The 43,833-nt window shown below is 60.6% G+C and carries 40 protein-coding genes; 14 read left to right on the forward strand and 26 right to left on the reverse strand.

Features of this window, described 5'->3' with window-relative positions; translation table 11 throughout:
• Positions 1 to 109 precede the first annotated feature (109 nt).
• Positions 110 to 919 carry a tRNA cyclic N6-threonylcarbamoyladenosine(37) synthase TcdA gene (tcdA, locus tag DK871_RS22390; RefSeq protein ID WP_003189142.1) on the reverse strand — a complete coding sequence of 270 codons (810 nt, stop codon included), beginning with the start codon at positions 917 to 919 and terminating at the stop codon, positions 110 to 112.
• A 217-nt stretch (positions 920 to 1,136) separates the two neighbouring features.
• Between tcdA and DK871_RS22395 the strand changes: the two genes are divergently transcribed.
• The 4 genes from DK871_RS22395 to DK871_RS22410 all read left to right on the forward strand — a co-directional run bounded on the left by DK871_RS22395 (position 1,137) and on the right by DK871_RS22410 (position 6,345).
• Positions 1,137 to 3,728, forward strand: coding sequence for a glycosyltransferase (locus tag DK871_RS22395; protein ID WP_161906665.1), 2,592 nt, complete (start codon positions 1,137 to 1,139; stop codon positions 3,726 to 3,728).
• 223 nt (positions 3,729 to 3,951) lie between these two features.
• The gene (gene dapE / locus DK871_RS22400; protein WP_032893206.1) at positions 3,952 to 5,103 is read left to right on the forward strand and encodes a succinyl-diaminopimelate desuccinylase; all 1,152 of its coding nucleotides are present in this window, start codon (positions 3,952 to 3,954) and stop codon (positions 5,101 to 5,103) included.
• Positions 5,103 to 5,912: a putative RNA methyltransferase gene (locus DK871_RS22405; RefSeq protein WP_161906666.1), complete on the forward strand. Its 810-nt coding sequence runs from the start codon at positions 5,103 to 5,105 to the stop codon at positions 5,910 to 5,912. The genes dapE and DK871_RS22405 overlap by 1 nt, the downstream gene beginning before the upstream one ends.
• Positions 5,913 to 5,967: 55 nt before the next feature.
• Positions 5,968 to 6,345, forward strand: a complete 378-nt coding sequence (locus DK871_RS22410) for a hypothetical protein (protein ID WP_161906667.1) — start codon at positions 5,968 to 5,970, stop codon at positions 6,343 to 6,345.
• Between the two features lie 70 nt (positions 6,346 to 6,415).
• Here the strand turns inward: DK871_RS22410 and DK871_RS22415 are convergent, their stop codons facing one another.
• Positions 6,416 to 6,625 carry a cold-shock protein gene (locus DK871_RS22415; RefSeq protein ID WP_003189131.1) on the reverse strand — a complete coding sequence of 70 codons (210 nt, stop codon included), beginning with the start codon at positions 6,623 to 6,625 and terminating at the stop codon, positions 6,416 to 6,418.
• 180 nt (positions 6,626 to 6,805) lie between these two features.
• On the opposite strand from DK871_RS22415, the gene plsB reads away from it, so the two are divergent.
• From plsB to DK871_RS22435, 4 genes are read left to right on the forward strand one after another with little or no spacing between them, the layout of a single operon-like run.
• Positions 6,806 to 9,325 carry a glycerol-3-phosphate 1-O-acyltransferase PlsB gene (gene plsB, locus DK871_RS22420; protein ID WP_161906668.1) on the forward strand — a complete coding sequence of 840 codons (2,520 nt, stop codon included), beginning with the start codon at positions 6,806 to 6,808 and terminating at the stop codon, positions 9,323 to 9,325.
• Positions 9,326 to 9,376: 51 nt separating this feature from the next.
• Entirely contained in the window at positions 9,377 to 9,778 is a 402-nt protein-coding gene (locus DK871_RS22425; protein WP_014717218.1) for a YbaY family lipoprotein, read from the forward strand.
• A 27-nt stretch (positions 9,779 to 9,805) separates the two neighbouring features.
• Positions 9,806 to 10,495, forward strand: coding sequence for a DUF4197 domain-containing protein (locus DK871_RS22430; protein ID WP_003189124.1), 690 nt, complete (start codon positions 9,806 to 9,808; stop codon positions 10,493 to 10,495).
• A 53-nt stretch (positions 10,496 to 10,548) separates the two neighbouring features.
• A complete protein-coding gene (locus tag DK871_RS22435; protein WP_161906669.1) occupies positions 10,549 to 10,803 on the forward strand; it encodes a hypothetical protein in 255 nt (84 codons plus the stop codon).
• Between the two features lie 147 nt (positions 10,804 to 10,950).
• Here DK871_RS22435 and DK871_RS22440 read toward each other — a convergent pair whose 3' ends face one another.
• A complete protein-coding gene (locus DK871_RS22440; protein ID WP_161906670.1) occupies positions 10,951 to 14,013 on the reverse strand; it encodes an efflux RND transporter permease subunit in 3,063 nt (1,020 codons plus the stop codon).
• A 5-nt stretch (positions 14,014 to 14,018) separates the two neighbouring features.
• Positions 14,019 to 15,119, reverse strand: a complete 1,101-nt coding sequence (locus DK871_RS22445) for an efflux RND transporter periplasmic adaptor subunit (RefSeq protein WP_161906671.1) — start codon at positions 15,117 to 15,119, stop codon at positions 14,019 to 14,021.
• A gap of 93 nt (positions 15,120 to 15,212) precedes the next feature.
• On the opposite strand from DK871_RS22445, the gene DK871_RS22450 reads away from it, so the two are divergent.
• Complete coding sequence (locus DK871_RS22450; protein WP_161906672.1) at positions 15,213 to 15,869, forward strand: TetR/AcrR family transcriptional regulator; 657 nt, start codon at positions 15,213 to 15,215, stop codon at positions 15,867 to 15,869.
• A 506-nt stretch (positions 15,870 to 16,375) separates the two neighbouring features.
• On the opposite strand, the gene DK871_RS22455 is transcribed toward DK871_RS22450, so the two are convergent.
• The gene (locus tag DK871_RS22455; RefSeq protein ID WP_056790197.1) at positions 16,376 to 17,158 is read right to left on the reverse strand and encodes a class I SAM-dependent methyltransferase; all 783 of its coding nucleotides are present in this window, start codon (positions 17,156 to 17,158) and stop codon (positions 16,376 to 16,378) included.
• A gap of 96 nt (positions 17,159 to 17,254) precedes the next feature.
• On the opposite strand from DK871_RS22455, the gene DK871_RS22460 reads away from it, so the two are divergent.
• The gene (locus DK871_RS22460) at positions 17,255 to 17,875 is read left to right on the forward strand and encodes an energy transducer TonB (RefSeq protein ID WP_161906673.1); all 621 of its coding nucleotides are present in this window, start codon (positions 17,255 to 17,257) and stop codon (positions 17,873 to 17,875) included.
• A 3-nt stretch (positions 17,876 to 17,878) separates the two neighbouring features.
• On the opposite strand, the gene DK871_RS22465 is transcribed toward DK871_RS22460, so the two are convergent.
• From DK871_RS22465 to ppc, 6 genes are all read right to left on the reverse strand, one after another.
• Positions 17,879 to 18,577 carry an extensin family protein gene (locus tag DK871_RS22465; protein ID WP_161906674.1) on the reverse strand — a complete coding sequence of 233 codons (699 nt, stop codon included), beginning with the start codon at positions 18,575 to 18,577 and terminating at the stop codon, positions 17,879 to 17,881.
• Positions 18,578 to 18,587: 10 nt separating this feature from the next.
• Complete coding sequence (locus tag DK871_RS22470; RefSeq protein ID WP_161906675.1) at positions 18,588 to 19,448, reverse strand: DUF72 domain-containing protein; 861 nt, start codon at positions 19,446 to 19,448, stop codon at positions 18,588 to 18,590.
• Positions 19,448 to 19,750 (reverse strand): hypothetical protein, encoded by a 303-nt coding sequence (locus DK871_RS22475; RefSeq protein ID WP_032893222.1) that lies wholly within the window; start codon positions 19,748 to 19,750, stop codon positions 19,448 to 19,450. Before DK871_RS22475 ends, DK871_RS22470 begins: the two co-directional genes overlap by 1 nt.
• A gap of 160 nt (positions 19,751 to 19,910) precedes the next feature.
• Positions 19,911 to 20,597: a tRNA (adenosine(37)-N6)-threonylcarbamoyltransferase complex dimerization subunit type 1 TsaB gene (gene tsaB / locus DK871_RS22480; protein ID WP_161906676.1), complete on the reverse strand. Its 687-nt coding sequence runs from the start codon at positions 20,595 to 20,597 to the stop codon at positions 19,911 to 19,913.
• Between the two features lie 90 nt (positions 20,598 to 20,687).
• Positions 20,688 to 21,335: an adenylate kinase gene (gene adk, locus DK871_RS22485; RefSeq protein WP_003189104.1), complete on the reverse strand. Its 648-nt coding sequence runs from the start codon at positions 21,333 to 21,335 to the stop codon at positions 20,688 to 20,690.
• A 280-nt stretch (positions 21,336 to 21,615) separates the two neighbouring features.
• Entirely contained in the window at positions 21,616 to 24,261 is a 2,646-nt protein-coding gene (gene ppc / locus DK871_RS22490) for a phosphoenolpyruvate carboxylase (protein ID WP_161906677.1), read from the reverse strand.
• 197 nt (positions 24,262 to 24,458) lie between these two features.
• Here ppc and DK871_RS22495 point away from each other — a divergent pair, with 197 nt between their 5' ends.
• From DK871_RS22495 to DK871_RS22505, 3 genes are all read left to right on the forward strand, one after another.
• Complete coding sequence (locus tag DK871_RS22495; RefSeq protein ID WP_044272252.1) at positions 24,459 to 24,803, forward strand: hypothetical protein; 345 nt, start codon at positions 24,459 to 24,461, stop codon at positions 24,801 to 24,803.
• Between the two features lie 283 nt (positions 24,804 to 25,086).
• Complete coding sequence (locus DK871_RS22500; protein WP_003189094.1) at positions 25,087 to 25,512, forward strand: DUF4398 domain-containing protein; 426 nt, start codon at positions 25,087 to 25,089, stop codon at positions 25,510 to 25,512.
• A 56-nt stretch (positions 25,513 to 25,568) separates the two neighbouring features.
• On the forward strand, positions 25,569 to 26,354 hold the full coding sequence (locus tag DK871_RS22505) for an OmpA family protein (RefSeq protein WP_003189093.1): 786 nt from the start codon (positions 25,569 to 25,571) through the stop codon (positions 26,352 to 26,354).
• Positions 26,355 to 26,429: 75 nt separating this feature from the next.
• Here DK871_RS22505 and DK871_RS22510 read toward each other — a convergent pair whose 3' ends face one another.
• Complete coding sequence (locus DK871_RS22510; protein ID WP_161906678.1) at positions 26,430 to 26,819, reverse strand: hypothetical protein; 390 nt, start codon at positions 26,817 to 26,819, stop codon at positions 26,430 to 26,432.
• A 191-nt stretch (positions 26,820 to 27,010) separates the two neighbouring features.
• Here DK871_RS22510 and DK871_RS22515 point away from each other — a divergent pair, with 191 nt between their 5' ends.
• Complete coding sequence (locus DK871_RS22515) at positions 27,011 to 27,253, forward strand: hypothetical protein (RefSeq protein WP_161906679.1); 243 nt, start codon at positions 27,011 to 27,013, stop codon at positions 27,251 to 27,253.
• A 788-nt stretch (positions 27,254 to 28,041) separates the two neighbouring features.
• Here DK871_RS22515 and DK871_RS22520 read toward each other — a convergent pair.
• From DK871_RS22520 to DK871_RS22585, 14 genes are all read right to left on the reverse strand, one after another.
• Positions 28,042 to 28,410, reverse strand: a complete 369-nt coding sequence (locus DK871_RS22520; RefSeq protein ID WP_161906680.1) for a type III secretion protein — start codon at positions 28,408 to 28,410, stop codon at positions 28,042 to 28,044.
• A 170-nt stretch (positions 28,411 to 28,580) separates the two neighbouring features.
• Positions 28,581 to 28,907, reverse strand: coding sequence for a hypothetical protein (locus DK871_RS22525; protein WP_003189087.1), 327 nt, complete (start codon positions 28,905 to 28,907; stop codon positions 28,581 to 28,583).
• Complete coding sequence (locus DK871_RS22530; protein ID WP_161906681.1) at positions 28,904 to 29,809, reverse strand: alpha/beta hydrolase; 906 nt, start codon at positions 29,807 to 29,809, stop codon at positions 28,904 to 28,906. Before DK871_RS22530 ends, DK871_RS22525 begins: the two co-directional genes overlap by 4 nt.
• Positions 29,810 to 29,957: 148 nt before the next feature.
• Complete coding sequence (locus DK871_RS22535; RefSeq protein WP_161906682.1) at positions 29,958 to 31,235, reverse strand: flavohemoglobin expression-modulating QEGLA motif protein; 1,278 nt, start codon at positions 31,233 to 31,235, stop codon at positions 29,958 to 29,960.
• Positions 31,236 to 31,287: 52 nt separating this feature from the next.
• Positions 31,288 to 32,004 carry a TetR family transcriptional regulator gene (locus tag DK871_RS22540; RefSeq protein WP_161906683.1) on the reverse strand — a complete coding sequence of 239 codons (717 nt, stop codon included), beginning with the start codon at positions 32,002 to 32,004 and terminating at the stop codon, positions 31,288 to 31,290.
• A 106-nt stretch (positions 32,005 to 32,110) separates the two neighbouring features.
• On the reverse strand, positions 32,111 to 33,613 hold the full coding sequence (lysS, locus tag DK871_RS22545; RefSeq protein WP_003189082.1) for a lysine--tRNA ligase: 1,503 nt from the start codon (positions 33,611 to 33,613) through the stop codon (positions 32,111 to 32,113).
• 79 nt (positions 33,614 to 33,692) lie between these two features.
• A protein-coding gene (gene prfB, locus DK871_RS22550) for a peptide chain release factor 2 (protein ID WP_161906684.1) occupies positions 33,693 to 34,788 on the reverse strand; the annotation gives its coding sequence in 2 pieces (ribosomal slippage) (positions 33,693 to 34,715 and positions 34,717 to 34,788; 1,095 coding nt in all).
• Positions 34,789 to 35,025: 237 nt separating this feature from the next.
• On the reverse strand, positions 35,026 to 36,027 hold the full coding sequence (locus DK871_RS22555; protein WP_014717198.1) for a PleD family two-component system response regulator: 1,002 nt from the start codon (positions 36,025 to 36,027) through the stop codon (positions 35,026 to 35,028).
• Between the two features lie 52 nt (positions 36,028 to 36,079).
• Entirely contained in the window at positions 36,080 to 37,090 is a 1,011-nt protein-coding gene (locus DK871_RS22560) for a chemotaxis response regulator protein-glutamate methylesterase (protein WP_161906685.1), read from the reverse strand.
• Positions 37,087 to 39,366, reverse strand: a complete 2,280-nt coding sequence (locus tag DK871_RS22565; protein ID WP_161906686.1) for a hybrid sensor histidine kinase/response regulator — start codon at positions 39,364 to 39,366, stop codon at positions 37,087 to 37,089. Before DK871_RS22565 ends, DK871_RS22560 begins: the two co-directional genes overlap by 4 nt.
• Positions 39,363 to 40,064, reverse strand: coding sequence for a chemotaxis protein CheW (locus DK871_RS22570; RefSeq protein ID WP_044272240.1), 702 nt, complete (start codon positions 40,062 to 40,064; stop codon positions 39,363 to 39,365). Before DK871_RS22570 ends, DK871_RS22565 begins: the two co-directional genes overlap by 4 nt.
• A complete protein-coding gene (locus DK871_RS22575) occupies positions 40,061 to 41,323 on the reverse strand; it encodes a protein-glutamate O-methyltransferase CheR (protein WP_161906687.1) in 1,263 nt (420 codons plus the stop codon). The genes DK871_RS22570 and DK871_RS22575 overlap by 4 nt, the downstream gene beginning before the upstream one ends.
• Positions 41,320 to 41,832 (reverse strand): chemotaxis protein CheW, encoded by a 513-nt coding sequence (locus DK871_RS22580; RefSeq protein WP_137204983.1) that lies wholly within the window; start codon positions 41,830 to 41,832, stop codon positions 41,320 to 41,322. Before DK871_RS22580 ends, DK871_RS22575 begins: the two co-directional genes overlap by 4 nt.
• The gene (locus DK871_RS22585; protein WP_161906688.1) at positions 41,832 to 43,454 is read right to left on the reverse strand and encodes a methyl-accepting chemotaxis protein; all 1,623 of its coding nucleotides are present in this window, start codon (positions 43,452 to 43,454) and stop codon (positions 41,832 to 41,834) included. Before DK871_RS22585 ends, DK871_RS22580 begins: the two co-directional genes overlap by 1 nt.
• Between the last annotated feature and the right edge of the window lie 379 nt (positions 43,455 to 43,833).

A 43,833-nucleotide genomic window follows, 5' to 3' on the forward strand; every position in this document is an offset into this window, starting at 1 on the left:
AGTAGCCGTTACCGCAGGAATGGATATGTACACGGTCCAACTGTGTTGACTGCCAGGCCGCCTTCGCGAGCAAGCCCCCACAGTTTGGATCTCTGTAGGGTAGTGAGATCTAGGTGGGCTTGATGCGCTCTGAGGGACGACGCACTCCCGCCACAATCTTATCCACCGCCTTGGTCGCCGCCACCATGCCGAACGTGGCCGTGACCATCATCACCGCGCCAAACCCTCCCGCGCAGTCCAGCTTCACGCCATCGCCGACAAAACTCTTCTGCAAACAGATGCTGCCATCAGGCTTGGGATAGCGCAGCTGCTCGGTGGAAAACACGCACGGCACGCTGTAATGGCGGGTGACGGTACGCGAGAAGCCATAATCGCGGCGCAAGGTAGAGCGCACTTTCGAGGCCAGCGGGTCATTGAAGGTGCGGTTCAGGTCGCACACCTGGATCAGCGTGGGGTCAATCTGCCCGCCGGCGCCGCCGGTAGTGATGATCTGGATTTTGCGGCGCTTGCACCAGGCAATCAGCGCCGCCTTGGCGTTGACCGCGTCGATGCAGTCGATCACGCAGTCGATAGTCGGGGTGATGTACTCAGCCATGGTGTCGCGGGTGACGAAGTCTGCCACGGCATGCACGGTGCAATCGGGGTTAATACCGCGCAGGCGTTCGGCCATCACTTCGACCTTGGGCTTGCCCACGGTGCTGTCCAAGGCATGCAACTGGCGGTTGCTGTTGCTGACGCAGACATCGTCCAGGTCAAACAGTGAAATCTCGCCCACCCCACAACGGGCAATCGCTTCCGCCGCCCAGGAACCTACGCCGCCGACGCCGACAATCGCCACATGGGCGGCTTTCAAGCGCTCCAGGCCCTCAAGGCCGTACAAGCGGGCGACGCCTGCAAACCGCGGATCTTCTGTACTCATCATCATTACCCCAAAAACCGGCGCGCATTATAGGGCCACGCAGCGGCAAGTTTTAAGCTACAAGTTACAAGTGAAGAACTTAGATGGAGTTTCGCAGACTAACGTCCGGCTTTTCTCTGTCTGCTGTACGCTCAGGGAAGGGCCGGTGTAGGATGCGCGCCGTTCGGCGTAGGCCGACACCTCTTTCGTTCCGCACCCTTTGGAACCCGACATAACCATGGCATCGCGTAAATTTGGACTCAACCTGGTGGTGGTGCTGGCAATTGCCGCGCTGTTCACCGGTTTCTGGGCGCTGATCAACCGCCCGGTCACCGCTCCCAACTGGCCCGATCAGATCTCCGGTTTTTCCTACTCGCCGTTCCAGCAGGGCCAGTACCCGCAGAAAGGCCAGTACCCTACCGACGAACAGATGCGTCAGGACCTTGCGATCATGAGCAAGCTGACGGACAACATCCGTACCTACTCGGTGGACGGCCCCCTGGGGGATATTCCCAAGCTGGCCGAAGAGTTCGGCCTGCGCGTGACCCTGGGGATCTGGATCAGCCCGGACCTGGAACGTAACGAGCGTGAAATCCAGCGCGCTATCGAGATCGCCAACACCTCGCGCAGTGTCGTACGCGTAGTGGTGGGTAACGAAGCGTTGTTTCGGGAAGAAATCACCCCCGAAGCCCTGATCGTGCTGCTCGACCGCGTGCGCGCCGCCGTGAAAGTGCCGGTGACCACCTCCGAGCAATGGCACATCTGGGAAAAGAACCCGCAACTGGCCAAGCACGTCGACCTGATCGCCGCGCACATCCTGCCGTTCTGGGAATACATCCCGATGGACAAGGCCGGCCAGTACGTCCTCGACCGCGCCAAGGACCTGAAGAAAGCCTTCCCGAAAAAACCACTGCTGCTGTCGGAAGTGGGCTGGCCCAGCAACGGCCGTATGCGCGGTGGCAATGAATCGTCGCCGGCAGACCAGGCGATTTACCTGCGTACCCTGGTGAATAAGCTTAACCGTCAAGGTTACAACTACTTTGTAATCGAAGCCTTCGACCAACCGTGGAAGGTCAGCGACGAAGGGTCGGCGGGCGCGTATTGGGGCGTGTTCAACGCCGCGCGCCAGCAGAAATTCAACTTTGATGGCCCGGTGGTGGCGATTCCGCAATGGCGGGTACTGGCCATCGGTTCGGTGGTGCTTGCGCTGCTGTCCCTGACCCTGTTGATGATCGATGGCTCAGCCCTGCGCCAGCGGGGCCGTACCTTTCTGACCTTTATTGCGTTTCTGTGCGGGTCGGTACTGGTGTGGATCGGCTACGACTACAGCCAGCAATACAGCACCTGGTTCAGCGTGAGCGTTGGCGTGTTGCTTGCGCTCGGCGCCCTGGGCGTGTTCATTGTGTTGCTGACCGAAGCCCACGAGCTGGCGGAAGCAGTGTGGACCCACAAGCGCCGGCGTGAATTCCTGCCCGTGGAAGGCGACTCGGACTACCGCCCTAAAGTATCGATCCACGTGCCGTGCTACAACGAGCCACCGGAAATGGTCAAGCAGACCCTCGATGCCCTGGCCGCCCTCGACTATCCGGACTACGAAGTCCTGATCATCGACAACAACACCAAGGACCCGGCGGTGTGGGAGCCGGTGCGCGACTACTGCGAAACCCTGGGCCCGCGCTTCAAGTTCTTCCACGTCGCGCCCCTGGCCGGTTTCAAGGGCGGCGCGCTGAACTACCTGATCCCGCACACCGCCAAGGATGCCGAAGTGATCGCAGTGATCGACTCGGACTACTGCGTATCGCCGAACTGGCTCAAGCACATGGTGCCGCACTTCGCCGACCCGAAAATCGCCGTGGTGCAGTCGCCCCAGGATTACCGCGACCAAAACGAAAGCACCTTCAAGAAGCTCTGCTACGCCGAATACAAGGGCTTCTTCCATATCGGCATGGTCACCCGTAACGACCGTGACGCGATCATCCAGCACGGCACCATGACCATGACCCGCCGCTCGGTGCTTGAAGAGCTGGGCTGGGCCGACTGGTGCATCTGTGAAGACGCCGAGCTGGGCCTGCGCGTGTTCGAAAAAGGCTTGTCGGCGGCGTACTACCACGACAGCTACGGCAAGGGTTTGATGCCGGATACCTTTATCGACTTCAAGAAACAGCGTTTCCGTTGGGCCTATGGCGCGATCCAGATCATCAAGCGTCACACCGCCAGCCTGATACGTGGCAAAGACACCGAGTTGACCCGTGGCCAGCGCTACCACTTCCTCGCCGGCTGGTTGCCGTGGGTGGCCGATGGCATGAACATCTTCTTTACCGTCGGTGCGCTGTTGTGGTCGGCGGCAATGATCATCGTGCCAACCCGGGTCGACCCGCCGTTGCTGATTTTCGCGATCCCGCCGTTGGCGTTGTTTGTGTTCAAAGTCGGCAAGATCATCTTCCTCTACCGTCGTGCGGTAGGCGTGAACTTGAAAGACGCGTTCTGCGCGGCGCTGGCCGGGTTGGCGTTGTCCCACACCATCGCCAAGGCGGTGTTGTACGGCTTCTTCACCAGCAGCATTCCGTTCTTTCGTACACCGAAAAACGCGGATAACCACGGCTTCTGGGTGGCGATTTCCGAAGCCCGCGAAGAAATGTTCATCATGCTGCTGCTGTGGGGCGCGGCGCTGGGGATCTACCTGGTGCAAGGCCTGCCAAGCAACGACATTCGCTTCTGGGTGGTGATGTTGCTGGTGCAGTCGCTGCCCTATGTGGCGGCGCTGATCATGGCGTTCTTGTCGTCTCTGCCCAAACCTTCGGCGGCGCCCGAGGCGGCACCGGCGGCGTAAAAAGTGACGCAATGCACTAAACGGCGGCCCTTGGCCGCCGTTTTGCTATAAGATAACGGCCCTTTTGCGGGCCTTACACCCATCACTGTAGGAGCGAGCTTGCTCGCGAAAATCGTTAACGATGACGTGGGCATCCTGAATGCACGCGGTGCCTTTGAGTTTTTCGCGAGCGAGCTCGCTCCTACAGTTAGAACGTCGCCGCCTCGATTTCCGGAGTTCTCCCATGACGGCCCATGCCGACCTTTCGCCGACCCTTCAACTTGCCATCGACCTGATCCGTCGCCCGTCGGTCACGCCGATCGATGCCGATTGCCAGAAGCTGATGATGCAGCGCCTGGGCGACGCCGGTTTTGCGCTTGAACCGATGCGCATTGAAGACGTGGATAACTTCTGGGCCACCCACGGCAAGCACGAAGGCCCGGTGCTGTGCTTTGCCGGTCATACCGATGTGGTGCCGACTGGCCCGGTACAGGCCTGGCAGAACGACCCGTTCGATGCGTTGATCGATGACAACGGCATGCTCTGTGGGCGTGGCGCGGCGGACATGAAAGGCAGCCTGGCGGCGATGCTGGTGGCAGCGGAACGTTTCGTCAGCGACTACCCGGACCACAAGGGTTCGGTCGCCTTCCTGATCACCAGCGACGAAGAAGGCCCGGCGCACCATGGCACCAAGGCCGTGATCGAACGCCTGGCCGCACGCAAGGAACGCCTGGACTGGTGCATCGTCGGCGAACCGTCGAGCACCAGCCTGGTGGGCGACGTAGTCAAGAACGGCCGCCGTGGCTCCCTCGGCGCCACCTTGACCGTACGCGGTGTACAGGGCCACGTGGCTTACCCGCACCTGGCGAAGAACCCGATCCACCTGGCCGCACCGGCCCTGGCCGAACTCGCCGCCGAACATTGGGATGACGGCAACACCTTCTTCCCGCCGACCAGCTTTCAGATTTCCAACCTCAACTCCGGTACCGGCGCCACCAACGTGATCCCGGGTGACCTGACGGCGGTGTTCAACTTCCGTTTTTCCACCGAATCCACCGTCGAGGGCCTGCAGCAACGGGTCGCAGCCATTCTCGACAAGCATGGCCTGGACTGGCATGTGGAGTGGGCGCTGTCGGGCCTGCCGTTCCTTACCGAGCCGGGCGCTCTGCTGGATGCGGTATCGGCCAGCATCCTGGCGATCACCGGGCGTGAAACCAAGGCGTCCACCAGCGGCGGCACCTCCGATGGGCGCTTCATTGCGACGCTGGGCACCCAGGTGGTCGAACTGGGCCCGGTCAACGCGACGATCCACCAGGTCAACGAACGCATCCTGGCCAGCGACCTCGACGTGCTGACCGAAATCTACTACCAGACCCTGATCAAGTTGCTCGCCTGATGCTCGCCTGCCCCATTTGCAGCGCACCGCTCAATACCGTGGACAACGGCGTGGCGTGCCCGGCCGGGCACCGCTTCGACCGCGCACGCCAGGGTTACCTGAACCTGTTGCCGGTACAGCACAAGAACAGCCGCGACCCGGGCGACAACCTGGCCATGGTCGAGGCGCGCCGCGACTTCCTCAACGCCGGGCACTATGCGCCCGTGGCCAAGCGCCTGGCCGAACTGGCCGCCGAGCGCGCACCACAGCGCTGGGTGGACATTGGCTGTGGCGAGGGTTACTACACCGCGCAAATCGCCCAGGCCCTGCCCGATGCCGATGGCTACGCGCTCGATATCTCCAAAGAGGCGGTCAAGCGCGCGTGCAAACGCAACCCGGCGCTGACCTGGTTGATCGCCAGCATGGCCCGCGTGCCATTGGCCGACGCCAGCTGTCAGTTCCTCGCCAGCGTGTTCAGCCCGTTGGACTGGCAAGAGGCCAAGCGCCTGCTCAGCCACGGTGGCGGCTTGATGAAAGTCGGCCCCACCCGCGGCCACTTGATGGAACTGCGCGAGCGCTTGTACGACGAAGTGCGCGAATACACCGACGACAAACACCTGGCCTTGGTGCCGGATGGCATGAGCCTTGCGCACAGTGAAACCCTGGAGTTCACTCTGAACCTGGCTGAGCCTGCAGACCGCGCCAACCTGCTGGCCATGACGCCTCATGGCTGGCGAGCCAGTGCCGAGCGCCGCGCCGAAGTGATCGAGGCGGCTGAGCCGCTGCAGGTCACGGTGTCGATGCGCTACGATTATTTCGTGCTTCAATAGCTGACTTTACAAATATCCGCGAATGGATTTTCGAATCCCGCAACGAGGAACATCCATGCGCCAACCCGATATCGAGATTTACCTGAAAGACGCCGACGTCGATCACAAGGCCATCGCCGCCTGGCTGGGCGCCGCCCTGGGCCCTTGCTCCGACTGGGTCCAGAAAGGCCAGACCTACAAGTGCAAGGCCGGCAACGTGCCGGTTACCTGGCTGCCCAAGGCGGTCGGCAAATGGAACAGCCTGTACCTGGAAAGCAACCAGACCCCGTGGGACGACGACATCGCCTGCGCCCGCGCCGCGTTTGCCGCGCTGAATGTCGAAGTGCGCTGCGCACCGGGCACCTGGGTTGAAGAAGAGGGAGAAGAAAGCGCTGATCGCTGGATTCGCATCAGCGCAGAGGGTGAAGAAGAGATCACCTGGAAAACAGTTTAAAAGCAGCTACAAGCTACAAGCTACAAGTCAAAGCGCTTGCAGCTTGTAGCTTGAGACTTGCCGCTCGGCCTTACAGGCCCACCACATCCTCCGCCTGCAAGCCCTTCTCGCCGGTCACCACGGCGTACTCCACCTGCTGGCCCTCAGCCAACGAGCGGTGGCCTTCACCGCGTATGGCGCGGTAGTGCACAAACACATCCTTGCCATCTTCACGCTGGATAAAGCCGTAGCCCTTTGCATCGTTGAACCACTTCACATTGCCGGTTTCGCGCGTTGTCATCTGTTCACTCCCACTGGTTTTTTATTGTTGAGTCGCTCGCATTGAACTGCCGAGTATAAGACAGGCTCAAAAACCATCAACTCAACTTTACATCGCTGCTTTTTTGCCGATTTTCGGCGAATACGGCACACTACCCGCCCGAGCGCCTGCTCGGTTTTTTCCACTTGAAGCAGCTCGCCTATGACCCGCTCCCCGTTCCGCCGTCTGGTGTTTGGCACCTTGCGCCGACTGTTGTACCTCTGGGTTCGCTCAGAGACGATCAACCAGTCGTCCCTCACCCTTAACCTGGACCGCAGCCGGCCGGTTTTCTACGTCCTGCAATCACCTTCCCTCACCGAGTTGGCGGTAGTCGATGCCGAGTGCACCAAGGCAGGCTTGCCTCGCCCGGTGCTGCCGGTATCGGTGGGGCCGCTGATGGAGCCTGCGGCGTTCTTCTACCTCACGCCGGATCCGGATTGGCTCGGGCGCCAGGACAAGCGCGGTGCGCCGCCCACCTTGACGCGCCTGGTCAATACCCTCACCGAACATGCCGAAGAGAATGCACAAATCATTCCGGTCAGCGTGTTCTGGGGCCAATCCCCCGAAAGCGAGTCCAGCCCGTGGAAGCTGTTGTTCGCCGACAGCTGGGCAGTCACCGGGCGTCTACGCCGGTTGTTGAGCATCCTGATCCTGGGGCGCAAGACCCGCGTGCAATTCTCCGCGCCTATCAACCTGCGTGAATTGATCGAGCACAATAAAGGCCACGAACGCACCGTACGCATGGCCCAGCGCATCCTGCGTGTGCATTTTCGTAACCTGAAGACGGCGGTGATCGGTCCCGACCTGTCCCACCGGCGTAATCTGGTGAAGGGCCTGGTCAATATGCCGCTGGTGCGCCAAGCCATCCTGGATGAGGCCGAACGCGAAAAGATCGCCCCGGAAAAAGCCAAGGCCCTGGCCCTGCGCTATGGCAACGAAATTGCCTCGGACTACACCTACACCGCGATCCGCTTCCTGGAAGTGGTATTGAGCTGGTTCTGGAACAAGATCTACGACGGCATCAAGGTCAATAACATCGAAGGCGTGCAAAAGGTGGCCCAGGGCTGCGAGGTGATCTACGTGCCTTGCCACCGCAGCCATATCGACTACCTGCTGCTGTCCTACCTGCTGTTCAAGAACGGCCTGACCCCGCCGCACATCGCCGCCGGCATCAACCTCAACATGCCGGTGATCGGCAGCCTGCTGCGCCGTGGCGGTGCGTTTTTCATGCGCCGTACCTTCAAGGGCAACCCGTTGTACACCTCGGTGTTCAACGAATACCTGCACACCCTGTTTACCAAGGGTTTCCCGGTGGAGTACTTCGTCGAAGGCGGACGCTCGCGCACCGGGCGCATGCTGCAACCAAAAACCGGGATGCTGGCGATTACCCTGCGCAGTTTCCTGCGTTCCTCGCGCATGCCCATCGTGTTCGTGCCGGTGTATATCGGCTATGAGCGCGTGCTCGAAGGCCGCACTTACCTGGGCGAACTGCGTGGCGCGAGCAAGAAGAAAGAGTCGATCTTCGATATCTTCAAAGTGGTCGGCGCGCTCAAGCAACGCTTTGGCCAAGTGGCAGTCAACTTCGGCGAGCCGATCAAGCTGGCAGAGTTCCTCGACGCCGAACAACCGGACTGGCGCGCCCAGGAACTGGGGCCGAACTACAAACCAGCCTGGCTCAACGAGACCACCAATCGCCTCGGCGAACAGGTGGCGCGCCACTTGAACGAAGCCGCTGCGGTGAACCCGGTGAATCTGGTGGCGCTGGCACTGCTGTCCACCACCCGCCTGGCCCTGGACGAACAGGCCATGGCCCGGCAGTTGGACCTGTACCTGGCGCTGTTGCGCCGCGTGCCGTACTCGCCCCACACCACTCTGCCGGAAGGCGATGGCCTGGCGCTGATCAAGCACGTCAAGGACATGAACCTGTTGTCGGAGCAGAGCGATGCCCTGGGTAAAATCGTTTATCTGGATGAGCAGAATGCTGTCCTGATGACCTATTACCGCAACAACGTGCTGCACATCTTCGCCCTGCCGGCCTTGCTGGCGAGCTTCTTCCAGAGCAGTTCGCGCATGACCCGCGAACAGATCCTGCGCTACACCCACGCGCTCTACCCGTACCTGCAATCGGAGCTGTTTATCCGTTGGTCGCTGGAGGAACTGGACAACGTGGTCGACCAATGGCTGGACGCGTTCGTTGAACAAGGCCTGCTGCGCTTCGAAAACGCCGTGTACCTGCGCCCGGCGCCGAGTTCGCGGCACTTTGTGCTACTGACGCTGCTGTCCAAGAGCATCGCCCAGACTCTGCAACGCTTCTACATGGCGATCTCGTTGCTGCTCAACAGCGGCCAGAACAGCATCAGCGCCGAGGAGCTGGAAGACCTGTGCACGATCATGGCCCAGCGCCTGTCGATCCTGCACGGCCTCAATGCCCCGGAATTCTTCGACAAGAGTCTTTTCCGACATTTTATTCAGACGTTGCTGGAGCAAGATGTGCTGCGCCGCGATGAAGCCGGCAAGCTGGGCTATCACGACCTGCTCGGCGAACTGGCCGAAGGCGCGGCCAAACGTGTGTTGCCGGCGGATATTCGCCTGTCGATCCGCCAGGTCGCCCTGCACCGCGTGGATGGTGCAGCCGAGGCCGCCGCCGAACCGGTTGCCGCCGACCCTGAACAAAACCGCTAGATTGAATGAGGCGCCGGGCGGATTCCGGCGCCGTTGACAAGGAGCCGCACCGTGAAAAAACTCATCCTCCTGGGCCTGACCGCCCTGCTCGGAGCCTGCCACTCGATGACTCCAACCCCTAAGGCCAGCCTGGACGGCGAAGTGTTCTACCTGCAACGCATCGCCCTGCCGCCAGCCGCCACCTTGAGTGTCAGCCTGCAGGACGTGTCGCTGATGGACGCGCCGGCCGTGACCCTCGCCGAACAGAAAGGCCCGGTCAAAGGCCAGGTGCCGCTGCCGTTTCACCTGAGCTACGACCCGGCCCAAGTCAAACCGGGCCACACCTATTCGGTCAGCGCTCGCATCGAGCTGGACGGCAAGCTACTGTTTATCACCACCGAGCGGCACACTGTGCAACTCAATGGCCAGGACCCACAACCGCTGCGCCTGCGGGTAGATGCGGCCGCACACTGATCATTCCCACTTCATAAGGAAGCGCCCATGCTCCGCAAATCTCTTCGCCTCACCGCCCTGTGTGCTGGCTTGCTGTTCGGCGCCAATGCCATGGCCCTGGACCTTGGCAGCCTGTCCCAGGGCGACGCCAGCGGCGGCCTCAAGGATGCCTTGACCCAAGGTGCACAGATTGCAGTGAAACAACTCGGAACGCCCGGTGGTTTCAGCAACAACCCGGACGTGAAGATCGGCCTGCCGGGCAAACTCGGTAAGGTCGCCGACAAGCTGAAAATGTTCGGCATGGGTGACCAGGTCACGCAGTTGGAAACCAGCATGAACAAGGCGGCAGAAACCGCGGTGACCCAGGCCCAGCCAATTTTGGTCAACGCCGTGAAGAACATGAGCGTGACCGACGCCAAGGGCATTCTCAGCGGTGGTCAGGACTCTGCCACCCAGTACCTGAACAAAAGCAGCCGTGAAGAGATTCGCGCCAAGTTCTTGCCCATCGTCAAGGCAGCCACCGATAAGGTCGGGGTAGCCCAGCAGTACAACGCCCTGGCCGGCAAGGCCGCAGCTTTTGGCGCGGTGGATGCCAAGAGCGCCAACGTTGAGAACTACGTGACCGAGCAAGCGCTGGATGGCTTGTTCAAGATGATTGCGCAGCAGGAAGAAACCATTCGCAAGAATCCGGCGGCGGCAGCCACCAGCTTGGCCAAGAAGGTGTTTGGGGCGCTTTAAGCCCCTCGACTGAACGTACGCGGCAAACACTCTGCGGATGCAGAGTGTTTGCAATGCCTGAATATCAAAAATCAGCTCATTCAACGGCCGATTTGCGTATTGGTATTGGCGTTGCTATTGGCGTTGGCGTTGTTAATCGTAATATTACTGGTCGGCTGGGGAAAATCGTATTTGAACGATTTGAGCGCGTCGGAAAGCTCACGCCGACTAACGGAGTCATTCTGGGAATGTTTGGCGCAAGCGCCGCCCATCTGACCGCCGCCCAGCATCATGCCGATCCCAGAGTAAAAGTTACCCAATGCTTGTAGGAGCATATCTATTTCGCCTCTATGAACGTTCTGGAAACGTTATCCAGGTGATAAAAACCACCGGATAACGTACCTGCGAACAGGTAACCCTCTGTGGCAAGCCTTGAAAAATGGTTCCCACAGGGCCAGCCAAAAACGCTCACTGATCTACTCCTCCTTCCTGATCCTGAACCACGCTGCGTACAACGCCGGCAGGAACAACAGCGTCAACGCCGTTGCCACAATCAACCCGCCCATGATCGCCACGGCCATAGGCCCGAAGAACACGCTGCGTGACAACGGAATCATCGCCAGCACCGCTGCCAGTGCCGTCAGCACAATGGGGCGAAAGCGTCGGACCGTGGCTTCGATAATTGCCTGCCAGGGTGCCAGGCCAGCCTTGATGTCTTGTTCGATCTGGTCCACCAGAATCACCGAGTTACGCATGATCATCCCCGACAGCGCGATGGTGCCTAGCATGGCGACGAAACCGAAGGGTTGGCGGAACACCAGCAGGAACAAGGTCACGCCGATCAGCCCCAAAGGCGCGGTGAGAAAGACCATCGCCGTGCGCGAGAAGCTGCGCAGTTGCAGCATCAGCAAGGTCAGCACTACCACGATAAACAGCGGCACGCCGGCCTTCACCGAGTTTTGCCCACGGGCAGAATCTTCCACCGTACCGCCCACTTCCAACAGGTAGCCGTCCGGCAGTTCGGCACGCACATCGGCGAGCGTCGGCAGGATCTGCTGCACGAGGGTCGCCGGCTGTTCCTTGCCATAGATATCGGCCCGCACAGTCACCGTGGGCAAGCGATTGCGATGCCAGATGATGCCCTCTTCGAATCCATATTCGAGGGTGGCAATTTGCGACAGCGCCACGCTTTTACCATTGTCGGTGGGCACGGCAAGGCTCGGCAGGCGCGACAGTTCGCTACGCTCATGCACGGTGCCGCGCAGGAGGATCTCGATCAATTCGTTGTCCTCCCGGTACTGGCTGACGCTGGAACCCGTCAGGGAACTCTGCAGGAATTTCGACAGGTTGGCGGTGCTCACACCCAGGGCACGTGCACGGTCCTGGTCGATATTCAGGTACACGATTTTGCTCGGTTCTTCCCAGTCCAGGTGCACGTTGACCACATGGGTATTTTCGCGAACCTTGGCCGCCACTTTGCGCGCCAGGGCACGGACTTCTTCGATGTGCTCGCCCGTCACGCGAAACTGCACCGGGTAGCCTACGGGCGGGCCGTTCTCCAGGCGCGTCACGCGCGAACGCAAGTCGGGGAATTGCTCGTTGAGGGTTTCGATCAGCCAGGTGCGCAAGCTTTCTCGCTCCTCGATAGTGTCAGCCAGCACCACAAACTGGGCGAAGCTGGCAGCGGGCAATTGCTGGTCCAGGGGCAGGTAAAACCGCGGCGAACCGGTGCCCGCGTAGGCCACATAGTTGTTGATGCCGGCATGCTCCTTGAGCAACGCTTCCAGGCGCTTGACCTGCTCGGCGGTGTTGCTCAGGGAAGCGCCCTCGGCCAGTTTCAGGTCGACCATCAACTCCAGACGACCGGAAGCCGGGAAGAACTGTTGCGGCACGAAGCGAAACAGCGCAACCGAGCCGATAAACAGCAGCAAAGTCAGCACAATCACCGTTTTACGCCGCCGCACGCACCACTCCACCCAACGTCTTACACGCTGGTAGAAGGGTGTGCCGTACGGGTCCGGGCCGTCGGTGCCGTGTTTGGCGGCGTGAATCTTCGCCAGGTCGGGCAGGAGTTTTTCCCCCAGGTACGGCACAAACACCACGGCCGCCACCCATGAGGCCAGCAGAGCGATGGTCACGACCTGGAAGATCGAGCGGGTGTATTCGCCGGTGCTCGATTGCGCGGTGGCAATCGGCAAGAAGCCTGCGGCCGTGATCAGGGTGCCGGTGAGCATGGGGAATGCGGTGCTTGTCCAGGCGAAACTCGCGGCTTTGAGGCGGTCGTAGCCCTGCTCCATTTTGATCGCCATCATTTCCACGGCGATGATCGCGTCATCCACCAGCAAGCCCAAAGCCAGGACCAAGGCGCCAAGGGAAATCTTGTGCAGGCCGATGCCCAAGTAATACATGGTGGCAAAGGTCATCGCCAGTACCAGCGGAATCGCCAGGGCGACGACCATGCCGGTACGCACGCCGAGGGAGAAAAAGCTCACCAGCAATACAATCGCCAACGCTTCAGCCAGTACCTGGACGAATTCGCCGACGCTGGTCTTTACGGCTGCCGGTTGGTCCGACACTTTGCGCAGTTCCATACCGGCAGGAAGGTTCTTTTGCAGGCGTGCGAATTGCGCCTCAAGTGCCTTGCCCAATACGAGGATGTCGCCACCGTCGCGCATGGCCACGGCCAGCCCGATGGCATCTGCGCCCATGTAACGCATACGCGGTGCGGGTGGGTCGTTGAAGCCTCGATGGATGTCAGCTACATCACCGATGCGGAAGGTGCGATCACCCACGCGGATCGGAAAGTTGCGGATCTCCTCCACCGTCTTGAAGTTGCCTGAAACGCGCAGTTGCACGCGCTCGGTAGGGGTTTCAAAGAAACCCGCGGTGGACACCGCATTTTGTTCCTGCAACGCCTGCTGTACCGCGGCCAAAGGCAATCCTAGGGTGGCGAGCTTGAGGTTGGACAGCTCGATCCAGATCTTCTCATCCTGCAAGCCGAGTAGCTCGACCTTGCCTACATCCGGCACCCGTTGCAGCTGGATCTGGATGCGGTCGGCGTAGTCCTTGAGCACCGCATAGTCAAAGCCGTCGCCGGTCAGGGCGTAGATATTGCCGAAGGTGGTGCCGAACTCGTCATTGAAAAACGGCCCCTGGATATCCGGTGGCAAGGTGTGGCGGATGTCGCTGATTTTCTTGCGCACCTGATACCACAGCTCGGGAATCTGCGCCGAACGCATCGAATCCCGGGCAATAAAGGTGACCTGGGATTCACCGGGCCGCGAGAACGACACGATGCGCTCGTACTCACCGGTCTCCATGAGTTTTTTCTCGATGCGCTCGGTGACCTGGCGCGAAACCTCCTGGGCCGTGGCCCCGGGCCAGTTGGTCTTGATCACCATGGCCTTGAAGGTAAACGGCGGGTCTTCGCTTTGCCCCAGCTTGGTGTAGGACAAGGTGCCAACCACGGCCAGCAGGATCATCAGGAACAGTACGATCTGGCGATTACGCAACGCCCATTCGGAAAGATTGAAACCCATGGGGACTACTCCTTGGCCGCCAGATTCACTACACGGTTGGAGCGATCCACCGGGCGCACTGACTGGCCCTCATGGAGCAAATGCACGCCTGCGGCCACCACCCAATCGGTGGCGGCCAAGCCTTCGAGGACCGGCACGGTGTTTTCGCCAAAGGCACCAATGCGCACGGGAGTGCGCTTAAGGGTGTTGTCCGGTTGTACGCGCCAAACGTAGGACGCGCCGTTTTCGGCACTCAGGGCAGACAAAGGTACTGACAGGGGAATGACACCGTCGGCCTGTATGAAAACCCGTGCACTCTGACCCAGTTCGGCGGGAACCTTGCCGCCCGTGAAGGCGACGCGCGCGGCGAAGGTGCGGGATTTGGGGTCGGCGGCGGGAGACAGTTCACGAATGCGCCCGGCGAAACGTTGCTCTGGCTGGCTCCATAACTCCACCGACACTGGCTGGCCGATCTTGAAGCGGCCAAAGCCCTGTTCAGGCAGGCTGATCAACACTTCACGCTCGCCATCGGTGGCCAGGGTGAACACCGTCTGACCAGCGGAGACCACTTGCCCCACCTCTACGGCACGCTTGGCGACCACACCGTCCTGAGGCGCGCGCAGCACGGCATAGCCGGTCTGGTTGCTCGACACATCGAACTCGGCCTTGATCTGCTTCAGGCGTGCTTCACCGGCTCGGTAGAGGTTTTCGGAATTGTCGTACTGCGACCGACTGACCATCTGACGTTCCATCAAGGTCTTGTAGCGATCCCGCTCTGCACGTACCAGGCTCAGGTTGGCCTCGGCGGCGGCCACTTGGGCGCGGGTGGCTTCCAATTGCAGACGCACATCCTGAGGGTCGAGTTCGGCCAGCGGCTGGTTGGCCTTGACCCGCTCGCCCTCCTCCACCAGGCGCTTGCTGACTTTGCCGCCGATGCGAAAGGCCAGGTCCGGCTCATAACGGGCACGCACCTCACCGGGGTAGCTGTCCATCGCCTGCGCCGAAGGCTGCGGTTGCACCACCATGGCCGGGCGCACGGTGGTCTGGGCCGCTTCTTCATGGCCGCAAGCGGCCAACAGGAAGATCAGGCTGACAGGCAAAGCAAGGGGCAGGAAAGCGCTGCGCATGCTGAAGGACCTTTCGCAAATAGAGCTTGGAATAATTATACTGGCCGGTATGTTATTAATACCAAACTCACCAGTCCAGTATTAAAGGTGGAAATGTCCGACAATCCTCTGAACACCGCAAGCCCCGGGCGTCCCAAGGACATGGCAAAACGCCAGGCAATCCTCGAATCGGCAAAGTCGCTGTTCCTGGACAAGGGCTATGCAAACACCAGCATGGACGCCGTTGCCCTGGCGGCCGGCGTATCAAAACTCACGGTCTACAGCCACTTCACCGACAAGGAGACGCTGTTCACCGCTGCGGTGGTGGCCAAATGCGAAGAGCAATTGCCGGTGATGTACTTCGAACTCCCCGAAGGCATGCCCGTCGACACGGTGCTGCTTAACATCGCCCGCGGCTTTCATCGGCTGATCAACAGCGAAGAGTCGGTAAACCTGCATCGCCTGATGATGACCACCGGCAATCAGGACGTGAAACTCTCCCAGATCTTCTTCAACGCCGGCCCCATGCGCATGCTGCAAGGCATGGAGCGCTTGCTCGGCAAGATTGACCAGAGCGGCGCCTTGAGTATCGACACACCGTTGAAGGCCGCCGAACACTTCTTTTGCCTGCTCAAGGGCACGGCGAACTTTCGCTTGTTGTATGGCTGCGGCGGACGATTGAGTGCGCAAGAGGCCGAAGAGCATGTGCAGGACGTGGTGAGGTTGTTTATGCGGGCCTATCGCAGCCAGGGTCCAGAAACACCTAAGTAAGTTGCACCAACCGACAGTAACCACGATGCGAAGCGAGTCGCTCTTGATCTGCTCTTGATCTGCTTTTGATGTTGATCTTAGGCGCCCCGTTAAACCACGCTGGCCGAACGCAGGCTTGAATTCGTGGGTAACCCGGCAGGACGCCGGGTTAGCCGCCCCGCGCCATGGATGGCGCGTGGCGGCGGCCCACGGATTCAAGCCTGCGTTCGGGCACACCGAGCCCAAGCGAGGTGCCGAGTGGTGGGGCAAGAGCGTTTTGCTTACTTTGCCGCTTTTGCAAAGTGAGCCGCCGTCAGGGCGGAACCCTAAGTAGCCATTACCGCAGCAATGGATATGTACACAATCCAACTGTGTCGGCTTTCAGGCCGTCATCGCAGGCAAGCCAGCTCCCACAGTTTGGATTGCGGGGGTGTCAGGTAGATAGGCGTCGGCTGTCAGGCCGTCATCGCAGGCAAGCCAGCTCCCACAATTGGAGCTCGCCGCACCAGCAAGATGAATGCTGCCACTTATGCCTTAAGCGCCTTCTTGGGATAAATATCGTAGCGGCTGGACTTGCCATCCAACGCATGGCTCGGCTTCGGCCCCTCAATACAGGGGGCCTTGCGCGGCCGCTTGACCACCACACGATGGCTGGCCAGCGCCAGAGCCGCCGCGAGCAACGCCGGTGCATCCGGATCATCCCCCACCAACGGCCGAAACAGGCGCATTTCCTTCTTCACCAGCGCAGTTTTCTCACGGTGCGGAAACATCGGATCCAGGTAGATCACCTGGGGCGGCTCCCCCTGCCAATTGAGCATCACGTCGATGGAGTTGCCCTTGAGCAACTTCATGCGCGCCACAATCGGTGCCACCTCAAAATCCTCGGCAGCGCGGGCCAGGCCATCTTCGAGCAAGGCGCCGATCAACGGCTGGCGCTCGATCAGGCTCATCTCACACCCCAGGCTGGCCAGCACGAACGCGTCCTTGCCCAAGCCCGCCGTAGCGTCCAGCACCCGCGGGCGCACGCCCTGGGCGATGCCCACCGCCTTGGCGATCATCTGCCCGCTGCCGCCGCCATACAACCGCCGATGCGCTGCGCCGCCTTCGACAAAGTCGACCCGCACCGGCCCTGGCGCATCAGGCCCAAGCTGTTGCAACTGCAAGCCGTGCTCCCCCACTTGCAGGGAAAAATCCGCATCGGCCACCTGCAGAGGCAACCCCAGCAGCGAAGCCCACTGTTCGGCGCGGGCCTGGAAGCTGTCAGCCAAGGCTTGGACCTGGATGCGGCTGGCCGCTGGTTGTTCGTTCATCAATCGCCACGCTCAAAAATATTAAGGATCGGCAAACAACGGCCGATAAAAATCACAGTCAGGTATTTTGCCAGAGCTGAGCGTCGACCGAGAAAAATGTCAGACATTCTTCCCCTTTCCATCGGTGTACTGCCGACCCACAACCACTATGGCCTGCGCAATACCCAAGCGCTGGCCGGGGTGAGTCATGTGTGGCAGGACTTCTTCGCCCGTGCGTTGGCCGAACAGCTGGGCGAAACGCCAGACGCGCTCGCCGCCAAGGCGCCTGCCCCGGCAGACCCGGCGGTAGAACCCCGCGAAGGCGCCGACCTGCTGGCGCAGATCCTCACCCAGCGTGAGTGCGATGTGAAAGACACCGAGATCGTGCCACCTGCGCCACTGTTCCTGCCGATTGCCGAGTTCGAAACCGAGCTGCTGCCACCGGCCGCGACGCCGTACCCGGAACAAGAAATAATCGCCCAGCAACGCCAACAAGCGTTTGAGAGCGAGTGGGTGCGCCCCGTTGTGCTGAACGCCGGCCAACCGCTACCCGAGCCAGGCCCTGCGCCACAGCCACGCCCACTGCACCTGCCGATTGCCGAATTCGAGCTGGACCTGCTGCCACCGGCCGCCACGCCGTACCCTGAAGAAGAATTGCTGGCGCAGCAAAAGGCCCTGGATTTCGATTACTACTGGGCGCGCCCGCTGGTGACCCACAACCTGCGCCTGGCCGCCTGAGCCTTAGCGACACACCCACCAACGCCCCATGTCCAGATGGAAATGGTTGCGATGGGCAGCGTTGTAGTCCGGGCTCAACACCACGTTGAAATCATCACAGGCGCCATCGCGTACCAAACGCAGGAAACGCGCGCTGTCGCCCTGCCCTGGCCAATCCTTGAGCACGCTGATGCTGCGCCCATCCGCCAGGCGAAAACCGGCGATATCCAGGGCATTGGCCGAGGCGTGCTGGCTGAGCCTCCCGTCGGCGCGATTGTAGATATTACGGCAGGCAAAACTGCCCAAATGCTCGACGCGGCTCACCGCTTGGCCAAACACGGCCTGGGCCGCCGGTTGCAGACTGTGGCGCTCGAACAACGCGAATGCCACCGCCAGCGGGCAACTGGCGAGAAAGCTGCTGCTCAAAGCCACGTCAGCGCTCTGCACACGCAGGATATTGCGCAAGGGGCACGCCGCATCGGCCGATGTATCAGCCTGGCGGCTCACGCGCAAACCGGAGGTGTTCAGTACCTGGTCACACAACGCCGGATCATCCTGTAAACGACTGAGCTTATAGCGCGTCAACAGGTTGGGGCTCGCTCGCACATCCAAAGGCGCCCAGGGGTTCCACTCAGCCGGCATCGGCACCCAACCGCGCCAGACAGCCAGCGCAAAGGCGCCCACCAGCACCAGCAACACACTCAACGCCTTGACCACACCCACGGCTCAATCCTCAAAGTAGCCCGAGTTGCTCCGCCACGGGTTCTCGATGCAAGGTGGGCAGCGGCGGTAAACCTGGAAGGCGCACCATCAGCTTGGCGTGGAAACGTAGCGCCAGCTGTGCCGCCAGACGGTTGTCCGACGTGTGCAGGAACATATAGGGCGTGCGGCCCTCTTCGATCCAACTGGCGATCTTTTCCACCCACGGAATCAGGAACGGGTCATTGGCCTCAAGGTCCGGATGCCCGATGAAGCGCACCTGGGGAAACTGCGTCAGTGCCGCTGGGCGCGGTGGCACTCGGGGCTTTTTGGACTGGGCATGCAGCACCGCTTCCGAAGTAGAGGTACAGCTGAACAGGGCACGAGGATCGAGGCAGATGCGCTCGACACCGCGATCGCGCAACAGGCGGTTGAGCATGCGCTCAGCATCACCCTTGGCGAAAAACTGTTCATGGCGCACTTCCACAGCCAGCGGCTGATCGATCCCATCGAGAAATCCAGCCAGCTCCGCCAAGCGCTGCGGCGTAAAGCCCTTTGAGAGCTGCAACCACAGCGGTGAAACACGCTCACCTAAAGGGCTCATCAAGCCGACAAAGCTTTCTGCCGCCGGCAAGTGTTCACGCAAATCGCCAGCATGGCTGATATCGCCGGGGAATTTGGCGGTGAAGCGAAAATCATCAGGCATGATTTCGGCCCAGCGCTGCACAGTGGCGGCCGAGGGGCGAGCGTAAAAAGTGGTATTGCCTTCAACAGCGTTAAAGACCTGGGAATAGAGCTCGAGGTAATCGTTGGAACGCGCATCAACCGGATACAAATACTCGCGCCAGGCGTTTTCACTCCAGGACGGGCAGCCGATGTAATAAGGCAAACGCATCAGATATGGATATCGAGACCCAGCACTTCCATATCCCATTCGACAAAGCCGGCAGTGGTCAGGTAGCTGGCCAAGGCGGTGGCAACGCTTTTGCTCATGGAACGGGGAAAGACCATGTCTTGCTGACGGGCAGGAACGCCGCTGATGCGTGCGCTTGCAGCGCCTTGCGCTTTGGAAGGCGTATCGGTGTGTACTTCGATGAAGTCCGGTGAATCCTCGACGGATTCGTCTACCGTCACGCTCGCCTTGCGCGGCTTACGCTTGAGGGGGTAGGACTGTGAGGAAAAACCGTCTATACGCATACATGCAGACTCAGTATCAATGATGGCAATTTAGCGGCACTTTCCATGGCGCGCAAATGCTCTGGTGATAACTAGAACACATAATTTGTAAAAGGTTTAAAAACCCAGGCAAATTCTGACGATTGGCGAAATTTGCCGCGCAATGCCTACATTTCTGGCGTCAAATAATCCCGCGCTCGGCCTTGGTCTGTGCGACTTTATCGCGCAGGTACACCGGTGCTGCCTGGTCCGCTGCAACTGCCTCGCCGCGCTCGAAGGCGAAACGTGCCAACGCCAGCAGGTCTTCGGCGTGGGGCAACATCGCCGCGTCCTGCTCGGCACACATCACCTTGATGCGTTCGCCATAACCCCAGCCCGTGCCGGCACCGAACCAATCGCCGCTGGCGTCAGCGGGCACCTGCGCCGCTTCGGGGGCCAGCACCGCTTCCGTACTGACCAGGCGCATTTCGCCTGCGGTCTCACGGTAGCAACCCCAGTACACCTCATCCATACGCGCATCAATCGCCGCTGCCACTTGCGACGCACCGTGTTCACGCAACGCGCGCTGGGCCAGCACCGCCAGGTTGGACACCGGCAACACCGGGCGCTCCAGGGCAAAGGCCAGGCCCTGCACCACGCCAATGGCGATGCGCACGCCGGTGAATGCCCCGGGGCCACGGCCAAACGCGATGGCATCCACGGCCGCCAGGGTAGTACCGGCGTCTTCAAGCAGTTGCTTGATCATCGGCAACAATTTCTGCGCGTGCAGGCGCGGGATCACCTCGTAGTGGCTCGTGACCTTGCCATCGTGCAGCAAGGCAACGGAGCAAGCTTCAGTCGCGGTGTCCAGGGCCAGCAGGGTGCTCATCGGTGTCGGTGTCCAAGTCGGAAAAAAGTGCGCCAGTATAAACAACAACGACCCGCAAGCGGGCCGTTGTCTGTGCCGCCGATCACAGGATCAGCTCAGTGCTTGCAGCACCTTGGCGGTGATGGCCTCTACCGAGCCCACACCTGGGATGTGGCTGTATTTCGGCTTGCCCTGGGCTGCGGACAGCTTCTGGTAGAAGTCCACCAGGGGTTTGGTCTGGGAATGGTAGACCGACAGGCGATGACGCACGGTTTCTTCGGTGTCGTCTTTACGCTGCACTAGGTCTTCGCCGGTGACATCGTCCTTGCCTTCGACTTTCGGCGGGTTGTAGACGATGTGGTACACGCGGCCCGAGCCTTCGTGAACGCGACGGCCAGCAATGCGCTGAACGATCTCTTCGTCTTCAACTGCGATCTCGACCACGGCGTCCAACTCCACGCCCGCCTTCACCAGGGCTTCAGCCTGGGGAATGGTGCGTGGGAAACCGTCGAACAGGAAACCGTTCTTGCAGTCTTCCTGGCTGATGCGTTCCTTGACCAGGTTGATAATAAGGTCATCGGAGACCAGGCCGCCGCTGTCCATCACGCTCTTGGCGATCAGGCCCAGCTCGGTGCCAGCCTTGACGGCCGCACGCAGCATGTCGCCGGTGGAGATTTGTGGAATGCCGAATTTTTCAGTGATGAACTTTGCCTGAGTACCTTTACCGGCCCCGGGAGCTCCCAGCAGAATGACGCGCATCGATGTGCTCCTCAATTTTTTATAGAGATGACGCTCGGATTCGCCGCGTGGGGCCAATCTCGTAAAAATGTGGTTCTAGGCCAATCAAACGGCCAAAGGCTGATCAAGATACACAGCGGGCCCTCACCATACAAGCCGCCAAAAGTAGGAGAAACCCGCGCCGCACATGCGTCAGCGCCAGGGTGCGCCTGAGCGCAACCCACCCCCTCAAACGACGACCGCCCGTTTCCGGGCGGTCGTCGCGGTTTATCCGCAAGCCATTGAGTACACGCAAAAAACCTCAACCGGTGTTGCGCAAACCAGCCGCAATACCGGCCACGGACACCAGCAGCGCCTGTTCCAGAGGGCTGTCTTGCGCAGCCTCCTGCTGGCGCGAACGTGCCAGCAACTCGGCCTGCAACAGGTGCAAGGGGTCCAGGTAGGTGTTGCGCAGACGGATGAACTCCAGGGTGTCGGGGCTATGGGCCAGCAACTGCGACTGGCCGGTCAAGCCAAGTACCACATCACAGGCCTGCGACAATAGGTCGCGCAAATGCGCACCCAATGGCAGCAGGTCTGGCTGCACCAGGCGCTCATCATAAAGACGGGCGATATCGGCATCGGCCTTGGCCAGCACCATCTCCAGCATGTCGATGCGCGTGCGAAAAAACGGCCACTGCTCGCGCATCTGCCCCAGCAATTGACCTTCACCGCGCTCCAGCGCCTTGCTCAGTGCCGCTTCCCAGCCGAGCCAGGCGGGCAGCATCAGGCGCGTCTGGGTCCAACCAAAAATCCACGGGATGGCGCGCAAGCTCTCAATCCCGCCCGCACGACGCTTGGCCGGGCGGCTACCCAAAGGCAAACGGCCCAACTCCTGCTCCGGCGTGGACTGGCGGAAGTACTCGACGAACTGCGGATTTTCCCGCACCACGGCACGGTAAGCGCTGACACCGTCTGCCGCCAATTCGTCCATCAGATGACGCCACGCAGGCTCGGGAGGCGGCGGCGGCAACAGGGTCGCTTCCAGTACCGCGGCCAGATAGAGATTAAGGTTCTGCTCGGCAATATCCGGCAGGCCAAATTTGAAGCGAATCATCTCGCCCTGTTCAGTGGTACGGAACCGACCCGCTACTGAGCCTGGCGGCTGCGACAGGATGGCCGCGTGCGCCGGGCCACCGCCACGGCCAACGGTGCCGCCGCGACCGTGGAACAACAACAGCTCCACCTGTTGCTCGCGGCAGATGTCCACCAGGCGTTCCTGGGCGCGGTACTGCGCCCAGGCGGCGGCCGTGGTGCCGGCGTCCTTGGCCGAATCCGAGTAGCCAATCATCACTTCCTGCGGGCCCTGCAAGCGCGCGCGGTAACCCGGCAGTTGCAGCAGGCGCTCCATCACCGGCCCTGCGTTATCCAGGTCGGCCAGAGTCTCGAACAGCGGCACTACGCGCATCGGCCGTTGTACGCCCGACTCTTTCAACAGCAGTTGCACCGCCAGCACATCCGACGCGGCGCCGGCCATGGAGATGACATACGAACCTAGTGACGCCGCCGGTGCGGCGGCGATTTCCTTGCAGGTATTGAGCACCTCGGCAGTGTCCGCCGACGGCTTGAAGTAACCCGGCAGCAACGGCCGACGATTGGTCAGTTCCTGGGTCAGGAAGCTGATGCGCGCCTCCTCATCCCAGTCCTCATAACGCCCCAGGCCCAGGTAATCGGTGATTTCGGTCATGGCCGCCGAGTGACGGCTGGAGTCCTGGCGCACATCCAGGCGCACCAGGAACAGGCCGAACGTCACGGCACGGCGCAGGCAGTCGAGCAGCGGGCCATCGGCGATCACGCCCATGCCGCATTCGTGCAGGGATTGGTAGCACAGCTGCAGCGGGTCGAGCAGGTCGCGGTTGTTCTGCAACACCTCGGCCGGTGCCGGAGTGGTGCTGGTCAACGAGGTGTGGGCCCACTGGCGCGTGGCGCGCAGGCGTTCACGCAGTTGCTTGAGCAAGGCCCGATAAGGTTCGACGCTGTCGCCGACTTTGGCGTGCAACGCCGGGCTGGCCTGTTGCATCGACAGCTCGGAAGCCAGCTGATCAATGTCGCGCAGATACAAATCCGCCGCCATCCAACGCGCCAGCAACAGCACTTCGCGCGTGACCGGCGCGGTGACGTTCGGGTTGCCGTCACGATCGCCGCCCATCCACGAAGCAAAGCGAATCGGCGCAGCCTCCAGAGGCAGACGCAGGCCGGTGGCGGCGTGCAGGGCCTGGTCGGCCTTGCGCAGGTAATTGGGGATGGCGTGCCACAGCGAATGCTCGATCACCGCAAAGCCCCATTTGGCTTCATCCACGGGCGTGGGGCGCACGCGCCGGATTTCTTCGGTGTGCCAAGCTTCGGCGATCAAGCGTTGCAAGCGCTCGCGAATCTGCTCGCGCTCGGCGGTGGTGAGGTCACGGTGATCCTGCAAGGCCAGTTGCGCAGCAATGGCGTCGTATTTTTGGATCAGCGTGCGGCGGGCCACTTCGGTGGGGTGGGCGGTGAGCACCAGTTCGATGTCCAGCCGCGCCAATTGCCGAGCCAGCGATTCATTGCTGTGCCCTTCGCTTTGCAGGCGAGCCAGCAACTCTGGCAAGACCCGGGATTCGAACGGCGCAGGTTGCGATTCATCGCGCCGATGAATCAACTGATATTGCTCGGCAATGTTGGCCAGGTTGAGGAACTGGTTAAAGGCCCGGGCCACGGGCAGCAACTCGTCCTCCTGCAACTGGTTGAGGCTGGCGCTCAACTCATCGCCAGCGGTTTTCTCTGAAACGGCTCCGCGACGGTCGGCCTTGGCGCCTTTGCGGATCTGCTCGATCTTATCGAGGAAAGCCTCGCCGTACTGCTCTCGAATGGTGTTGCCCAACAGCTCACCCAGCAGGTGAACATCCTCACGCAAGCGTGCATCGATATCACTCATCAGCCAATCTCCAGCCAGAAATCCGGGACGCGCAGGTGCTTCAGAGTGCCGCCGACGTCGGTTTCTGACAAGGCCGAACGCAAACGACTTTAAACCTTGGCACTTACAGCTAGTCTCAACGGTGAGTCGCCGCGTTATTCACGCAGGCGGCTGGTCACTCATCACCGCCTGCCCTCGCAGGCTTTATTGAGGTAGCCATGAAAATTCGAGAACTGGCCCAGCATTGGGAAGAAACCGCCAAGGGTCGTTTGACCAAGACTGAATACGCGATTCATCTGGATGTAGAAGCCGCTGCACGGCTGGCGGCCATTGCCGAGATGTACCCCAAGCGCCACGTTGAAGAACTGCTGGGCGAGCTGATCGGCGCCGCCCTGGAAGAGCTGGAAGCCAGCTTTCCCTACATCCAAGGCCAGCAGGTGATTGCCACCGATGAAGAGGGTGACCCGCTGTATGAAGACGTCGGCCCCACACCACGTTTTCTCACATTATCCCGTCGCCACTTGCACGATTTGTCGGCCGTTACTGACGAACAAAAGCACTGATAAACATTTATTGACGTCAATTAAACCCACGTATTCCGAGCCTTTTACAGGCCCGGAGGTACCGCCGCACGCCGCGAAAGTTCCATTTTTTAAACACTGACCAGTCAGTCAGATATTTTTTTAGGCAAATCGCCATATCCGCTGAACTTTTGAAAAAAGCCTCCGGTCACAGCCAGTAGCCATCATGTGTGGAACGGTCGTTTGAACGGACGCCATGTGCTTTATCGACGGGCCCGAAATCGATACGCCCCGATGGATTTTGATGTTTTTCAGGAGTTATCCAATGGAGTTGAAGACGATGAACACCAGCACTGCCAAATCCTCGTTTAACCATCTGCGCGGGCTCAAATTGGCCGCGCTGGCAATCGGCACCAGCTTCGTTCTGGCTGGCTGCGCCGGCAACCCTCCAACCGAGCAGTACGCCGTGACCCAATCGGCCGTCAACAGCGCAGTCAGCGCCGGCGGTACCGAGTACGCGGCGGTGGAAATGAAGTCGGCCCAGGACAAGCTCAAAGAAGCTGAGATTGCCATGCACGACAAGAACTACGACAAGGCTCGCCAACTGGCTGAACAAGCCGAGTGGGATGCCCGCGTCGCTGAGCGTAAAGCCCAGGCTGCCAAGGCTCAACAGGCTGTGAAGGACTCCCAGAAGGCTGTTGACGAACTGCGTAAAGAAGGCATGCGCCCAGCTGCAATCATGCAGAAGTAAGCCGCAGCCTCTTGACTGCATCGCACCTGATATCGAATTGAAAGGACGACACGACTATGCGTAAACAATTGATGATCCCTGCCCTGCTGGCGATGAGCGTTGCCTTGGCGGCCTGCTCCACCCCGCCTAACGCGAACCTGGAAAATGCGCGGACCAATTTCTCGTCCCTGCAAACCAACCCGCAAGCCACCAAGCTGGCCGCGCTGGAAACCAAAGACGCCAGCGACTGGCTGGACAAGGCTGACAAGGCCTACCGCGATAAGGAAGACGAGAAGAAAGTCGACCAACTGGCCTACCTGACCAACCAGCGCGTTGAAGTGGCCAAGGACACCATCGTCCTGCGCGAATCCGAAGCCAAGCTGAAAAACGCCGGTGACGAACGTGCCCGCGCCCTGCTCGACGCCCGTGACGCACAGATCAAGCAACTGCAAAACAGCTTGAACGCCAAGCAAACCGATCGCGGTACTCTGGTGACGTTCGGTGACGTGCTGTTCGCCACCAACAAGTCCGATCTGAAATCCAGCGGTCTGGTGAACATCACCAAGCTGGCTCAGTTCCTGCGCGATAACCCAGACCGTAAAGTGATCGTCGAAGGCTACACCGACAGCACCGGTTCCGACTCGTACAACCAGAGCCTGTCTGAGCGTCGTGCCGCTTCCGTTCAACGCGCACTGGCTCAACAAGGCGTGGATATCTCGCGCATCGTGACCCAGGGTTATGGCAAGGAATACCCGGTTGCCGATAACGGCAGCGTTTCCGGCCGCGCCATGAACCGCCGCGTTGAAGTGACCATCTCCAACGACAACCAGCCGGTCAAGCCACGGTCTTCCGTCGCTAACTGATCAATAGCCTGGTAAAAAGCCCCGCCTTATTAGGCGGGGCTTTTTCGTTACGGTCCATGAACGCGTGTTCAGGCTTTAGTCATTGAAGTATCTGAAGGTGCCGCGGTTGCCATTCTGGCCAGAGTTGATGTAACGACTGGAATCGCCCGAGTTACCGTTATTTCCGTAGTTGCCATAGTTACCGTAACTGCCGTAGCTGGTGTAGCCTTCAGAGTGGCGGTAGTTGCCCGCCCCCCTCATCATCTGGCCCATCATGTCATTGCCGTTGTGGCCATGATTTTCATAGTGACTGCACCGGCCGCTATTACCGTTATTGCCATAGTTACCGTAATTGCCGTTATTGCCATTACTGCCGCCACTCCCCCACACTCGCTGACCGGGTGTGGAATGGCGGGGTTGCTCTTCAGCATAACGTGGATGCCAAGCAACATACTGTGCAGGTCGCGAACTAAATAGATGAGTCATTTTATCTTCCCTGTCAAACTGAAATAAGAGTGTGTGGTTTTACAACACATAAGCTGAGTGCTGCCTAGTGTGTCGCCCCTTTAAGTGGGGAATCGCTACGAGCAGTTCCACTACGAAGACTCTAAAAACCACGTCAAAATATACGCGGCGACGCAGTCGCATTGCTTGTTTCAACCTTGAAGGCGCCGAGCATGGCCACTGCCGATCGGCCTGTGCCCGGCGGGCAATTGACGATTGCCGTTGCTGCCGTGATTGGAATAACCACTGTGGCTTCCGCTATTACCGTTATTGCCGTAATTGCCGAAGTTACCGTCATTCATGCTGTGATTACCGTTATTGATATGCACACCCACCTGCGCCGATTTTACGCCTCCGACCGTCACATAATTAGTATTGAATACGTAGGTCACGTAGTTGATCGTAGGCGGCTGTGAAGCCGACGGCTGAGTACGGGGTGGCGGCCCCATGTAGCGAACGGTTCCACGGTTCAAAGGTTGAGTACCGGCATAGTTTGGACGCCGACTCGATTGATAGCTATTGTAGTTATAGGTTTTACCCACTTGAGGGTATCTCCAACCCATACGCTGCCCCGTGACAGCGCTCCATGTATTGGACATGACCCCCATGGTATTCACGAGCGCTGTATTGACAAATGAATCTAGCCTCATTCCTTGACTCCAAATGATTTTCCCACATGCCCAGGGTTTAAATTCCTGGCAGCTATAGAGTGGTCGCCTACTTCTATCAGTTCCCACCGGTATAATCCTGATAACAAGTAGGGGCTCGCCTGTTGGTATCCCAAGCAGGCCGCCTCTCGTTAATGGGTAAAATTGAAACGAAAAAAAACCACCAGAAACGGTGGTTTTTTAGACTAGGGAAACTTGATCTTGCGATCAGTATCTTCATCCGGCGGCGTTATCTTTTTGTTATGACGGGAGGTATCAGTTGAGCAACCTGCCAACTGATTACGCGCCTGTTCTTGCGCATCCGCCCGCTCCAACGCCTGATGCGCCCTGGCCATGGCCAGCATATTGCATATCGCATCAATTCTTATCACTGCCTTCCCGCCCCCACTTCGCGTAATTACATTGCCCTTTGTGGCATCAGACGCAGTTGGGTTCCAAACAATTTCGTTACGAGGTCCTGGCACGTCGATGATGTCTGTAAGGCCGCTGATATGAAAAAACGCCGCTAAAAGGCGGGCTCTGGGGAGGGATCCCGATCAGTAGTTGATCGAGCCTTGACTCCCTGCGCCGCCGATCTGAATTTGGCCTTGGCCCGATGCGCCACCTTCACCGCCTTGTGCACCTTGGGCCGCCTGTTTTTCTGCCAGCAGCTTCTGCAGTTTTTCAAGCAACTCTTCGAGACTCTCATCCCCGCCAGCGCCTTGGGAGCCACCGGAACCTTGAGCGCCCCCAGCACCCTGGGAACCACCGGAGCCACCCGACCCGGAATCTTGCGAACCTTCGCCGCGTTTAGCTTCAATTAGCTGTTTGAGCTGCTGAATTTGCTGATCAAGACTTTGCGAAGGGCTCTGGGCGCCTCCCGAATTGCTCACGCCAACTGAAGGTGCTGCGCCAATACCATCCATAAACTCGTACTCCAGAGTGATAAATAAAGTGGACTGATCAGCCAGACCAATCAGTCCATCATCTGTGGCGCACGGGTGAAGATGGTTCCAGCCTATAAAAGTTCGGGCGGTCCCTGAGCGACTAACCGGGAAACTCAACGGTATTTTTCATACCACGCAAAAACCCAGGCTCACTGTTGCAACTGCGGGGTTTCCTGGCCCATGCAACGCACGGCCTGCTTCTTATTGTTCACCAGCACGCCGCTCAAGCCTTTCTGTTCGGTATCAAACATCACCAACACGCCGTCAACGCACTGCGCCACTTGCGCCGCTGGGGTCAGGGAGACCTTGTAATCCTCACCCGGCACGGTCTTGAGCATGGTGAAGTCGCTGAGCAGCAACGCATCTTCCGGCTTGGCAAAGTGCAGGTAGCCGTAGTACCACAGGCAGCCAACGGTACCGATGATGGTGCCGATGCCGGTGAGAATCAGCGGGATCATGTTGCGTTCTTCGCTCATTGCGGGCTCTCTGATGAATCAGCTTTAGGAATAGGGTAATTCGGAATTTCGCCCAGGCGGCGCAAGCCGTTGAAGTGCTGCGGGTCGTCCAGGTAACGCAGCATCACGGTCTGCCAGGTTTTGTCGGCAAAGGTCTGCACATGGCCGCCACGGGTCAGTTGCAACACCCTGGGCGGCGGTGCGGCCTGATACAGGCGGATGCCATTGGCCACCGGCACGATGGGATCATCCAGGCTGTGGAACAGCAGCTTGGGCACGCCGGTCACGCGGGGCATGGCATTGATTGCACTGTCGGCGTCGGGCACCAGCCACGACAGCGGCACCTGCAACGGCCAGGTTAACCAGGAAGTGCTCAAGGCGAATTGTCCTACGTCACGATAACTGGCTGGCACGCCGTCCAGTACCAACGCCTTGAGTTGGGCTTGACGCTCCGGGTGGGCTGCCAGGTAATGCACCGCCAGTGCACCGCCCAGGCTTTGCCCGAGAATAATCAGCGGTTTACCCTGGGTTTCAGGCGCCTTGTCGATCCAGCCGAATGCGGCGTCGATATCCTGGTAGACCGCCGGCAACGATGGCTTGCCTTCCGACAGCCCATAGCCGCGATAGTCCAGCAACAACACTTGATAACCCTGCTCCGGCAACCACCAACTGCCCCCCAGGTGCCAGGCGAGGTTACCGCCGTTGCCGTGCAAATGCAGGATGGTGCCCTTGAGTGGCACACCCGCTTTGGCTGGCAGCCACCAGGCGTGCAGCTTCACGCCGTCTGCGGTGGTGAGCGTGACGTCGTGGTATTGCAGGTGGGCTTTTTCCGGGGTGAAGGGCAGGCCGGGCTCGGGGTAGAACAGCAAGAAGCTGCAGCCGTTCAATGTGAGTAGCAGGCATAAAATGCCGAGGATTCTCATCCGTTGAAGCCTCATGGTGATTGACGCCCCACTGTAGGAGCGAGCTTGCTCGCGAAGATCGTCAACGATAACGCACTAATACTTAAGAAACGCGGTGCCTGAGCATTCTTCGCGAGCAAGCTCGCTCCTACAAATAGGATTGCGGTGGTCAGAGGATATTGGAGTAATCGGCCTCGATCCGGTCCAGGCTCAAGTGGTTGAGGAAGTTGGAGAAGCACATCCAGGCCGCCAGCGCGTTCATGTCGCGAAACTGCTCCGGCAAATACTTGGGCGGCACCACCAGGCCTTCGTCGACCAATTGGCGCAGGGTACGCATGTCTTCAAGGGTGGTCTTGCCGCAGAACAGCAGCGGCACCTGTTCCAGCTTGCCTTTGCGTACGGCGAGCTGAATGTAGTTGTAGACCATGATAAAGCCCTTGAGGTAGGACAAATCCTTGGTAAATGGCAGACCGGTGGGCACCGAGCCACGGAAGACCCGGCTGGCATTTCCATAGCTTTCGGCCATTTCAAAGCCTTGCTCGCGGAAGAACTCGAACACCTGCAGGAAGTCGGCCCCCTCCTCCACCATATGGATGGCGCGTGTCCGGTTGGTGAGTTTGCGCAAGCGGCTGGGGTAGGAGGCAAACGTGATGATTTCCATCAGGATCGCCAGGCCTTCCTGGGTAACGGTGGACGACGGCGGGCCCTTGGACAGGAACGTGCAGATCGGCTGGTTCTGGCCGTTGAGGGTGGTGCCCACATGCACCAGGCCTTCATGCACTTCCAGGGCGCGCACGTCGCGGTCGTTGAACATCGCGTCGGCGCGGATCTTGATGTAGTCGGCGCCCGCCGCCGCGTCGGCGACAATGCCATCGGACTCGAATACGCGGATGGTTTCTTCCGCCTCGCCAAATACCTTGTTCAGGCGGGTTTGCAGCAGGCTGACCGCATCTTTGGCGGTGAGGGTCTTGGCTTCGTCCTTGAGGTCACCCCGGCCGTCGATGTTGTTCAGGTAGTCGGAGAGCATCAGGCCAAGGTCGGCCAGGGTCGGGTCGCCGGCGTGGAACGCATCGGAGGCGGCGCCGTACAGCTCCTGGGAAATCAGGCCGAAGTCCTCGGTGCCGCGCGCTTCAAGCATGCGCACCACCATGCGGTATTCGCGGCACATGCGCCGCATGATCTGCCCCACCGGACTGAACTGCCCAAGGCGACGGGTAATGTCACGCTCGATGTTCTGGAACTCCAGCTTCACCGCACTGGAATCGAACGACAGCGGCCGGTTCAGGTAGTAATCACGGTCTACGGCAGGCATCGCCTTGCCCTTGGCCTTGAGGAATCCCTGGCGAATGTTATCGTCCCATTTCACCGCATCGAGGACGCGGATCGGTGTTTGCGCCAGCACAATGCGATCGGACAAGGTGCGTATCGTCTGCTGGTAATCGTCCACCCGGTGCTTCCTCTTTAAACGTTATTGGCCCACGCGCAGGTAGCGCACGGGGCTAGACCGAGGCCAATACCAGGTGCATGTAGCGCTTGAGGATTTCAAGCATCTCTTCCCCGGTCAGAGGCTCTGCGCTGCCCAACAGGCCCTGATATTCCATCCGACTGATGATAGCCGTCAACACCTTGGCATCCTGCTGCGGCTCACGGGAACCCAATACCTGGAAAAACTGCCCGGTGCCCTGCAACAGGATCTGTTGATGGGAGCGAACCAGTTCGGCCAGGCGTGGGTTGAGCAGGGCTTCCTGGCGAAAGGCCTGCTCGGCCATCAGGTATTCGCGGCGATTGGTCAGTTGGCGTAGCACATAGTCGGCGGTCAGGCGCGCGATGTCATCGGCCAGTTGCGAGCGCGACTCCGGGCTACCGTCGCCATAGGCGACCATTTCGCGTAACAGGCCTTCGTTACGCACCCACAGCTTGCCCATGAACGCGGCGCTGCGCTCCACGTACTGGGCGAAGGTGTCGGTGAGCAGGTCGTCGATGTCTTTGAAGTAGTAGGTGGTGGCCGACAGCGGCACCCCCGCCTCTGCCGCCACTGCACGGTGACGCACCGCCCGCACGCCATCGCGCACGACAATACGCATGGCCGCATCGAGAATGTCTTGCCGGCGTTGCTCGCTGCCCCGCCGACTGGCCTTGCGGCCCTGGTACTGAACGCTTTCAGCCACGGCAGCAGCAATGCCGGCGGCACCTTCTTGAGCCATTACGCGGTTCACCACACACATCCTTGAATAGAACAAAACCTGGCGCTGTTTGCTTGACACTAGTACAGGCCACATAAAAAAGCCGCCTTATAAAAGGCGGCTTCGGATTTCGCTACGGTTACGCTTGTGGCCGCATGTGCGGGAACAAGATCACGTCGCGGATCGACGGCGAGTTGGTCAACAACATCACCAGACGGTCGATGCCGATGCCTTCACCGGCAGTGGGCGGCATGCCGTATTCCAGGGCCCGTACGAAGTCGGCATCGTAGTGCATGGCTTCGTCGTCACCGGCGTCCTTGTCGGCCACCTGGGCCATGAAACGCTCGGCCTGGTCTTCCGCGTCGTTAAGCTCGGAATAGGCGTTGGCGATTTCGCGGCCACCGATGAACAGCTCGAAACGGTCGGTGACGTTCGGGTTGTCGTCGTTGCGACGGGCCAGCGGCGACACTTCGAACGGGTACTGGGTAATGAAGTGCGGCTGTTCCAGCTTGTGCTCCACCAGCTCTTCGAAAATCATCACCTGCAGCTTGCCCAGGCCTTCGAAGCCCAGCACCTTGGCGCCGGCTTTCTTGGCAATGGCACGGGCCTTGTCGATGTCGTTGAGGTCGTCAGCGGTCAGCTCGGGGTTGTACTTGAGGATCGAGTCGAACACCGACAGGCGCACGAACGGCTCGCCGAAGTGGAACACCTTGTCGCCGTACGGCACGTCAGTGCTGCCCAGCACCAGCTGTGCCAGCTCGCGGAACAGCTCTTCGGTCAGGTCCATGTTGTCTTCGTAGTCGGCGTAGGCCTGGTAGAACTCCAACATGGTGAATTCCGGGTTGTGACGGGTCGAGACGCCTTCGTTGCGGAAGTTGCGGTTGATCTCGAACACTTTCTCGAAGCCGCCAACCACCAGGCGCTTGAGGTACAGCTCTGGTGCGATACGCAGGAACATTTCCATGTCCAACGCGTTGTGGTGGGTTTCGAACGGCTTGGCTGCGGCACCACCGGGGATGGTCTGCAGCATCGGGGTTTCGACTTCCAGGAAGTCACGCTGCATCAGGAAGCTGCGGATGTGGGCAATGACTTGCGAGCGCACGCGGAAGGTCTGGCGCACGTCTTCGTTGACGATCAGGTCAACGTAGCGCTGGCGATAGCGCTGTTCGGTGTCGGTCAGGCCGTGGTGCTTGTCTGGCAGCGGGCGCAGGGACTTGGTCAACAGGCGCACGTTGGTCATCTCGACGTACAGGTCGCCCTTGCCGGAACGGGCCAAGGTGCCTTCGGCTGCGATGATGTCGCCCATGTCCCAGGTCTTCACCGAGGCCAGGGTTTCTTCGGACAGGGTCTTGCGGTTGACATAGACCTGGATGCGACCGGTCATGTCCTGGATCACCATGAACGAGCCACGGTTGAGCATGATGCGACCTGCCACCTTGACCGGGATCGCAGCCTCTGCCAGTTCTTCCTTGGTCTTGTCCGCGTATTGCTTCTGCAAGGCATCGCAGTAGTTGTCGCGGCGGAAGTCGTTGGGGAAGGCGTTACCCTTGGCGCGCTCGGCAGCAAGCTTTTCCTTGCGCAGGGCGATCAGGGAGTTTTCTTCCTGTTGCAGGGCTTGCGGGTCGAGTTGTTGGTCGCTCATGTCTTTAAATATTCCATCAGGTTCGTTGCCCCCAGCCTTCGGCGGGGGATCGCGGGCAAGCCCGCTCCCACAGAGGGTATTAGAGGCCGGATTTCAGGCTGGCTTCCAGGTATTCGTCGATATCGCCGTCGAGTACCTTGTCGCAATCGCTGCGTTCGATATTAGTGCGCAGATCCTTGATCCGCGAGGCATCGAGCACGTACGAACGGATCTGGTGGCCCCAGCCGATATCCGACTTGGTTTCTTCCAGCGCCTGGGAAGCGGCGTTGCGCTTCTGCATTTCCTGCTCGTACAACTTGGCCCGCAGCATTTTCATGGCGGTGTCCTTGTTGGCGTGCTGGGAACGTTCGTTCTGGCAGCTGACCACGGTGTTGGTCGGTACGTGGGTAATACGTACGGCCGAGTCAGTGGTGTTTACGTGCTGGCCACCGGCACCGGAGGAACGGTAGGTGTCGATCCGCAGGTCGGCCGGGTTGATCTCGATTTCCACCTTGTCGTCGATCTCTGGCGAGACGAACACCGCAGAGAATGAGGTGTGGCGACGGTTGCCGGAGTCGAACGGGCTCTTGCGCACCAGGCGGTGCACGCCGATCTCGGTGCGCAGCCAGCCAAAGGCGTATTCGCCCTTGATATGCACGGTCGCGCCCTTGATACCGGCCACTTCACCGGCGGACAGTTCCATGATGGTCGCGTCGAAACCGCGCTTGTCAGCCCAGCGCAGGTACATGCGCAGCAGGATGTTGGCCCAGTCCTGGGCCTCGGTGCCGCCGGAACCGGCCTGGATATCCAGGTAGGCGTTGTTCGGGTCCATTTCATGGCTGAACATGCGGCGGAATTCAAGCTTGGCGAGGTTTTCCTCGAGACGGGCCAGCTCGGCGACGACATCGCCCACTGCGCCTTCGTCGTTTTCTTCGACGGCCATGTCCAGCAGGTCGCGGCAATCACCCAGGCCGGTGTTCAGTTCGTCGAGGGTATCGACGATCTGTGCCAGCGCAGCGCGCTCGCGCCCCAGTTCCTGGGCGTATTCAGGTTTGTTCCAGACACTCGGATCTTCAAGCTCGCGATTGACCTCGGTCAGACGCTCATGCTTTTGATCGTAGTCAAAGATACCCCCGAATAGTTTCGGAGCGCTCGGACAGGTCCTTGATGGTGTTAAGGATCGGGTTGATTTCCATGGCGGGCAGCACTCGTTGGCGAACTTTTGAAAGCCGGCGAGTATAACGGCAAACGGCTGGAAACGGCAGCCCGCTTGGCCGAAAAGGCGGGGGTTTGTACACGATCCGCAGCACAATAGAGATCAAATGTGGGAGCTGGCTTGCCTGCGATGGCGGTGTACCAGTCGATACTTGTGTGACGGATACACCGCCATCGCAGGCAAGCCCGCTCCCACAGGGGTTGGGCGGCGCTTGGGATTACTCGATGCCCACCTGATTACGCCCATTGTTCTTGGCCGTGTACAACCCTTTGTCCGCCGCCATGATCAACTGCCGACAGTCCGTACCTTGGACCGGCGTCAACGTCGACAGCCCAATACTGATGGTCAGGCTGGCACCTTCAGCCGGGGCGATGTGCGGGATTTTCAACGCCGCCACCGCCATGCGCAGTTTTTCCGCGACCAGGCGTGCGCCGCCCGGCGAGGTGTTGGGCAGGACCAGCGCGAACTCTTCGCCGCCGTAGCGCGCCGGCAAATCCGAAGGACGGCTGCTGGCTTCACGGATGGTGTTGGCGACTTTGCGCAGGGCTTCGTCGCCCTCGACGTGGCCGAAGCTGTCGTTGAAGGTTTTGAAGAAGTCCACGTCGATCATTAGCAGCGACAGTTGGGTCTGGTCGCGCATGGCGCGGCGCCATTCCAGCTCCAGGTATTCGTCGAAGTGGCGGCGGTTGGACAGCCCGGTCAGGCCATCGGAGTTCATCAGGCGTTGCAGCACCAGGTTGGTGTCCAGCAACTGTTGCTGGCTGACGCGCAACGCGCGGTAGGCCGCGTCGCGCTGCAACAGCGTCATGTAGGAGCGCGAGTGATAGCGGATGCGCGCCACCAACTCGATGTTGTCCGGCAGCTTGACCAGGTAATCGTTGGCCCCGGCCGCAAAGGCCGCGCTCTTGATCAGCGGGTCCTCCTTGGTGGACAGCACGATGATCGGGATATTCGCGGTGGCCGGGTGATTGCGGTACTCGCGCACCAGGGTCAGGCCGTCCAGGCCCGGCATCACCAGGTCTTGCAGGATCACCGTGGGCTTGATGCGGATCGCCTGGGCAATGGCCTGGTGCGGGTCGGCGCAAAAGTGGAAGTCGATGTTTTCTTCATGGGCCAGGCCACGTCGCACGGCTTCACCGATCATGGCCTGGTCGTCGACCAGCAACACCATGGCGGCGTTTTCGTCGGTCTTGAAGTCGTCGAGCTGTAAATCATTCATGTGCAGTCACCTGAATTACTACCTGCAAGCCAGCACGGCGGGAGATTTTTGTTCATTTTGCAAAGACCTCCAGCAATCGGGGCGCAATTCTATCCAGTGGGCGAATTTCAACAGCAGCATCAATCGCCGCCGCCGCTTTGGGCATGCCATACACCGCCGAGCTCTGTTGGTCCTGGGCGATGGTCAAATATCCTTGTTCCCGCATCAGCTTGAGGCCCTGGGCGCCGTCGCGCCCCATGCCGGTGAGCAAGACGCCGACGGCGTCACCGTTCCAGTAGCTGGCAACACTTTCGAAAAACACGTCGATCGACGGCCGGTAAATCTCGTTCACCGGCTCTGCGGTATAGGCTAGCGTGCCATTTTTCAACAAGCGAATATGGTGGTTAGTGCCGGCCAGCAATACCACGCCGGGTTGAGGCGGTTCGCCTTCGCAGGCCAGGCGCACCGGCAGGCCGGAAGCGCTGCTCAGCCACTCGGCCATGCCGGCGGCAAACACCTGGTCCACGTGCTGCACCAGCACGATGGCAGCGGGAAACTCCCGGGGCAAACCTTTGAGCAGCACTTCCAGTGCCGCCGGCCCACCGGCCGAAGAACCAATGGCTACCAGCCGTTGACGCTTGCCGGTGACCCGCTGAGGCGGGGTTTCGGCACGCACCCGCGTGCCGCGCTGGCCGATCAGCCAGCCAATATTGAGGATCTTGCGCAGCAGCGGCGCCGCCGCATCCTTGGGGTTGCCCACGCCCAGTGCCGGGGTATCTACCACATCCAGGGCGCCGTGACCCATGGCTTCGAATACACGGCTGACGTTGGCCTGGCGGTCGACAGTGACGATCACGATCGGGCATGGCGTGTCGGCCATGATCTGCCGGGTAGCCTCCACGCCGTCCATCACCGGCATGATCAGGTCCATCAGGATCAGGTCCGGGGTCAGCTCGGCACAACGTTGCACCGCTTCCAGGCCATTGCTGGCCACCCACACCACCTCATGGGCGGACTCGTAACTCAGGGCGCGGCGCAAGGCCTCTACGGCCAGGGGCATGTCATTGACGATCGCAATCCTCATGCCCGGGCGCCTCCAATCAGTTCAACCACGGCGTCGAGCAAGGCGTCGTCGTGGAAACTGGCTTTGGCTAAATAATAGTCGGCCCCGGCGTCGAGGCCACGGCGGCGGTCTTCTTCACGATCCTTGTAAGAAACCACCATCACCGGCAACGATTGCAGGCGACTGTCACGGCGCAAAAGTGTGACCAATTCAATACCGTCCATGCGAGGCATATCAATATCCGTGATAAGCAGGTCGAAGTCCTCGGAGCGCAATGCGTTCCAGCCATCCATGCCATCGACCGCCACAGCGACTTCATAACCACGATTGAGTAACAATTTTCGTTGCAACTCACGCACCGTCAGTGAGTCGTCCACCACCAGCACGCGTTTGCGCGGCGCTTCGGTGGCCTGCTGGCTGCGCCGGGCGATGCGCTCCAGGCGGCCGGTGTTGAGCAATTTATCCACTGAACGCAGCATGTCTTCGACGTCGACGATCAACACCACCGAGCCGTCATCAAGCAAGGCCCCGGCAGAAATGTCCTGGACTTTGCCCAGGCGATCATCCAGCGGCAACACCACCAGGGTGCGCTCGCCGATAAAGCGCTCCACGGCAATCCCGTACACGGCATCGCGCTCGCGGATCACCACCACTTTCAAGGTATCTGACGGGGTCTGCCCCGGCGGGCGCTGCAGCAACTGGCTGGCGGCAACCAGGCCGACGTGCCGGCCCTCATGCCAGAAGTGCTGGCGGCCTTCCAACTGCACGATGTCGTCGGGGGCCAGGTCGCACATGCGTTCGATATGCGCCAGGGGGAAGGCATAGGCTTCTTCGCCGACTTCCACCACCAGGCTGCGCACCACCGACAAGGTCAACGGCACCTCCAGATGGAAGCGGCTGCCCTGCCCCGCCGTCTGTTCCAGCACCACCGCGCCGCGCAGCTGGCGAACCATATGTTGCACCGCGTCCAGGCCGACCCCGCGCCCGGAGACTTCGGTGACTTTGTCGCGCAGGCTGAACCCCGGCAGGAACAGGAACGTGAGCAGTTCTTCTTCGCTCAGGCGCAGGGCCGTTTCCACCGGCGACAGGTGCCGGTCGACGATGGTGCCGCGCAGGCGCTCGAGGTCGACACCGTTGCCGTCGTCGCTCAGCTCCAGCACCAGCAGCCCGGCCTGATGGGACGCGCGCAGGCGAATCAAGCCCTCCGCCGGTTTGCCCGCCAGCACGCGTTGCTCAGGGGTTTCGATGCCGTGGTCGACCGCATTGCGCAATAAATGGGTGAGCGGCGCTTCGAGCTTTTCCAGCACGTCACGGTCGACCTGGGTCTTTTCGCCCTCGATCTCCAGGCGCACTTGCTTGCCCAGGCTGCGACCGAGGTCACGCACCATGCGCACCTGCCCGGCCAGCACGTCGGCAAACGGTCGCATGCGGCAGGCCAACGCGGTGTCGTAGAGCACCTGGGCACGCTGGCCGGCCTGCCAGCCGAACTCATCCAGCTCGGCGTTTTTTTCCGCCAGCAAGGCCTGGGCTTCACTCAGCAGGCGACGGGTATCGGCCAGGGCTTCCTGGGCTTCCAGGTTCAGGTCCAGGGATTTGAGCTGGCCATCCAGGGCGTCGAGGGCACGCAAGCTGTTGCTCTGAATGCGCTTGAGCCGCTGCAGGCTGGCCAGGTACGGCTTGAGCCGCTGGGTTTCCACCAGGGATTTGCTGGACAAGTCCAACAGGCTGTTCAAGCGCTCGGCTGTGACCCGCAGCACACGCTCGCCGCCTTCGGTCATGCGCTTGTTCTGGCGCGGGGCTTCGCTACTGACCGCTGGCGCGGGCTCCAGCTCGGGCTCCAGCAGCAACGCGTCAACCCGCGGCGCACTGATGGGCTCGGGTTTTGGCAGCGGCGTGGCAATCGGCTGCGAGGGGTCGAGCAAGCGCTCCATCAGCGCAACGTACGCCTCGATATCCGCCGGCCCCACATCGTTGCCAGGGGTGGCGATACGCATCAGCAGGTCGGTGCCTTGCAGCAACGCGTCGATATGTTCAGGTTGCAGGTACAGGCGGCCTTCCTGGGCGCTGACCAGGCAGTCTTCCATGACGTGGGCCACGCTGACCCCGGCATCCACGCCGACAATCCGCGCCGCCCCTTTGAGTGAATGCGCGGCGCGCATGCAGGCTTCGAGCTGGTCGGCCTGGGTCGGGTTGCGCTCCAGCGCCAGCAGGCCCGCGCTCAACACCTGGGTCTGCGCATCGGCTTCCAGGCTGAACAGTTCCAACAGCGAGGCATCGCGCATCTGGTCGGGGGTCATGCGAGGCTCCGGGTCACGGCGGACAACAATTGCGCTTCGTCCAGCCAACGCAGGCTGCGGCCTTTCCACTGCAACACGCCTTGGGTGTAGCGGGCGCTGGCCTGGGTGCCGGACACCGACGCGGCCTGCAGGGTGCGCTCATCGATGGCGTGGATGCCGTCTACTTCATCTACCGGTACCACGACCGGGCCATCCTGGGCAGCGATGATCAGCATGCGCGGCATGATCCGCCCGCCGCTGGCGCCGGTACTGGTGCTGTCCAGGCCCAACAGTTCCACCAGCGACAGGCATGCCACCAGCGCCCCGCGTACGTTGGCCACGCCCAGCAGCGCCCGGGAGCGCTGGTGCGGCAGCGAGTGGATCGGCTGCAACGGCGCTACTTCTACCAGGCAACGGGTGGCGATGCCGAGCCATTCTTCGCCGAGGCGGAACATCAACAGCGAACGGGTGACCACCTCGTTATCCGCTTCGGCAGTTGCCTGCGCGTGATGATCGTCCTGTTGCAGCGCGTAGCGGTCAAGCAGGCGCGTGGCGGCGGCGGAGTACACCGAGCAATTGCGACAATGGATGTGCTCGGCCAACAACGGGCAGGACTTGTCGCCATGGATACCGATGCGGTTCCAACAGTCGTCAATGGCTTGGGTATCGGTCAGCGTCAGGTCCAGGCCTGCGGTGTCGAGCACGTCAGGGCTACTCATCGTTTGGACTCACTGTCAGCTCGCTCGCTACGGGCGGCGCGGGCCTGAAGACGACGCGCGCCGGCACTGTCGCCCTGGGACTCGAGCAACGCGGCCAGGTGCATCAGGGCCTGGGGATGTTGCGGTTCCAGATACAGGGCTTTTCGATAATACCCTTGGGCCTCCAAGGCACTGCCAGCCACATCGCTGAGCAGGCCCAACCAATAAAATACCTGGGCGGCCGGTGGGTGACTGCTCAAATAGCGCTCGCAGGCCGCACGGGCCTCGGCACTTTTGCCCTCGTTGGCCAGGGTAGCAATCTGGCTGAGCAAATCCCCGGCATCGGTAGGCACCCCTTTGACCGGTGGCACGCTGGGGCTGACCGTGCTGAACGGCCGCGGCTTGAGCGGTATCGGCGCCGCCCTGCGTTGCGGTAGCGGCGCGGGCGTCGGTTTGACCACAGGTGCTGGCGGCGGGGTCGGTTCTACATGCCGACTGAAAGCGAAGGACTGCGGTACGCCGATGGAGCGCATGCCGTGGCGCCCCAGCAGGCTGCCCTCGGCCGGGCCGATAAACAGCACGCCGTCCACGTGAGTCAACGCCTTGAGCACATCAAAGACCTGTTTCTGGGTCGGTTGGTCGAAGTAGATCAGCAGGTTGCGGCAGAACACAAAGTCGTAGGTTGGCTCGTTCGCCAGCAGTGCCGGGTCCAGCAAGTTGCCGACTTGCAGGCGCACTTGCTCACGCACTCGGTCGGCGATGCGGTAACTGCCTGCGTCTTCAGTGAAGTGGCGGTCGCGAAACTCAAGGTCGGCGCCGCGAAACGAGTTCTTGCCGTACACGCCCCGCCGCGCGCGCTCAACAGACAGCGGGCTGACGTCCATGCCCTGCACTTTGAACTGGTGGGGCGCCAACCCCGCATCGAGCAAGGCCATGGCAATCGAATAGGGCTCTTCGCCGGTCGAACACGGCAGGCTGAGAATGCGCAGGGCGCGCAGCTGATTGATCTCGGCCAGGCGCACCTGGGCCAGGCGGGCCAGGGTTGCAAAGGATTCGGGATAGCGGAAAAACCAGGTCTCGGGGACGATCACCGCTTCGATCAGCGCCTGCTGCTCGTCCTGGGAGGTTTGCAGGTGCTGCCAGTAAGCCTGCGCCGACGGCGACTGGGACGACTGGCAGCGCTGGCGCACCGCGCGCTCGATGATCGCCTCGCCCACCGAAGCGACGTCCAGGCCAATGCGTTCTTTCAAGAACGCGAAAAACCGCGGGTCGTTGCTCATAGGCTCAACTCGGCGGAGAACAGCAAGGCGCGCACTGGCGCGGTCAACAGATCCGCGACGCCAATCCACTGCATCAAGCCCTGGGCATCCTCACGCACCGGCCCCAGGTACGGCGCCTGCTGGTTGTCCAGGCCATAGGGCTGGAACTCGGCGGGGTCGCAACGCAGGGTGTCGGTGGCCTGTTCCAGGATCAGCCCCAGCCAACGCGCCTCACTCCAGGGCTGCGGCTGGTAATTGACCAACACCAGGCGCGTACTGGTACGCGCCTGGGCCGAAGTGCCGAACGTCAGCGCGCTTAAGTCGATGACCGGCACCAGCACCCCACGATGGGCGAAGATACCCGCCACCCATAACGGCGCTTGGGCGATGGGTTTAAGCGCCAGGCGCGGCAGCACCTCGGCCACTTCGGTGGCCTTGAGGGCAAAGCGTTCGTTGCCGATGCGAAACACCAGGAACAACGCCTTTTTCGCTGCCGGGACGGCACCGCGTTTAGCCGCGAGCTCGCTCATCAGACTTTGAAACGCGAGACGCCGCTGCGCAGACCGACCGCAACCTGGCTCAGTTCATCAATGGCAAAGCTGGCCTGGCGCAGGGATTCGACGGTCTGGCTGCTGGCATCGCCCAATTGCACCAGCGCATGGTTGATCTGCTCGGCGCCGGTGGCCTGGGCCTGCATGCCTTCGTTGACCATCAACACCCGCGGCGCCAAAGCTTGTACCTGATGGATGATCTGCGACAGTTGCTCCCCCACTTGTTGCACCTCGGACATGCCGCGACGCACCTCCTCGGAAAACTTGTCCATGCCCATCACCCCTGCCGACACCGCCGACTGGATCTCGCGCACCATCTGTTCGATATCGTAGGTCGCCACGGCGGTCTGGTCGGCCAGGCGGCGCACTTCGGTGGCAACCACGGCAAAGCCGCGCCCGTATTCACCGGCTTTCTCAGCCTCGATGGCCGCATTCAGGGACAGCAGGTTGGTCTGGTCGGCCACTTTTACGATGGTCACTACCACTTGGTTAATGTTGCCGGCCTTCTCATTGAGGATCGCCAGCTTGGCGTTGACCAGGTCGGCGGCGCCCATCACTGAGTGCATGGTCTCTTCCATGCGGGCCAGGCCCTGCTGGCCGGAACCTGCTGCCACCGAGGCCTGGTCGGCGGCGGTGGACACTTCGGTCATGGTGCGGACCAAGTCCTTGGACGTGGCAGCGATCTCGCGGGACGTGGCGCCGATTTCGGTGGTGGTGGCCGCCGTCTCGGTAGCAGTCGCCTGCTGCTGCTTGGAAGTCGCGGCAATCTCGGTGACCGAGGTAGTGACCTGTACCGATGAACGCTGTGCCTGGGACACCAGGGCTGTCAGCTCGGTCATCATGTCGTTGAAGCCGGTTTCAACCGCGTTGAATTCGTCCTTGCGCTCCAGGTTCAGGCGCTTGCTCAAGTCGCCGGTGCGCATGACTTCGAGGATTTGAACGATACGCTGCATCGGCGCCATGATCGCGCGCATCAGCAACAGGCCACACAGCGCGGCGGCGAGAATCGCCAGCAACAGCGAGACGCCCATGCTGATCTTCGCGGCCGCTACCGCATCATCGATGGCGGCGGTGGCGTTGTCGGCAACCTGCTTGTTCTCATTGATAATGTCATTGAGCTTCATGCGGCCTGCGGTCCAGGCGGGGGTCAGTTGCTCGTTGAACAACCGCAGCGCTTCGGCTGAATTGTTGCTCTGATGTGCTTCCAGGACCTGAGCGAGAATCCGATTGTAGTTCTGATGCAGTTTTTCGAAGGCATCGAATTCGGTGCGATCCTGATCGATATTGATCGTCGCCGCATAGCTACCCATGTGCTGTTCGAGCCGTGCTTCGAAAGACTTGTAGTCCTGCTTGTCGACCTCGGAAATGCCCTGGTTCTTGTGGATGCCGACCAGTTCCTGGGTTTGCAGGTAGCTGTCGACCCAGGCACTGCGAATCATCGAGCTGAAAAACACCCCGGGCACGGCATCGTCTCGGACCGAGTTTTCGCTGATTTCGATTTTCAGCAGCCGCGAATACGAGACCACGACCATCAACAGCATGATCGCGATAATTACCGCAAAGCTCGCCAAAATCCTTTGGCGCAGGGTCCAGTTCTTCACAGTAATTCCTCGAGGGCCGTTCAAATGGAGGGGAGTATAGCTGAGCGGCTGCGCGCTTTTATCAAGGCTTTTGATGTGCAGTGCACAGAATGCAGATGTGCTCGCGTTGGCCACAGGTATCTGCACAATTTTGGTACGGCGCTGGACCTGTGGCGAGGGAGCTTGCTCCCGTGACGCCCGGCCTGCCGACACCTATCCACCTGCCCCCCACGATCTGAATGTGGGAGCTGGCTTGCCTGCGAAGACGGCCTAACAGTCAACACAGCTGGATCGTGTACATATCCATTCCTGCGGTAACGGCTACTTAGGGTTCCGCCCTGACGGCGGCTCACTTTCGAAAAGCCGGAATGCCGGCCCAGGCGAAAGTAAGCAAAGCGCT

The sequence above is a fragment of the Pseudomonas sp. L13 genome (assembly GCF_009935965.1).
In the GTDB taxonomy this organism is placed as follows: Bacteria; Pseudomonadota; Gammaproteobacteria; order Pseudomonadales; family Pseudomonadaceae; genus Aquipseudomonas; species Aquipseudomonas lactis.

Excerpts from the sequence above, each read along its gene's own strand:
- lysS (WP_003189082.1), bottom strand. The coding sequence starts at position 33,613 with ATGAGCGACCAACAACTCGACCCGCAAGCCCTGCAACAGGAAGAAAAC.
- DK871_RS22440 (WP_161906670.1), bottom strand. The coding sequence starts at position 14,013 with ATGGGTTTCAATCTTTCCGAATGGGCGTTGCGTAATCGCCAGATCGTA.
- DK871_RS22575 (WP_161906687.1), bottom strand. The coding sequence starts at position 41,323 with ATGAGCAACGACCCGCGGTTTTTCGCGTTCTTGAAAGAACGCATTGGC.
- DK871_RS22495 (WP_044272252.1), top strand. The coding sequence starts at position 24,459 with ATGAAAATTCGAGAACTGGCCCAGCATTGGGAAGAAACCGCCAAGGGT.
- tsaB (WP_161906676.1), bottom strand. The coding sequence starts at position 20,597 with ATGAGCACCCTGCTGGCCCTGGACACCGCGACTGAAGCTTGCTCCGTT.
- DK871_RS22455 (WP_056790197.1), bottom strand. The coding sequence starts at position 17,158 with ATGAACGAACAACCAGCGGCCAGCCGCATCCAGGTCCAAGCCTTGGCT.
- DK871_RS22560 (WP_161906685.1), bottom strand. The coding sequence starts at position 37,090 with ATGAGGATTGCGATCGTCAATGACATGCCCCTGGCCGTAGAGGCCTTG.
- DK871_RS22580 (WP_137204983.1), bottom strand. The coding sequence starts at position 41,832 with ATGAGCGAGCTCGCGGCTAAACGCGGTGCCGTCCCGGCAGCGAAAAAG.
- DK871_RS22460 (WP_161906673.1), top strand. The coding sequence starts at position 17,255 with ATGTCAGACATTCTTCCCCTTTCCATCGGTGTACTGCCGACCCACAAC.
- DK871_RS22470 (WP_161906675.1), bottom strand. The coding sequence starts at position 19,448 with ATGCGTTTGCCTTATTACATCGGCTGCCCGTCCTGGAGTGAAAACGCC.
- DK871_RS22410 (WP_161906667.1), top strand. The coding sequence starts at position 5,968 with ATGCGCCAACCCGATATCGAGATTTACCTGAAAGACGCCGACGTCGAT.
- DK871_RS22565 (WP_161906686.1), bottom strand. The coding sequence starts at position 39,366 with ATGACCCCCGACCAGATGCGCGATGCCTCGCTGTTGGAACTGTTCAGC.
- DK871_RS22430 (WP_003189124.1), top strand. The coding sequence starts at position 9,806 with ATGCTCCGCAAATCTCTTCGCCTCACCGCCCTGTGTGCTGGCTTGCTG.
- DK871_RS22555 (WP_014717198.1), bottom strand. The coding sequence starts at position 36,027 with ATGAATGATTTACAGCTCGACGACTTCAAGACCGACGAAAACGCCGCC.
- DK871_RS22475 (WP_032893222.1), bottom strand. The coding sequence starts at position 19,750 with ATGCGTATAGACGGTTTTTCCTCACAGTCCTACCCCCTCAAGCGTAAG.
- DK871_RS22500 (WP_003189094.1), top strand. The coding sequence starts at position 25,087 with ATGGAGTTGAAGACGATGAACACCAGCACTGCCAAATCCTCGTTTAAC.
- ppc (WP_161906677.1), bottom strand. The coding sequence starts at position 24,261 with ATGAGTGATATCGATGCACGCTTGCGTGAGGATGTTCACCTGCTGGGT.
- tcdA (WP_003189142.1), bottom strand. The coding sequence starts at position 919 with ATGAGTACAGAAGATCCGCGGTTTGCAGGCGTCGCCCGCTTGTACGGC.
- adk (WP_003189104.1), bottom strand. The coding sequence starts at position 21,335 with ATGCGCGTCATTCTGCTGGGAGCTCCCGGGGCCGGTAAAGGTACTCAG.
- DK871_RS22415 (WP_003189131.1), bottom strand. The coding sequence starts at position 6,625 with ATGACAACGCGCGAAACCGGCAATGTGAAGTGGTTCAACGATGCAAAG.
- DK871_RS22435 (WP_161906669.1), top strand. The coding sequence starts at position 10,549 with ATGCCTGAATATCAAAAATCAGCTCATTCAACGGCCGATTTGCGTATT.
- DK871_RS22395 (WP_161906665.1), top strand. The coding sequence starts at position 1,137 with ATGGCATCGCGTAAATTTGGACTCAACCTGGTGGTGGTGCTGGCAATT.
- plsB (WP_161906668.1), top strand. The coding sequence starts at position 6,806 with ATGACCCGCTCCCCGTTCCGCCGTCTGGTGTTTGGCACCTTGCGCCGA.
- DK871_RS22445 (WP_161906671.1), bottom strand. The coding sequence starts at position 15,119 with ATGCGCAGCGCTTTCCTGCCCCTTGCTTTGCCTGTCAGCCTGATCTTC.
- dapE (WP_032893206.1), top strand. The coding sequence starts at position 3,952 with ATGACGGCCCATGCCGACCTTTCGCCGACCCTTCAACTTGCCATCGAC.
- DK871_RS22450 (WP_161906672.1), top strand. The coding sequence starts at position 15,213 with ATGTCCGACAATCCTCTGAACACCGCAAGCCCCGGGCGTCCCAAGGAC.
- DK871_RS22510 (WP_161906678.1), bottom strand. The coding sequence starts at position 26,819 with ATGACTCATCTATTTAGTTCGCGACCTGCACAGTATGTTGCTTGGCAT.
- DK871_RS22505 (WP_003189093.1), top strand. The coding sequence starts at position 25,569 with ATGCGTAAACAATTGATGATCCCTGCCCTGCTGGCGATGAGCGTTGCC.
- DK871_RS22405 (WP_161906666.1), top strand. The coding sequence starts at position 5,103 with ATGCTCGCCTGCCCCATTTGCAGCGCACCGCTCAATACCGTGGACAAC.
- DK871_RS22520 (WP_161906680.1), bottom strand. The coding sequence starts at position 28,410 with ATGGATGGTATTGGCGCAGCACCTTCAGTTGGCGTGAGCAATTCGGGA.
- DK871_RS22515 (WP_161906679.1), top strand. The coding sequence starts at position 27,011 with ATGGCCACTGCCGATCGGCCTGTGCCCGGCGGGCAATTGACGATTGCC.
- DK871_RS22525 (WP_003189087.1), bottom strand. The coding sequence starts at position 28,907 with ATGAGCGAAGAACGCAACATGATCCCGCTGATTCTCACCGGCATCGGC.
- DK871_RS22530 (WP_161906681.1), bottom strand. The coding sequence starts at position 29,809 with ATGAGAATCCTCGGCATTTTATGCCTGCTACTCACATTGAACGGCTGC.
- DK871_RS22570 (WP_044272240.1), bottom strand. The coding sequence starts at position 40,064 with ATGAGTAGCCCTGACGTGCTCGACACCGCAGGCCTGGACCTGACGCTG.